The organism is Lysinibacillus sp. NPDC094403 (genome assembly GCF_050278745.1).
Lineage (GTDB): Bacteria > Bacillota > Bacilli > Bacillales_A > Planococcaceae > Lysinibacillus.
Window position 1 is genome coordinate 1 of the sequence record NZ_JBNNTL010000009.1, and the last position, 57,671, is coordinate 57,671.

Annotated in this window: 59 protein-coding genes and 1 pseudogene (1 of these 60 running past the window's edge); 23 read left to right on the plus strand and 37 right to left on the minus strand. The window is 36.1% G+C overall.

Annotated elements, in window-relative coordinates; all coding sequences use genetic code 11:
• The 9 genes from ACQKMV_RS14430 to ACQKMV_RS14470 form a co-directional block, all read right to left on the minus strand.
• Window positions 1–1,604, minus strand: a 1,604-nt coding sequence (locus tag ACQKMV_RS14430; protein WP_427504772.1) for a methyl-accepting chemotaxis protein, incomplete at its 3' end; no start/stop codon positions are given.
• A 277-nt stretch (window positions 1,605–1,881) separates the two neighbouring features.
• Window positions 1,882–3,561 (minus strand): methyl-accepting chemotaxis protein, encoded by a 1,680-nt coding sequence (locus tag ACQKMV_RS14435; protein ID WP_427504773.1) that lies wholly within the window; start codon window positions 3,559–3,561, stop codon window positions 1,882–1,884.
• Between the two features lie 603 nt (window positions 3,562–4,164).
• Window positions 4,165–4,701, minus strand: a complete 537-nt coding sequence (locus ACQKMV_RS14440; RefSeq protein ID WP_427504775.1) for a DUF1572 family protein — start codon at window positions 4,699–4,701, stop codon at window positions 4,165–4,167.
• A gap of 176 nt (window positions 4,702–4,877) precedes the next feature.
• Window positions 4,878–5,756: a hypothetical protein gene (locus tag ACQKMV_RS14445; RefSeq protein WP_427504776.1), complete on the minus strand. Its 879-nt coding sequence runs from the start codon at window positions 5,754–5,756 to the stop codon at window positions 4,878–4,880.
• Window positions 5,749–6,267 (minus strand): RNA polymerase sigma factor, encoded by a 519-nt coding sequence (locus ACQKMV_RS14450; protein ID WP_427504778.1) that lies wholly within the window; start codon window positions 6,265–6,267, stop codon window positions 5,749–5,751. The genes ACQKMV_RS14445 and ACQKMV_RS14450 overlap by 8 nt, the downstream gene beginning before the upstream one ends.
• A 109-nt stretch (window positions 6,268–6,376) precedes the next feature.
• Window positions 6,377–6,985: an SCO family protein gene (locus ACQKMV_RS14455; protein ID WP_427504780.1), complete on the minus strand. Its 609-nt coding sequence runs from the start codon at window positions 6,983–6,985 to the stop codon at window positions 6,377–6,379.
• Between the two features lie 103 nt (window positions 6,986–7,088).
• Window positions 7,089–7,211: a YvrJ family protein gene (locus ACQKMV_RS14460; protein ID WP_082337366.1), complete on the minus strand. Its 123-nt coding sequence runs from the start codon at window positions 7,209–7,211 to the stop codon at window positions 7,089–7,091.
• An 81-nt stretch (window positions 7,212–7,292) separates the two neighbouring features.
• A complete protein-coding gene (locus ACQKMV_RS14465; RefSeq protein ID WP_427504781.1) occupies window positions 7,293–7,517 on the minus strand; it encodes a DUF2922 domain-containing protein in 225 nt (74 codons plus the stop codon).
• 12 nt (window positions 7,518–7,529) lie between these two features.
• Window positions 7,530–7,745, minus strand: coding sequence for a DUF1659 domain-containing protein (locus ACQKMV_RS14470; protein ID WP_427504782.1), 216 nt, complete (start codon window positions 7,743–7,745; stop codon window positions 7,530–7,532).
• A 119-nt stretch (window positions 7,746–7,864) separates the two neighbouring features.
• Between ACQKMV_RS14470 and ACQKMV_RS14475 the strand changes: the two genes are divergently transcribed.
• Window positions 7,865–8,293, plus strand: a complete 429-nt coding sequence (locus tag ACQKMV_RS14475; RefSeq protein WP_427504943.1) for a DUF2621 domain-containing protein — start codon at window positions 7,865–7,867, stop codon at window positions 8,291–8,293.
• Between the two features lie 61 nt (window positions 8,294–8,354).
• Here ACQKMV_RS14475 and ACQKMV_RS14480 read toward each other — a convergent pair whose 3' ends face one another.
• Complete coding sequence (locus ACQKMV_RS14480) at window positions 8,355–9,518, minus strand: ABC transporter permease (protein ID WP_427504783.1); 1,164 nt, start codon at window positions 9,516–9,518, stop codon at window positions 8,355–8,357.
• Window positions 9,508–10,260, minus strand: coding sequence for an ATP-binding cassette domain-containing protein (locus tag ACQKMV_RS14485; RefSeq protein WP_427504785.1), 753 nt, complete (start codon window positions 10,258–10,260; stop codon window positions 9,508–9,510). Before ACQKMV_RS14485 ends, ACQKMV_RS14480 begins: the two co-directional genes overlap by 11 nt.
• Before the next feature lie 176 nt (window positions 10,261–10,436).
• On the opposite strand from ACQKMV_RS14485, the gene ACQKMV_RS14490 reads away from it, so the two are divergent.
• On the plus strand, window positions 10,437–11,135 hold the full coding sequence (locus ACQKMV_RS14490) for a LytR/AlgR family response regulator transcription factor (RefSeq protein WP_427504786.1): 699 nt from the start codon (window positions 10,437–10,439) through the stop codon (window positions 11,133–11,135).
• A gap of 11 nt (window positions 11,136–11,146) precedes the next feature.
• A complete protein-coding gene (locus ACQKMV_RS14495) occupies window positions 11,147–12,097 on the plus strand; it encodes a sensor histidine kinase (RefSeq protein ID WP_427504788.1) in 951 nt (316 codons plus the stop codon).
• Window positions 12,098–12,985: 888 nt separating this feature from the next.
• Here the strand turns inward: ACQKMV_RS14495 and ACQKMV_RS14500 are convergent.
• From ACQKMV_RS14500 to ACQKMV_RS14510, 3 genes are read right to left on the minus strand one after another with little or no spacing between them, the layout of a single operon-like run.
• Window positions 12,986–13,483, minus strand: coding sequence for a CcdC family protein (locus ACQKMV_RS14500; protein ID WP_427504789.1), 498 nt, complete (start codon window positions 13,481–13,483; stop codon window positions 12,986–12,988).
• Between the two features lie 13 nt (window positions 13,484–13,496).
• Window positions 13,497–13,865, minus strand: coding sequence for a response regulator (locus ACQKMV_RS14505; RefSeq protein WP_427504791.1), 369 nt, complete (start codon window positions 13,863–13,865; stop codon window positions 13,497–13,499).
• 51 nt (window positions 13,866–13,916) lie between these two features.
• The gene (locus ACQKMV_RS14510) at window positions 13,917–14,627 is read right to left on the minus strand and encodes a cytochrome c biogenesis CcdA family protein (RefSeq protein WP_427504793.1); all 711 of its coding nucleotides are present in this window, start codon (window positions 14,625–14,627) and stop codon (window positions 13,917–13,919) included.
• A gap of 412 nt (window positions 14,628–15,039) precedes the next feature.
• On the opposite strand from ACQKMV_RS14510, the gene ACQKMV_RS14515 reads away from it, so the two are divergent.
• The 4 genes from ACQKMV_RS14515 to ACQKMV_RS14530 all read left to right on the plus strand — a co-directional run bounded on the left by ACQKMV_RS14515 (window position 15,040) and on the right by ACQKMV_RS14530 (window position 18,796).
• Window positions 15,040–15,768, plus strand: coding sequence for a FadR/GntR family transcriptional regulator (locus ACQKMV_RS14515; protein ID WP_427504794.1), 729 nt, complete (start codon window positions 15,040–15,042; stop codon window positions 15,766–15,768).
• 152 nt (window positions 15,769–15,920) lie between these two features.
• A complete protein-coding gene (locus ACQKMV_RS14520) occupies window positions 15,921–16,637 on the plus strand; it encodes a (Fe-S)-binding protein (RefSeq protein WP_427504795.1) in 717 nt (238 codons plus the stop codon).
• A gap of 15 nt (window positions 16,638–16,652) precedes the next feature.
• On the plus strand, window positions 16,653–18,080 hold the full coding sequence (locus ACQKMV_RS14525) for a LutB/LldF family L-lactate oxidation iron-sulfur protein (protein ID WP_427504796.1): 1,428 nt from the start codon (window positions 16,653–16,655) through the stop codon (window positions 18,078–18,080).
• A complete protein-coding gene (locus ACQKMV_RS14530) occupies window positions 18,080–18,796 on the plus strand; it encodes a LutC/YkgG family protein (protein ID WP_427504797.1) in 717 nt (238 codons plus the stop codon). The genes ACQKMV_RS14525 and ACQKMV_RS14530 overlap by 1 nt, the downstream gene beginning before the upstream one ends.
• Window positions 18,797–18,952: 156 nt before the next feature.
• Here ACQKMV_RS14530 and ACQKMV_RS14535 read toward each other — a convergent pair whose 3' ends face one another.
• Entirely contained in the window at window positions 18,953–20,239 is a 1,287-nt protein-coding gene (locus ACQKMV_RS14535; protein ID WP_427504799.1) for an MFS transporter, read from the minus strand.
• 149 nt (window positions 20,240–20,388) lie between these two features.
• Between ACQKMV_RS14535 and ACQKMV_RS14540 the strand changes: the two genes are divergently transcribed.
• A complete protein-coding gene (locus tag ACQKMV_RS14540; RefSeq protein ID WP_427504800.1) occupies window positions 20,389–21,639 on the plus strand; it encodes a helix-turn-helix domain-containing protein in 1,251 nt (416 codons plus the stop codon).
• Window positions 21,640–21,680: 41 nt separating this feature from the next.
• Here the strand turns inward: ACQKMV_RS14540 and ACQKMV_RS14545 are convergent, their stop codons facing one another.
• From ACQKMV_RS14545 to ACQKMV_RS14560, 4 genes are all read right to left on the minus strand, one after another.
• Window positions 21,681–23,585, minus strand: a complete 1,905-nt coding sequence (locus ACQKMV_RS14545) for an endonuclease MutS2 (RefSeq protein WP_427504801.1) — start codon at window positions 23,583–23,585, stop codon at window positions 21,681–21,683.
• A gap of 682 nt (window positions 23,586–24,267) precedes the next feature.
• Window positions 24,268–25,173: an EamA family transporter RarD gene (gene rarD / locus ACQKMV_RS14550; RefSeq protein ID WP_427504803.1), complete on the minus strand. Its 906-nt coding sequence runs from the start codon at window positions 25,171–25,173 to the stop codon at window positions 24,268–24,270.
• A gap of 133 nt (window positions 25,174–25,306) precedes the next feature.
• A complete protein-coding gene (locus tag ACQKMV_RS14555; RefSeq protein ID WP_427504804.1) occupies window positions 25,307–25,840 on the minus strand; it encodes a hypothetical protein in 534 nt (177 codons plus the stop codon).
• A gap of 173 nt (window positions 25,841–26,013) precedes the next feature.
• On the minus strand, window positions 26,014–27,183 hold the full coding sequence (locus ACQKMV_RS14560) for a toxic anion resistance protein (RefSeq protein ID WP_427504806.1): 1,170 nt from the start codon (window positions 27,181–27,183) through the stop codon (window positions 26,014–26,016).
• Between the two features lie 387 nt (window positions 27,184–27,570).
• On the opposite strand from ACQKMV_RS14560, the gene ACQKMV_RS14565 reads away from it, so the two are divergent.
• A complete protein-coding gene (locus ACQKMV_RS14565; protein WP_427504807.1) occupies window positions 27,571–28,878 on the plus strand; it encodes a serine hydrolase in 1,308 nt (435 codons plus the stop codon).
• Between the two features lie 184 nt (window positions 28,879–29,062).
• Here the strand turns inward: ACQKMV_RS14565 and ACQKMV_RS14570 are convergent, their stop codons facing one another.
• The 5 genes from ACQKMV_RS14570 to ACQKMV_RS14590 all read right to left on the minus strand — a co-directional run bounded on the left by ACQKMV_RS14570 (window position 29,063) and on the right by ACQKMV_RS14590 (window position 32,818).
• Window positions 29,063–30,304 (minus strand): ABC transporter permease, encoded by a 1,242-nt coding sequence (locus ACQKMV_RS14570; protein ID WP_427504809.1) that lies wholly within the window; start codon window positions 30,302–30,304, stop codon window positions 29,063–29,065.
• Entirely contained in the window at window positions 30,291–31,196 is a 906-nt protein-coding gene (locus ACQKMV_RS14575) for an ABC transporter ATP-binding protein (protein WP_427504810.1), read from the minus strand. The genes ACQKMV_RS14570 and ACQKMV_RS14575 overlap by 14 nt, the downstream gene beginning before the upstream one ends.
• Before the next feature lie 12 nt (window positions 31,197–31,208).
• A complete protein-coding gene (locus ACQKMV_RS14580) occupies window positions 31,209–31,739 on the minus strand; it encodes a DUF2812 domain-containing protein (protein ID WP_427504811.1) in 531 nt (176 codons plus the stop codon).
• Between the two features lie 226 nt (window positions 31,740–31,965).
• Window positions 31,966–32,502 (minus strand): DUF2812 domain-containing protein, encoded by a 537-nt coding sequence (locus tag ACQKMV_RS14585; RefSeq protein WP_427504813.1) that lies wholly within the window; start codon window positions 32,500–32,502, stop codon window positions 31,966–31,968.
• Window positions 32,495–32,818 (minus strand): PadR family transcriptional regulator, encoded by a 324-nt coding sequence (locus tag ACQKMV_RS14590; RefSeq protein ID WP_387081185.1) that lies wholly within the window; start codon window positions 32,816–32,818, stop codon window positions 32,495–32,497. The genes ACQKMV_RS14585 and ACQKMV_RS14590 overlap by 8 nt, the downstream gene beginning before the upstream one ends.
• A 310-nt stretch (window positions 32,819–33,128) precedes the next feature.
• Here ACQKMV_RS14590 and ACQKMV_RS14595 point away from each other — a divergent pair, with 310 nt between their 5' ends.
• Both ACQKMV_RS14595 and ACQKMV_RS14600 read left to right on the plus strand, forming a co-directional pair.
• The gene (locus ACQKMV_RS14595; protein WP_427504814.1) at window positions 33,129–33,710 is read left to right on the plus strand and encodes a TetR/AcrR family transcriptional regulator; all 582 of its coding nucleotides are present in this window, start codon (window positions 33,129–33,131) and stop codon (window positions 33,708–33,710) included.
• A 56-nt stretch (window positions 33,711–33,766) separates the two neighbouring features.
• Entirely contained in the window at window positions 33,767–34,975 is a 1,209-nt protein-coding gene (locus ACQKMV_RS14600) for a YhgE/Pip domain-containing protein (protein ID WP_427504815.1), read from the plus strand.
• Between the two features lie 432 nt (window positions 34,976–35,407).
• Here ACQKMV_RS14600 and ACQKMV_RS14605 read toward each other — a convergent pair whose 3' ends face one another.
• A complete protein-coding gene (locus ACQKMV_RS14605) occupies window positions 35,408–35,974 on the minus strand; it encodes a TetR/AcrR family transcriptional regulator (protein ID WP_427504816.1) in 567 nt (188 codons plus the stop codon).
• A 197-nt stretch (window positions 35,975–36,171) separates the two neighbouring features.
• Between ACQKMV_RS14605 and ACQKMV_RS14610 the strand changes: the two genes are divergently transcribed.
• On the plus strand, window positions 36,172–36,930 hold the full coding sequence (locus ACQKMV_RS14610; RefSeq protein WP_427424399.1) for an SDR family oxidoreductase: 759 nt from the start codon (window positions 36,172–36,174) through the stop codon (window positions 36,928–36,930).
• A gap of 260 nt (window positions 36,931–37,190) precedes the next feature.
• Here the strand turns inward: ACQKMV_RS14610 and ACQKMV_RS14615 are convergent, their stop codons facing one another.
• The 3 genes from ACQKMV_RS14615 to ACQKMV_RS14625 all read right to left on the minus strand — a co-directional run bounded on the left by ACQKMV_RS14615 (window position 37,191) and on the right by ACQKMV_RS14625 (window position 40,078).
• On the minus strand, window positions 37,191–37,610 hold the full coding sequence (locus ACQKMV_RS14615; protein WP_427504818.1) for an MFS transporter: 420 nt from the start codon (window positions 37,608–37,610) through the stop codon (window positions 37,191–37,193).
• 194 nt (window positions 37,611–37,804) lie between these two features.
• Window positions 37,805–39,142: a branched-chain amino acid transport system II carrier protein gene (brnQ, locus tag ACQKMV_RS14620; protein ID WP_427504820.1), complete on the minus strand. Its 1,338-nt coding sequence runs from the start codon at window positions 39,140–39,142 to the stop codon at window positions 37,805–37,807.
• Window positions 39,143–39,325: 183 nt separating this feature from the next.
• Entirely contained in the window at window positions 39,326–40,078 is a 753-nt protein-coding gene (locus ACQKMV_RS14625) for an alpha/beta hydrolase (RefSeq protein ID WP_427424405.1), read from the minus strand.
• A gap of 651 nt (window positions 40,079–40,729) precedes the next feature.
• Between ACQKMV_RS14625 and ACQKMV_RS14630 the strand changes: the two genes are divergently transcribed.
• Entirely contained in the window at window positions 40,730–41,611 is an 882-nt protein-coding gene (locus ACQKMV_RS14630) for a LysR family transcriptional regulator (RefSeq protein ID WP_427504821.1), read from the plus strand.
• Between the two features lie 77 nt (window positions 41,612–41,688).
• On the opposite strand, the gene ACQKMV_RS14635 is transcribed toward ACQKMV_RS14630, so the two are convergent.
• The 4 genes from ACQKMV_RS14635 to ACQKMV_RS14650 all read right to left on the minus strand — a co-directional run bounded on the left by ACQKMV_RS14635 (window position 41,689) and on the right by ACQKMV_RS14650 (window position 45,192).
• The gene (locus ACQKMV_RS14635; protein ID WP_427504822.1) at window positions 41,689–43,047 is read right to left on the minus strand and encodes a sensor histidine kinase; all 1,359 of its coding nucleotides are present in this window, start codon (window positions 43,045–43,047) and stop codon (window positions 41,689–41,691) included.
• Window positions 43,044–43,715 (minus strand): response regulator transcription factor, encoded by a 672-nt coding sequence (locus ACQKMV_RS14640; RefSeq protein WP_427504824.1) that lies wholly within the window; start codon window positions 43,713–43,715, stop codon window positions 43,044–43,046. The genes ACQKMV_RS14635 and ACQKMV_RS14640 overlap by 4 nt, the downstream gene beginning before the upstream one ends.
• Before the next feature lie 483 nt (window positions 43,716–44,198).
• On the minus strand, window positions 44,199–44,996 hold the full coding sequence (locus ACQKMV_RS14645) for a DUF3658 domain-containing protein (RefSeq protein ID WP_427504825.1): 798 nt from the start codon (window positions 44,994–44,996) through the stop codon (window positions 44,199–44,201).
• Window positions 44,997–45,009: 13 nt separating this feature from the next.
• Window positions 45,010–45,192, minus strand: coding sequence for a hypothetical protein (locus ACQKMV_RS14650; protein ID WP_427504826.1), 183 nt, complete (start codon window positions 45,190–45,192; stop codon window positions 45,010–45,012).
• Between the two features lie 367 nt (window positions 45,193–45,559).
• On the opposite strand from ACQKMV_RS14650, the gene ACQKMV_RS14655 reads away from it, so the two are divergent.
• The 7 genes from ACQKMV_RS14655 (at window position 45,560) to ACQKMV_RS14685 (ending at window position 52,195) form a co-directional block, all read left to right on the plus strand.
• A complete protein-coding gene (locus tag ACQKMV_RS14655; protein ID WP_427504828.1) occupies window positions 45,560–45,943 on the plus strand; it encodes a sodium:proton antiporter in 384 nt (127 codons plus the stop codon).
• 534 nt (window positions 45,944–46,477) lie between these two features.
• Window positions 46,478–47,572 (plus strand): glutamate 5-kinase, encoded by a 1,095-nt coding sequence (gene proB, locus ACQKMV_RS14660; RefSeq protein ID WP_427504829.1) that lies wholly within the window; start codon window positions 46,478–46,480, stop codon window positions 47,570–47,572.
• A gap of 12 nt (window positions 47,573–47,584) precedes the next feature.
• Entirely contained in the window at window positions 47,585–48,835 is a 1,251-nt protein-coding gene (locus ACQKMV_RS14665; protein WP_427504831.1) for a glutamate-5-semialdehyde dehydrogenase, read from the plus strand.
• A 229-nt stretch (window positions 48,836–49,064) separates the two neighbouring features.
• Window positions 49,065–49,970 (plus strand): DMT family transporter, encoded by a 906-nt coding sequence (locus ACQKMV_RS14670; RefSeq protein WP_427504945.1) that lies wholly within the window; start codon window positions 49,065–49,067, stop codon window positions 49,968–49,970.
• Window positions 49,963–50,937: a carbohydrate kinase family protein gene (locus ACQKMV_RS14675; protein ID WP_427504833.1), complete on the plus strand. Its 975-nt coding sequence runs from the start codon at window positions 49,963–49,965 to the stop codon at window positions 50,935–50,937. Before ACQKMV_RS14670 ends, ACQKMV_RS14675 begins: the two co-directional genes overlap by 8 nt.
• Window positions 50,938–50,977: 40 nt before the next feature.
• A complete protein-coding gene (locus ACQKMV_RS14680; RefSeq protein WP_427504834.1) occupies window positions 50,978–51,367 on the plus strand; it encodes an RDD family protein in 390 nt (129 codons plus the stop codon).
• 63 nt (window positions 51,368–51,430) lie between these two features.
• Window positions 51,431–52,195 carry an aminoglycoside 6-adenylyltransferase gene (locus ACQKMV_RS14685; protein ID WP_427504835.1) on the plus strand — a complete coding sequence of 255 codons (765 nt, stop codon included), beginning with the start codon at window positions 51,431–51,433 and terminating at the stop codon, window positions 52,193–52,195.
• A gap of 85 nt (window positions 52,196–52,280) precedes the next feature.
• On the opposite strand, the gene ACQKMV_RS14690 is transcribed toward ACQKMV_RS14685, so the two are convergent.
• The gene (locus tag ACQKMV_RS14690; RefSeq protein ID WP_427504836.1) at window positions 52,281–52,712 is read right to left on the minus strand and encodes a GNAT family N-acetyltransferase; all 432 of its coding nucleotides are present in this window, start codon (window positions 52,710–52,712) and stop codon (window positions 52,281–52,283) included.
• 255 nt (window positions 52,713–52,967) lie between these two features.
• Here ACQKMV_RS14690 and ACQKMV_RS14695 point away from each other — a divergent pair, with 255 nt between their 5' ends.
• From ACQKMV_RS14695 to ACQKMV_RS14705, 3 genes and pseudogenes are all read left to right on the plus strand, one after another.
• Window positions 52,968–53,420, plus strand: coding sequence for a MarR family winged helix-turn-helix transcriptional regulator (locus ACQKMV_RS14695; protein ID WP_100542996.1), 453 nt, complete (start codon window positions 52,968–52,970; stop codon window positions 53,418–53,420).
• 252 nt (window positions 53,421–53,672) lie between these two features.
• Window positions 53,673–53,873, plus strand: a pseudogene (locus ACQKMV_RS14700) (PucR family transcriptional regulator); the annotation flags it as partial.
• 9 nt (window positions 53,874–53,882) lie between these two features.
• A complete protein-coding gene (locus ACQKMV_RS14705; RefSeq protein WP_427504946.1) occupies window positions 53,883–54,254 on the plus strand; it encodes a helix-turn-helix domain-containing protein in 372 nt (123 codons plus the stop codon).
• Here ACQKMV_RS14705 and ACQKMV_RS14710 read toward each other — a convergent pair.
• The 4 genes in view from ACQKMV_RS14710 to ACQKMV_RS14725 are tightly spaced (at most 17 nt apart) and all read right to left on the minus strand, a layout consistent with a single transcriptional unit that may run on beyond the window.
• Window positions 54,243–55,070, minus strand: a complete 828-nt coding sequence (locus ACQKMV_RS14710) for an ABC transporter permease (RefSeq protein WP_427504838.1) — start codon at window positions 55,068–55,070, stop codon at window positions 54,243–54,245. The genes ACQKMV_RS14705 and ACQKMV_RS14710 overlap by 12 nt on opposite strands.
• Window positions 55,071–55,084: 14 nt before the next feature.
• Window positions 55,085–56,026, minus strand: a complete 942-nt coding sequence (locus tag ACQKMV_RS14715) for an ABC transporter permease (protein ID WP_427504840.1) — start codon at window positions 56,024–56,026, stop codon at window positions 55,085–55,087.
• A 17-nt stretch (window positions 56,027–56,043) separates the two neighbouring features.
• Window positions 56,044–57,591, minus strand: coding sequence for an ABC transporter substrate-binding protein (locus tag ACQKMV_RS14720; RefSeq protein ID WP_427504841.1), 1,548 nt, complete (start codon window positions 57,589–57,591; stop codon window positions 56,044–56,046).
• Between the two features lie 12 nt (window positions 57,592–57,603).
• Window positions 57,604–57,671: the 3' end of a P1 family peptidase gene (locus ACQKMV_RS14725; protein WP_427504842.1), read on the minus strand. The gene runs 904 nt beyond the window's last position; only the last 68 of its 972 coding nucleotides appear in the window; the start codon falls outside the window, past its right edge; its stop codon occupies window positions 57,604–57,606.

Consider the following 57,671-nt stretch of genomic DNA (forward strand, 5'->3'; position numbering starts at 1 on the left):
TCTAACTGAATACCATGGATTAGTTCAAAAATTTGTTTGGCTGATTCCTGTGATTGCTCCGCCAGCTTTCTTACTTCATCTGCAACCACTGCAAAGCCTTTCCCATGCTCCCCTGCTCTTGCCGCTTCAATCGCTGCATTGAGAGCTAGTAAGTTAGTTTGATCTGCAATGCTTGTAATTACATCTAAAATAGATGAAATTTGCTGAGATCGTTCATGCAGTGTTTGAATTTTCGTGTTTGAATCGGTCACGGATAAATGAATAGATTGCATTTGATCTTTTGTATCTTGGACTGCCTTTCCACCTTCATCTGCTTGTAGCGTTGCATGTTGTGAAAGATCCGTCACAGTAGAAGAAATCTCCGCGATATGAAGAATGGCCGTCGAAAGCTCATGTAACGATTCTGCATTCTTATTGGCACTCGTCGTTTGCGTATCTGCACTAGTCGCAACATCTTGAATCGAAATGGCCACCTTTTCTGTAGCAATGCTCGTTTGAGTGGCATTGGCTGTAAGCTCCTCTGCCGACGATGCTACCTCTTCTGCATTTTGTTCTATTTTTTGAATAAGTGTCCTTAGACTCTCTTGCATATCATTAAAGGCTTGTCCTAGCTGTCCGATCTCGTCTTGAGAAGTGATTGTCACTTTCTCTGTTAAATCACCTTTACTAATAGTTACTGCACTATCCTTGAGTGATCTAATCGGTTTTATGATTCCCTTCATAACAAAATAGAACAAAATCGTACTTATGACAATCGCAATAACTAACACGAGTAACATATGATTTAAAATGGATGATGCTGATTTATCAATTTCCTTTGCAAAAATTGTGCCGGTAATTTTCCAATTCGTTAATTCATTCGTTGTGAAGAACATAATACGGTCATCACCGTCAAAGACATATTCATACGTGCCAGATTTACCGTCGTATATTTTGTCGAGGAAACTTTCTTTTAATTCGCCACCCGGTTCTAAAGTTGGATGTGAAATAACCATTTTATCTTCACCGAAAATAGAAGGGTATCCATTTTTTCCGATTTTAATTGAACTTGCAGTTTTTTGAATACCTGACAATTCCAAATCAACTGCTACTACTCCAGATTTGTCCTTTAGCTGACGAGCAACTGTTACAATCATCTTTCCAGTAAATGCATCAATATAAGGATTCGTTATTAAAATTTCTCCCTTTAAAGCCGTAGCCTCTTTATACCAATCTCTTTCTAAAACATTGTAATCCTTAAGATCCATTTTTGGTTCTAGAAATAATGCTCCCTCATTTGTTCCAAGATAAACACTTAAAACATCCGGATTCATCTTCCTATATTGTTGAAAATTTGCTAATATTGAGGCTCCATTCTGTTCATACTTAGAAGAATTTATTTCCTCGCTAAAAACATTAATGTCGTTTGTTTTTTCACTAATGGTTTTATCAATTACTGTATTTAAAATATTTACACTTTCATTTGCACTAAATAATATTTCTTCTTTTATCGAATTTTTTGCTGAAAGGTACGATAAACTTCCTACAGAAATAACTGGGATCAGTAAAATAAGGGCAAATAATGTGTAGAGCTTCCCCTTAAAGCTTCCAAATAATTGTTTCATGTAACAGTTCTCCTTGTGTCTTTACTAGTTCTTAAAATGTGTTTTGTCCAATTTTGTGGTGGTTTCTTTTACACTCAAAAAAGGATGCCACTCCTTATTAACAATCTTCACTTCTTCTATCGATTAAATTTTCATCTTATGTTTTTATCGGACGAAATGCTTAAATTCAAATACCTTTTTTCATTTTTTTGATTTTCCCGACATAAATCTAGAGTTTTCTGTAACAATCGACTATACAAAGAACCCCTATGTATGATTAACATAGGGATTTTTTGTGTTAGTATTTAAATACTTGAATTGATTCTTGTAAGTCAATCGCCATTTTTGCCAAATGTGTAGAGGCTGCCGCTACTTCTTCCATCGCTGCATTTTGTTCCTCAGAGGATGCCGCAACACTTTGAACATTGCTACTCGATTTCATAGATACTTCGCTAATGTAGTCGATTTCTTTTACAAGTTTTTCAATATCTAGATGTATCGTTCGAATTGCCGCTGTAACTGATTCGGTTTGTACTTGTACATCATTAATGGCATCGTCAATATGTATGAAATTATCTCTTGCCACATTTACTTTTTCACGACCAACTTTTACTGAATCATTACTGTTAATCATGTCTTCCTCGATAATTCTTGTATCCTCAGTAATTTGCACAACGACCTTTTCAATATCTACTGCTGCTAAGTTTGATTCGTCTGCTAGCTTTCTTACCTCTTCTGCTACTACGGCAAAGCCCTTGCCATGCTCACCGCTTCGTGCTGCTTCTATCGAGGCGTTGATAGCCAATAGATTCGTTTGGGTAGCAATATTTTTAATAACATTGACTGCTGAAACAATTGCTGCTGTATTTTCATCTAAATCTTTAACACGTATACTTAGCTCGGCTGTATTATCCGAGATTTCATTCATCTGTTCAATGACATTACGAACGGAGGAACGTCCTATGCTAGCCATATTTTTAGTTTCCACTGTTGCATCGTTAACATTATCAATACTCGCTGAAATGTCATTCATTTTTTTCAAAATATGCGAAGATAAGTTTCGTACATCACCTGTCAATGTATCCTGTTCTTCAATGCCTTGTGCAATATCTTGGATCGATTCTGAGACAACTTCTGTTGCCTGTGTCACTTCCATACTACTCGCTGTGAGCTGCTCGGAAGTTGCTGCTACCTGTTCAGATGAATTACCAACTTGCTTCATAGTATGTCTAAGTTTTTCCGACATCGAATTAAAGGAATCTGCCAGCTGTGCAAACTCATCTTTTGTTTTAAATTGCAGGTGCGTTTGTAGATTACCATTTGAGAATTTTTCCATTTCTACTACAGTTTGTTGAATATTTTTGGCTACTTTTCGACCAAAAACCGTCGCAATAATAATGCTTATAAGTAAGGAAACTATTGCTAGAACAGCAATCCCTATGCCACTTTCGTCGCCTTTTTGCTTTGTAGCCTCTATACTCGCCTGCATTTCGTCCTGCTGTGCCGTTGCCATTGTTTTCCCAAACTCAACGAGCTTTTGAGAGCCTTTCCCTAAAACCGGTAATGCCAACTGCTGTGCTTGCTGTTTTTCACCACTTTGAAATAACGGCACAATTTGTTCATCTATAGGCTTTTCCCATTCATCTAACTGCTTTAAAAACTGTTCAAAATCTGTATTTTTATGTCCGAGTTCTTCAATACGATGGATGGATTTATGTAAGGTATCTCGTATTTCAAGATGATTGTTAAGCATGTCTTCTTTACCATATAACATATAACCTCGAATTGCTGCGTTTGCCCGAACCGTTTGGAAGGAAATATCATTATACAAATTAATTAATTCAGTGTTCTTTTCGATTTCCGCAAGTGTGTGTTTATTGTCATTTAAATAGTACATTGCAATACTAGCGATAAGTAATAGAAATACCAATACTATACCAAAAGCAAATTGCAGCTTTCGTTCTACCGTTAATCTCATCCGAACCCCTCTATTCTACTATTAACATTAATCCACTTGAGTATAGACTAAAATTACCTATTATCCTATAAGAAGTGCGTCTTTCGTCATAAATTAGCACTAAAATTTTACAAAAATTAAAACATATCTCCAAATGTCTTGACTTCTCTAAATTATATACAGCTATTTTAGTAGTTAAAAATACCAATTAGCAAGTCACTCCACAAAAATGTTCTGCCCAATGCCTGCCGTGTTCCTCTGGCCGCTGTATTGCTCCTTCTGAGTTCGGGACTTGCACCCTAGAGTTCAAGCACACCACGAAAAAAAACACCAGCAAGATGCTGATGCTTTAGGTCTGTTAAATACATAATCAGAACTTGAACTCGGACGCCCCCAGGAAGCTCTGCACTGCGCGAAAGCGAAGCGTCAGCGATAAAAGCGCCCAGTCAAAACGGAAATCCCCCTTGTTTTGCCGAAGGAATATCTGAATTGAAACCTGACACAGTATATTTTTATAGAAAAATTGAAAATATAACATCAGAAAAGCGCAAGAAATCAACTTTTCTAAAATTGATTTCTCGCGCTTTTTAAGACTTTGACCAGTTTTGTCTCAGCCTCTCATTTCTATTGTTGATGTTTTTTTACCATAGACTCTGTAAAAGCCTGAGATTGTCCCCTTGCAATACTTAATGTTTGCCACTCTGAGCCCTTTAGTTGCTTTGCAATGTAAACGATCTGTCCAACATGCAGTGAATAATGGGACATTTGTCTTTCGATAGCATCTATCACGGAATGCTGTTCTCCCCTTATCGTTACAAACCCTTGTAAATCAGCTTCCGTTAATCCTTGCAAAGTATCTAAAAATACTTGCCAACCCTTTTCCCATACTGTTATAACCGCTTCTTTTGACTGAAGGCTATCCGTAAATTCATCATCACGATTTCTCGTTGCTTTCTCACCATCTGTCGTTAGAAAGTCAGTCCATCTCGATATCATATTACCACTAACGTGTTTTACTATAACGGCAATGCTATTGGATTCTTCGTTAAAAGCCCAATGCAGTTGTTCGTTATCTAATTGTGAGAGTGTTTTATCGCCTTGCTCTTTGATACTTCTAAATCTTTTTTGGACAACATTTAAATACGTTTGCGCTACTGTCATTGTTGCCCCCATCCTCTTTTCTACTATTTTAATATAAACAGAATGAGCTGTGCCAATTTTGGTAACTAGTTGTTGCCAAGAATAAAGTAATACTGACTCACTAAGGGATATTCATCACCACTGATTGTTAGCCTTTTACAAGCAGTTTATCTTCCCCCTAACTTCTTTGCTTTCGCTTAATTTAAGTGCGGGATAAATTCCCTTGCAAGCTCAACCATTTTTTCTTGTGCTTCCTGTTGATCACCATTTAATTGATAGCCTATATGATATACATAGCCATTATAATACGTATAAAACTCATTGGCTCTTGTACTCATTCGATAAATGCGCTTGTCCACCTCATCATAATTATAGTATGAATACGCAAGCCATTTATCTGGTGTCATCGCACGATAATACAAAGGATTCATAAAATTCAAACCTACATTCGTGATTTCCTCCTGACTATCTTCCGTAAATTTATAGTTTATTAAAGGATTATAATTTACATTTGTTACCGTCAAAATAATATATTGACGATCCACTCCAGTGAGAGACTTTTCTTTATAACTAAATTGAAATTGCTTTTGCAGGCTACCATCTTGCATATCTGAAGTTACTGCATAGACCTCTTGTATATTTGAATTAAAAGGAAGATTTTTAGGGTCTATTAGATGGACAGCATTCTCCATAGTAGCCGCCACTGCTTGCATAGCCTCAAAGCCCTGAAGTGGTGCATAAAATTTGATATTTTCTCGATGATCTAATCGATCTGCTATTTGAAAAAACTGACTGAACGTTGTCTCTGTTCCTTCAACTTCTGTTTGAAATAAATCGGTGAATGATTGTTTTTCTTCTTCTTGAAGTATTTCTGTCGTTAAATGGTCCATCGGTTTCGAAGCTTGCCATGCAATAAATAGTAAGATAGAGCATGTCATCAAGATGGCCAATGCACGATAAGGCCAAAGTTGCTTTGATGGATACGGCTCTTGTTGAATTTGTTGTCGAACCTTTTGAATGATTGCTTTTTTATGTTCCGAGACATCCTTCAATACATGCATTGTATGCTTATCCATGGAAAAGTACCTCCCATTCAATATGCTGTAAGTCTACTTTTAATAATTCCTTCCCTTTCTTTAAACGAGATTTCACGGTACCCTCAGGAATTGCCAGTAGCTCTGCAATCTCCTTGATCGTCATCTCCTCCAAATAAAAATAGACAATTGCTTCACGTTGCTTTATTGGTAACCGTAAAATGGCTTCATCTAAAAGAGCTTGTTCATCTTGACGAATGAGTGTATCTTGTAAAACAGTTTTTTGTTTGGCAAAAAAATTGTGCTGAAATGTAATTTTTCGATAGGCCCAGCTTTTTAAGTAATCCTTACATTTATTAATGGTCATACGTGCTAAATAAGCCTTCATCTCGCCTCTTTCTTCATAATACTTTTGGTGATGATAGAATTTAATAAATACATCTTGAACAATATCCTCAGCTATTCGTAGATCTTTCGTATAGTAGTAAGCGATTCGAAATAAATGATCTGTATGTAGTTCCATTTGTTGCTCTAAATATTCTGTATCAGACAAAATCTTTCCCTCCTTCTACACTATAAACGAGGCTAACGTTATAAAAGATTAAATTTCAACCATAAAAAAACCGTCTCTTCATTAAATTGAGACGGTTTCCTTCTATCCATTATAAATTTTCATCAATATATGTTTCTATATCTGATGCAATTGTGTCAATTGGCACATCCTCGATATTTTTAGCAAACCCTGAATACATTTTTACGATTACACCATTTTTATCGACTAAGAAAAATTGATTCCCATGGATCACTTGGTCGGTTTTAGGATCATCTTTGACGATTATTTTTGTTGATTTAACAGCGAACTGCTCGATATATTTTTGTGAATAACCAGTAAGTAGATTCCATTTTGATTCATCTGGAACATTGTATTTTTTCAAATAATCAGCTAATACTTCTGGTTTATCAACGTCAGGATCAACGGAAAACGCAACAATATTATAATCTTCCACACCTTTTTTCTTCAGCTTTTCTTGAACTTGCGCCATATTAAAGGACATTGGTGGACAAATTGAGGTACAATTCGTGAAAATATACATACCAATCCATGGTTTTCCTTTTAAACTCTCTAAAGAAACTTTTTCTCCGCGTTGATTGACATGATCAAAATCTGGTAATTCCAAGTTATAATCTGCTTTAAATTTTGTATTTCCACACGCACTGAGCACTGCTGCTAATGCAAAAAGTAGAACAAGCCCAATTATTTTATTTCTCATCTTTAACACGCTCCCTACGTACACTACCCTCATCCTATCGTACGATGTAAATATTGACAAGGACACCAAGTGACAGCTTTCGTACATCTTTGTGAAATCGATTTCACTTTAAGGAAACAAGCGCATCATGAATTGCATCTAATTTAACTTCTACTCGGTGCAGTAAATAAAACGACACTAAGATAGGAAAACCGATATCCGATATCATGTTTAACCATTGTTCCATGGTTGCCCCTCCTTCACAACTAGATTACTGCCATTGCTGAAAATGGTCCTTGCAGAAAATTCTGCAAAGACCATTACCTGACTATTCGATCCCTATTTCAAATTCTGTTACTTGTCGATCAACGATGCGAGCCCCACTCATCGCAACCAGAGCACCAGCTTGTCCATCAAAAACATTTTTCGTGATGATCTTTTGCATAACCTTTTGAATTTCTTCCGTTGTTAATTTCGGCTTCGGTGCATCAATCACAAACGTTGTCGTTTTCCCTGCCGCTGTTTCAAATTGCAGCTCTAAAACTTGTGTCATAACTTTCCCTCCTTAGGATAAATCTGTTGTTTCTTGTTTCACAATGCTATCTAGTGCGTGTGAAGATAGACTTGCAATGGCTTTTGCTACCTCTACTAAATCCTCTGCTGAATGCGAGCTGTTTAAATTGCGGTACGTTTTTGTTGTGAACATAGGCTCATTTTGTGCATTGTGTCCAGCGACATACTTTAAGCGCAGTGTAGCACCTACGAAATTGATTTTTGCCATGAGAGTCACCTCCTTTCACACAATATATACAGACTTATTGCTAAAAAAGGGACATTTAGGATGAATTTTTTAATGTAAGCTTTTATAATAGAGTGAGAGAAGGCAAAGAGGTGAACGATTTGTTAAGTGGTTGGTTTTTATGGTTTATCCTATTTTGGGTAGTTGTACTTATTTCGTTTATGGCGATCGGCGGATTTTTTATGTTCCGCAAATTTTTGAAGGCTTTACCGAAGCAGGACGGTAAATCTGATTTAGATTGGCAAGAATATTATTTAGATAAAACCATTCATTTATGGGGACAACCTGAGAAAGAGCTTTTATATGAACTTGTAAGCCCTGTACCTGAGCTATTTAGACAAGTAGCAAAGGAAAAAATAGCAGGAAAAATTGGCGAGCTTGCTTTAGAAGAAAAAGCACCTGCCATTAACCATGATTTGATTATTCGTGGCTATATACAAGCAACTCCTAAGCGCGACCATAAATTTTTACGTAAAAAATTAGATGAAATGCAAATTGACATCGCTCCATATGAACATCTATTTGAATGAAAAAACGCTGCACACTTTTGTGCAGCGTTTTTACTTCATAAATTATAGAAATATTTCTTTTTTATGAGTTCAAGACCCATCGATCTTTCATATACAAAATTCTACAAACGATAAAGATAGTTAAAGTTAATGCTAGATTACTCAATATCGTAACAAAAATATGGTTATATTGAATAATGCCAAATAACAGTTCTTTAAAGATTGCAAAAATATTTAGTACTGGTATAGCGAAATGTAAAATTTTAAATTCATGAATCCCTATACTCGCCATGAATAGTGATGGTATTAACATAAGCAATGAAATTGGTGTGCTATAAGTCTGTGCTTCTTTAATAGTTTTTGCAATAATACTTGTTAACATGAGCAAGGATGAACACAACGTAGCATACAAAATAATCACCATAAATACTGCTAGAATAACAATATAAATATTTTCTCCAAAAGAAATAGCTGCCTTTATATTCGTTGTAAAAAGAATAATTTCTAGGAAGACAACCATTAATGTGACAATTCCGGTAATCACTGCAATTGTCGAGATGGTTAACCATTTTGCAAGTAATAATGTTGACCGTTTTACAGGAGTCATTAAAAGTGCCTCCATTGTTTTACGTTCTTTTTCTCCCGCAAACAAATCTATTGCTACTGGACTAGCACTTGCAGAAACAGCTACTGTTAATATTAATGGTATAAAAAAAGCTATTAGCATTAATGAAAGATTACCATCAATCGTTTCTTCATACTCGATGACAAACGGCTTTAATATTGAAACATCTATATCTCGCTCTATTAAACGTTCACTAGTAACAAACTTTTCATAATCAGATAGAGCTTTTTCGATAAGAGCAATAACATTCGAACCATTTTCATTATATGGATCACCTATTATTGAAACCTTTGCTGATAAATCCTTGTTTTTTATACTCTCATTAAAATCCGTACTAAACTTTAGCCCTACAATCGCATTACCATCTGCAACAGCATTTTTAGGATCGCTAACTTGCTTGAATTCAAACTGCTTATAATCTGCAAAAATCTTTTCCTCCTCTTCACTAAAAGTTTCTGTTACAGCTATTGTATATATCTCGCCCTGACCTTGCGATACTATTTTTTCATATACGAAGACAAGCACTGTCATAAGCACAATCGGTAAAACAACTGTTAATAGAAATGTTCGGCGATCGCGAAAACAGTCTCTTAACTCTTTAACATAAATATTAAATAGCATAGTCATCTTCGCCCCTTACTAATTTACTCATAAAGATATAATTCAGGTCTCGACTACCTTCTTGCTCATACAACTGTTCAAGTGATCCATGATAAACCAATTCGCCTTTATGAATCATCGCAACAGCATCACAAAGCATAGATACTTCCTCCACAATATGACTAGAGAAAATAATTGTTTTCCCTTCCCTTTTCAGCTGATGTATAAGCTGTCTGAATACATTTGAGGAAGTTATATCGAGACCTGTCGTGGGCTCATCAAATATTATGATTTGCGGATTATGTATAAGTGTACGTGCAATAGCAACCTTTTGACGCATTCCTTTTGAAAAGCCTCCTACTTTACGATTCAAATAGTCTCTCATTCCAAACATTTTTGAAAGTTCATCAATTCGTACCTTAGTCTCATGCTTTCCAAGACCATACAGCATTGCAAAATATTCAAGATTTTCTCGTGCTGTAAACCGATCATATAGCCCTGTCTCACTCCCGAAAAGCACACCAATCTTTTTTTGAATATCTGCTGACTGCTTTACCGTATCAAAGCCTCCAACTAGGACCTGACCAGCTGTTGGATCTAGTAGTGTTGCAATGGTACGCAACAAAGTCGTCTTTCCGGCTCCATTCTCACCAAGTAACCCTAATACCTCTCCTTGCTTTACCTCAAACGATACATGCTTCAAAGCCGTAACATATTTCTTTTTGTCTTTGAACTGCTTCGTTACTTCTTGAATTTGAATCATTGTCTCACCTCATTCAACTTTCTTAGCTTAATCTTACATAGCAAAACTAGGGGTGTCTGCCATTATGTCGCGAATATGCCTTTTTATGTCGCGAATCGGTAAAATTGTGGAAAAACAGTAAAAGTAATCTGTTATGATAGTAAAGTAATAATATTTATTTTGTTGAAGGTGTAAATATGAAAATTGGTATAGTAGATGATAGTCAAATTGATTTAGATAAAATTCATGGCATTATTTCTTCAGTAGAGGGTGTTGATATTATCTTTTCTACAACATCAGCGGAGGAAGCTTATGAACAAATTAAGAAACAGTCCATTGATCTATTAATTGCAGATATAGAAATGCCTCATTTATCCGGTTATGAACTAGCTGATATCATTCATTCGCATGCTTTAAATATTACAGTAGTTTTTGTCACTGCTAATAGCGGCTACGCGGTTCATGCATTTGAATTACAAGTTCATGATTATATAATGAAGCCATATTCGAGAGAACGTTTAATACAATCTATTGAACGGTTAATGGAAAAAAATAAAAAATCTGAAATAACTGGACGTCTATATTTAAAGAAAAAAAACAATATTCATATTGTCCAAAAAAAGGACATTATTTTTATTGAACGCTCTGGTCGCTCTACAACGATACATACAAAAACGGGTCCAATTATAACCTACCAGACGCTAAATGAACTTGAGGGGGAACTGCGAGAACGAGATTTTCTTAGGTCACATCGCTCATTTATTATCAATATACATTTTGTTACAAACTTCTCCCTGTATGCTAAGAACTCATACATTGTGTCATTTGAAGGAATCGACGAAAAAGCGATGATTACAAAAGAAAACGTTGATTTTTTACAGAAACATTATTTTTGAGGTGGATTAATTTGACCCAAATTAGCACTATTTTATATTTCACGATATTTTTAATCATTCATGTACAATCACTAATTATATTTTTTCAGCTTTCTGTTCCAATTTACCTGACAGCTTTAGTCGTTCTAATTATCGTCATCTTGCTAAGAGATCGATTTGCATCACCACAGTTATTCTTTTGTATCACTCAAGGAATTATTTGTAGTATATATTTCTTTGTAGTCCCCTCCGCTATATATCTAGTACCACTTGTACTTTTCATTTTATTGGAATGGTACCGAACTAAAGAGTTGAAGGAATATAAATCGCTACAAATAACGTTGCAACAAACAGAGACCCAACAAAATCAATTTAATGAAACCTTTCGAGTTGTTCGCCAAGAGCGTCACGATTTTTTAAAACATGTTGCTGCACTACACTTTTTAATGGAAAAAAACGACTTTAACGCTGCCAAAGAATATTTACAACAACTTGTGGAAGGTTACGAGGAAACAAATCTCTCTATTAAGGGCGAACGAGGGATTATCGCTGGGATATTACACGAGAAGTATAAACAAGCGAAAGCATCAAATATAACAATTCTCTATGATTTAGACACCCCCTGCTCACAACTGCCTATTGCAGATACACATCTCGTTGCATTACTCGGCAACATACTAGCCAATAGTATTGAAGCCTGTCAAGAATGGCAAGTACGTAATAAAGAACAAGGGAACATTAGTTTACAGCTTTATAAACGAAGTGGTTTATACATTATGACCTGTAAAAACAGTACAGTCCCACTACCTACAAACGTCGTAGATTCTTTATTTGACCGCTCTGGTTTAACAACAAAGCTAGAGCATGAGGGTCTAGGTACAATGATTATAAAAGATATAGTCAAAAAATATAATGGTTTCTTAGACTTCACTTATAAAGATGAAGAATTTACATTAAAGCTAAAATTTCCTGCAGTTCATTAAAAGCCGGTTCAGCACTTTACTTGACTGCTCTATCGTTCGCTTTGGCAAGAGAAATGTGAATTTTAAAATGTACATGCGGAAAGAATCCCGTACTATAAAGGTACAGGATTCTTTTATTATTCTTCTAAATGAACTTCACCTTTTTCAATTTGCTTAAGAACCTTCTGCCACTCATCTTTTGTAAACTTGGATTCATCAGACATTTTGACTGAAATCATTCAGAAAATCCTCCCTTTGCTTCCACTTTTACTTCATTTGAAGAAACTAATGTTGCAACTTTGTTTCCTTCTTGAATAAAATCTCCTGAAATAGATGGTGTATTTTTTGGGGCTAATGTAGCTCCTCCTACGCCAATACTTATCCGTCGTTCTGATTTCTATCCGTCACTTTGACTCTTCCTTCCGTCGCTTTTGTCTTTCTTTCCGTCGCTTGGATGGTTCTTTCCGTCACTCCGGCGATTCTTTCCGTCGCTCTGATTTCGATCCTTCACCTTGACTCTTCTTTCCGTCGCTTGGACGACTCTTTCCGTCGCTTCTGTCTTTTTTTCCGTCGCTTGGACGACTCTTTCCTTCGCTCTGATTTCTATCCGTCACTTTGACTCTTCTTTTCGTCGCTTCTGTTTTTCATTCCGTCGCTTGGATGATTCTTTCCGTCACTTCGGCGATTCTTTCCGTCGCTCTGATTTCTATCCGTCACTTTGACTCTTCCTTCCGTCGCTTTTGTCTTTCTTTCCGTCGCTTGGACATCTCTTTCCGTCGCTCTAATTTCTATCCTTCACTTTCGCTACCCTATTCATCTCTTCGAAATCTTTCCATAACTTTCGCTATCTCTTTCCGTCGCTCAATAAAAAAAACTACACTAGATGAAATCTCTAGTGTAGTTTTTCCATTACATATTCTTCAGCTGAATTGTTTTTTTGATTTTTTTAAATTGAATAAGCATTGCGATTCGCCAAGGGAGTAACATAGCGAACGCTAAAATCCAAAACATTCCTGCTAATTCACCAACGTCAATGGAGCTACTTAATATCATTTTCGCAATTATACGGAACACTAACAGTCCGATTAGGATAAAAATGAATGCTTTTGAACGTTTTAAATAAATATCTTGACCTTTTACTTCAAATTTAGAAGTGGCAATTAAGATTGTTGAGAACACCACGCCGACTGCTGCTGCTTCAAGAATTTGCATGGGTGGTACTCGAAATTGTTCAAATAAAAACATTACCGCACCTGAAGACATCGCGATAGGTGGGATGATGATTTTCTTCTCATTTGTCGGTTTCTTAGATGCTCGCATACGTAAAACCATGACAAAGGTACCCATAAAAATGGCCATTATGGTCGAACCTATTACATAATATTGAGAAGGGATATTGCTAAACATAAAAAGTCCTCCTCTAACAATTTTGTCTAAGTAATTGATCAACTACAGCTCTTAATCTTTCTGGCTCGAAAGGCTTTGTAATAAAATCCTTCGCACCACTTTCAATTGCTTCCACGATTAACTTCTGTTGTCCTAAAGCTGTAATCATAATTATTTTTGCATCTGGAAATTCAGGGATGATTTCTTTCACGGCTGCGATACCTGTCATAACGGGCATTGTTACATCCATTGTTACAAGATCTGGTTGTAACTCACGATACATCGCTACAGCTTCTTTACCATTTGCTGCCTTGCCGACTACCTCATAACCCCATTCAGTAAACATATTACTTATTGCAACACGCATAAAGAGCGTATCATCCACTACTAAAACTGTAGGCATATGTTCATCTCCCTCCATGTTAAAGTGTGGTATGCCTTTTAGTTTAGCAGATTAGAAGCCCTTAAATCCACCGAAAATAGGCTCTAATAAGCGTGTAATATACGTCATTCCATCAAAGAATAGTAAAATACCTACGGCAATCATTATATAACCACCGATTTTCACAATTTTTTGGCTATGTGTACGAATCCAAGTCATACGTGCTATAAAGAAAGATAGCATGAAAAACGGAATCGCAAAGCCTAAATAATAAGCTAACATATAGCTAAAGCCTGCGCTTGGATTAGATCCAGCCAACATAATAATTGACATTAAAATTGGGCCTGTACAAGGAGTCCATCCTGCCGCAAAGGCTATTCCGATTAATACTGAACCTAAATAACCAGATGGTCGGTTTTTAAATTGGAATTTTCGATCCTTCATTAAGAAGTCAATTTGTAGTAATCCCACAATCATTAATCCAAATACAACGATTAAGATGGCACCAATCTGACGTAATAATGTTTGATAATTAAGGAAGAACTCTTTCGCAAAAGATGCACCTAGTCCAATCATAATAAAGATAATTGAAAATCCTAGTAAAAAGAAAAGGGTGTGCAAAATAGCTCGCTTTTGCATCATACCTCGTTCCGATTTTAGCTCATCTAATGTCATACCCGTTATGTATGATAAAAATGCTGGATACAGGGGAAGGGTACATGGTGAAATAAAGCTTAAAAACCCTGCTCCCAAAGCTAAAAACAAGTTAATATCTGTTTCCATATTTTCTCACTCTCTCTTTACAGTTACTGCCTCCATCGTACCAAAAATCACTGTAAATTGCGCCCTTCCAGTTTGTGAACGTTTCATGGCAAAAAGGTGTTGAAAAAGTGAAGTACCATCATATCATCATACACAATTTAATTTTCAAAACTTATTACATCAACGTGTATTTGTTAATGTACTTTTGCATTATGCGCCCCTCCTGTATTATCTGTCAACAAAATTCATCATTAATTTGCATTTCAAGTTATTTAATTAAAAACATAACCAAAAGACACTAGAGCCAGAGCTATTCTGACATGTAGTACCTTTTTCTATTTACATATAGTATTTACTGTTATATAGTGAGTAAATTACTTTTCTTCATGTATAATAAAAAACAATAGAGCAATTGATAATGAGGTGTAGCTCCTTGGAATTAAGAAAAATTAAACCAAAAAAAATATATGAGGAAGTATCCGAAATCCTCTATGAAAAAATTAGATCCGGCGAACTGAAGCCCGGTGACCGTCTTGATTCAGTAGAACAACTTGCTGAACAACTACAAGTCAGCAGATCTGCCATCCGAGAAGCTCTTTCTGCTTTAAAAGCAATGGGGCTTATTGAAATCAAACAAGGTTCAGGTACATTTGTTAAAAGTAATCAATCCAATCAGCTCGATTTTCCCTTATCAACTGCCATTTTAACAAATAAGCAAGATATTTCTCATTTGTTAGAAGTACGTAAAATTATTGAGGTAGGCGCAGCGGCTAGCGCAGCCAATCATCGAACAGAAGAAGACATACAGTCAATGATGCAAATTTTGGATGAAATGAAACGTGTACAAGGAGATGGAGAGCTAGGAGAAAAAATGGATTTTCAATTTCACGCAGCCATTTCTACAGCATCTCAAAACCCCCTACTGGCAACTATATTGAACCAGGTTTCAGGTTTAATGATCGAAACGATGAAAGAAACACGTCGAATTTGGTTGTACTCTAAAAAAACAACAAGCGAAAAGCTTTATGATGAACATATGCAAATTTTCCTCGCGATTAAACAGCAAAATGAAGAACTTGCAAAACATGCTATGGCTTCGCATTTAAGTAATGTAGAAAAAGTCTTAATGCAATATTTTGAAACAACTGAATCTATGAAGTAACAATAGCTGCCTAGTTTTAATAATAGGCGGCTTTTAATTTTTTGAAACAACTGAAAAGATATAGTATTATATAAACAATCCAAGTCATCAGATGACCTGTTGACTAGTTTATTTTAAGGTGAGGCATAATAGGACAAAAAGGAGCGATTTTCATGAAAGTAACACTTTTTGCGACTTGTTTAGTTGATATGTTTCAAGGTGATGTAGGAAAAGCTGTTGTTGAAGTTCTTGAAAGGCTTGGCTGTGACTTAGACTTTCCTGAAAATCAAATTTGCTGTGGGCAGCCTGCCTACAATAGTGGCTATGTAAAAGAATCTAAAAATGCTATGAAAAAAATGATCACAGCATTTGAACATGCTGAATACGTCGTCTCCCCTTCTGGTTCCTGCGCTTATATGTTTAAGGAATATCCAGAAGTGTTTAAGGGTGATCCTGTTTGGGAGCCAAAAGCACATGCATTGGCAGATAAAACATATGAATTTACAGAATTTATTGTAGATGTTTTAAAGGTCGAGGATGTAGGTGCACATTTAGAGGGCAAGGCTACTTATCATACTTCCTGTCATATGACACGTCTACTCGGTGTTACAGATGCACCGTTTAAATTATTAAATCAAGTTAAAGGTTTACAGTATGTAGAACTCCCAGGAAAAGATCGATGCTGTGGATTTGGTGGAACATTTTCGGTAAAAATGGGCGATATCTCAGGAGAAATGGTCAATGAAAAAGTACAGAATGTTGAAGAAACAGGGGCAGACATTCTAATCGGTGCTGACGCTGGCTGCTTAATCAATATTGGTGGTCGAATGAATCGACTAGGAAAGCCTATTAGAGTCATGCATATTGCGGAAGTATTAAACTGCCGCTAAAAGGAGGTAAAAGAGATGTCAATGAAAACAAGTGATGAAGACTTTCAACATCGATTAACGAAAGAATTAGAAAATACCTTTATGCGTGGAGCTGTGTCAAGCGCACAAGAACGCTTTCAAACACGTCGGCTACAACAAGCTGATGAACTCGGACATTGGGAGGAATGGCGCTCTCACGGAGAAGAAATTCGAAAGCATGTGCTTGCGAACTTAGATTATTACTTATATCAGCTAAGTGAAAATGTCTCTAAAAGGGGTGGACATGTTTACTTTGCGCAAACAGCAAAAGAAGCGACAGACTATATTCAAAGTATCGCTAAAAAGAAAAATGCTGCTAAAATTGTGAAATCAAAATCTATGGTGACGGAGGAAATTGATTTAAACGCCGCTTTAGAAAAGCTCGGGTGTGAAGTCATTGAAACAGATCTCGGAGAATACATTTTGCAAGTAGATGATCACGAGCCACCCTCTCATATCGTTGTACCAGCTTTGCATAAAAATAAGGAACAGATTCGTGATATTTTTAAAGAAAAACAAGGCTATGAGAAAAGTGAAAAACCTGAGGAACTAGCTCTTTATGTACGGCAAAAATTAAGGAATGAATATTTAACAGCAGATATTGGCATTACAGGCTGTAACTTTGCTATTGCAGAGAGCGGCTCCATTACACTCGTTACAAATGAAGGGAACGCAGATTTAGTAACAGCCTTGCCCAAAACTCAAATTACGGTAATGGGTATGGAAAGAATTGTTCCTACGTTTGAAGAGATGGAAGTGCTAGTAAGCTTATTAACAAGAAGCGCCGTTGGGCAAAAGCTAACGAGCTATATTACAACATTAACGGGCATCAAAGATGAAGGTGACACAGATGGACCAGAGGAATTCCATTTAGTAATTGTTGATAATGGACGTTCTGATATTTTAGGCAGTGAATTCCAGCCCATTTTACAATGTATTCGCTGTGCAGCATGTGTAAACGCTTGTCCTGTTTATCGACATGTTGGCGGGCATACTTATGGTTCTATCTATTCTGGTCCAGTAGGTATCGTTCTTTCACCATTATTAGGCGGCTATGAAGATTTTAAAGAGTTACCATATGCCTCCACATTATGTGGTGCCTGTACTGATGCTTGTCCTGTTAAAATACCTTTACATCAGCTTATTCATAGACATCGCCAAGTAATTGTTGAAAACGAAGGTAAAGCGCCTGTATCTGAAAAGCTATTAATGAAGGCCTTTGGTTTAGGTGCCTCCTCCCCTACGTTATATAAAATGGCGACAAAAATGGCTTCACCAGCAATGGCCCCATTTACAAAAGATCAGAAAATTTCAAATGGCCCTGGCCCATTAAAAGCATGGACGGAAGCAAGGGATTTTCCAGCCCCAAATAAAGATAATTTCCGTGACTGGTTTAAACACCGTCAAAGAGGAGGCGATGAATAATGGTAGGTACTATTGAAAATAGAGATGTATTTTTATCAAAAATTGCGAAACAGCTTGGGCGTGCGCCAAAAACAGAAATTGCACGACCTACATGGCAATATCACCCTCAAGACCGCATCCTAAAAGACGCGACAAAAGATGAGTTAGTATCGGTTTTAGCTGAGCAATGCAAAAATATTCATACGGATATTGTCATTACAAATACAGCCAATCTTCCTGCAGATTTACAAAAAGTAGTTGAAAATTTTGGTGGCCAATCTGTTATTACATGGAAAGACGAACGTTTCCATAACTATGGTCTATCATCATTGATGACTGAGCAGTGGCCACAATCGAATATTCAGCTGTACGAATGGGATTCCGAGCAGCCAGAGGAAAATATCCGCCAGGCTGAAAAAGCTAACATCGGCATCACGATTAGTGAAATAACATTAGCAGAATCAGGAACTGCTGTACTTTTTAGTAGTAAAGATCAAGGGAGATCCGTCAGCTTTTTACCCGAGAAATCCATTATTTTAATCCCTAAAAGTATGATCGTTCCACGAATGACACAAGCTGCTCATTGGATTAGCGAAAAAGTTAGAAATGGCGAGCAAATTGCCTCCTGCATCAACTTTATTACAGGACCAAGTAATTCGGCAGATATCGAAATGATCCTTATTGTTGGTGTACATGGGCCAATTAAAGCCACTTATATTGTGATTGAGGATCAGTAAAATAAATCAACCAGGCATACTTCAACACTGAAGAAATGCCTGGTTTTGTTTGTTGCTATTAAATCTAGTTGATGGATGGCGAATCGCTGATAAAACTGCTATTATCGCTGATAAGCCTCATAAATATGGTTTCACCTTTATCTTCAAAGACGGACATTAATTTGTTACACTCTCAGTTACTATCTTTTGTTCATAAAACTTTGGATGAGCTTCTTTTAAGATAGATGTTCGGAGCAAGACTAGTGAGAGCGTAATTATAATCGCACTTGTTACCGGCAAAATAACAATCGCTGGTAATGTATCGTATAACATGCCATAAACCATCATACCAATTGGCATCATTGACATAGCCATCGTTTCCATCAGCCCAAAGACACGTCCACGGTATTCTTCTGCTATAACTTTTTGCATATACACCCCGATTGGCATATTAATACCCATTTCAAAAATAGCGAAAATAAAATAAATGATAAGGTAAAAGATAACAATTGCTACATATGAAAAATCCGTTACTAATGGAATCACTGCTAGCCCAACACTACCAGCCAATAGCAGTAAGCTAATTTTTGAAAAACGCAATGGTGCCTTCACCTCTGATCTTGTCGCAAAATAAAGGGAAGCCGCTAGCATGCCCGCTGCACCCGAAGCCTCAATAAAGCCAAAATGTGTGGACTTTACTTTGAGCAATTCAATAATAATATACGTTCCTCCAACAGCGATTGCTGAGAAGAATAAGTTAATCCATAATGCAACCCACATAATCGTTTTAATGACTTTTTGTTGTTTTATATAATGAAAGCCACCCTTAAGCCCTTCCCACATTTTTTCTTTTTTCACATCTTCCCCTCTTGTACTATAGAGGTTAAAATTCATCGTTGCTTCTAAGCAAAAGGCAATGGCATAAGCCACCATATTGACCATTAAAAATGCGTCCATCTCAAAGAAGCCGTACATCATTCCCCCAATTACTGGTCCCCCGATCATAGCTACAGACGTCGACAATTGGTTAAATGACATGGCACGCTGTAAACGCTCTGGATTAACAAGCGTTGCAATCGCAGATGAAAACGTTACCCCAGAAAAAGCCGAGCAAATTGTATTGAACACAGTAGCCGTATAAACCGCATACACCGATAAGCCTACCGTTTCTGTGTAAAGCAATAAGCCCCCTACTGTCAAAATGGTACCAGCTTGTGCAAGTAGAATTGTACGCTTTTTCGAAAAATTATCAGCCACATAACCTGCTAATGGAGCTACAAGTGCACGCGGTAACACGGAACAAATCATATTGGTCGCAAAGCTCATCGCCGAACCTGTCATAGCTAAAATATACAAACTAATTCCAAAAGCCATCACATGTGACCCTAACAACGAGATCATCTTACTGGTTGTGAATGTCCATAAATGATACGTCGCCTTTTTATATTTTTGCTCTTCATTCATCTAAAATCCCTCCATATTTTTAATTAGGTTAAAAAGTTTAATTTAATTAAACAAAATATAACACAGCTCCCACTTCCCACGCAAGAAAAAGTTTAATATAATTAAACAAAATAGTGATATTCACTTTGAATGAAATAGGAGGCGAGGCAATGAACTCTTTAGGCACAAGAATTCGCAAATTAAGGAAGGAACGAAAATTAACGTTAGAGGAACTTGCCGGTGATCGTCTAACAAAAGGTATGTTAAGTCAAATTGAAAATGATAAGGCCAAGCCTTCGATGGAAAGTCTTGAATATATAGCGGAACGTTTAGGTGTAAAGGCAAGTGAATTACTTGAACAAGTAAACCCCGCTTCGCTACGTCAACTTTTAGAGCAGGCAGAAATTTTGTTTGCGGAATTAAAACTTGGTGATATAGATAATGCGCAGCAAATCGTCGAGATGATTAAGCCTTATATAGAAGAGCTTCCACTTAGTTATGAAGCAGGTCGTTTACTGTATATATATGCAGCAGCGCAATATCAAGCAGGATTAACGACATGGGAGTCACCACTTCAAGAATCACGTATTATGTTTAAAGAAATTAATTTACTAAGTCACTGGTTTGAAACTTATATATTACAGTTGGGTATATTATCAGAAAATCGAAAATACAAAATGGCTTATTCTTGTATTTTACAGGCAAAAGAAGAGGCTGAGCAGGAAAATTACCAATTAGATTCGCGAGATGCTGTGAAAATGGCTTATTATATTAGCGTATTACAGGTAGCAATTGGCGAACTTGAAGCAGGTAAACAGCTCATTAATGAGACCATTACCAATGCACATAAAAACCAATTTTTCTCTTATATAGATGATATGTATCGTATTGGGGCGTTTTGTGCCATGATTGACAATGATTTTGAGCAAGTAGAGTATATGCTGAAGAAGCTTGAGCAGTATCGGATTTTTGTCGAACAAGTGAATGTAGATGCTTTTATTTTCGTATTAAGAGCGCATTACTATAACAATTACACGCACGATTATCAACAGGCACTAGAGGAAATAGAGCGTTTTGGTGCGCTTAAGCATGACGGCTCGATTATACTCGAAAAAAACCTTTACTATGCAGAAAAAGGAAAATCCTTATATTTACTAGGTCAATATGAAGAAGCGAAGGAAACATTTGAACATTTTACAAACGTTCCCCCATTCATCTTACATCCAATTGACATATTAGGCTTAAATGAGTGTTTTTCCTATAAAGCTCTTTGCTATGCACACTTCGGTGAGTTAACAACAGCCTACGAAATCGCCAAAATGGCCTATATGGATTCACAGGATTTAATTGATCTACCCTACAAACAAAAAATTGAGGAAACATATTATTCAATTAAAGCACAAATTGATTTGGTTCAATAGATTTTAAAGGGATTGCACAATGATGTACAATCCCTTTTCTTTTAGCTCAATTTATCTTTTCTAATTTCCTTCTGAATCTTGCGAAGAGCTTTTTTCGAACCGCGCTCTATATCATGCTGAAGCTTGCGTTCTTTATAGTCTACAAACAATGTCTCTAAATCATATCCTTCTGGATATAATTCTGTTGCCGGCAGCTCTAATGACAATCGCTTAACATTTACCTTTATGAATTCTCCCTCATAGAACACGACAACATTATAGAAATTATCCATTTCTTGATAGACAATTCCAACGTCATCATAATCTAACAGCTTTACACGATCTCCCTTATTAAAATCAACCTTTACTTTTGTTCTCTCTTGCTCATTCTTAGGCTTCCTGATTTTAATGTCATTAACTCGAACTAGTTGATAATCCTTATTGTCAATATAGCCCTTCGCTCTTTGTAATACTGTTTCACGTATATTCATTTTCTTAGAAATCCATAGCGCATTACTATCTCCAGATGTTCCGATAACTAATTTATACAACGGTTCTAATGTTTCACTATTAAAACGCATAGCCGCATTCATAAAATCACTATGCATTTCAGAGAAACGCTTAATTTCTCCATAGTGAGTAGTTGCCACTGTCATACAGCCCATATGATAGAACTCCTCTAAAATAGAAATCGCCAGTGCTGCTCCTTCATTTGGCTCCGTACCACTTCCTATTTCATCAAATAGCAAAAGCGTATTATTATTGGATGCCCTCATAATATCCGAAAGATTTTTCATATGGGATGAAAACGTACTAAGTGCATTTTCAATACTTTGATTATCACCAATGTCTACAAAAATATGATCAAATACAGCTATTTCAGTACCTTTATCTGCAACAATATGGAAGCCTGACATTGTAGCCAATGTTAACAAGCCAATAGTTTTTAGGACAACGGTTTTACCACCAGCATTCGGTCCTGTAATGATTAAGCTGCGATAGTCTTTACCAATTTCAAAATGAAGTGGCACCGCCTTACCAGCTAACAGTGGATGCTTACAATTAATGAGCTTAATATAGCCAACATCATTTAAACTTGGTTCTACGCCTTCAATATGCTTGCTATACTTGGCTTTGGCAAACACCATATCATATTGGCTAATTAACTCCATGTTGATGTTGATTTCAAGGATATTTTCCATCAATAATCCTGATAATGTCGCCAAAATCTGATATTCCTCCACCGCTTCCTCTGCTTTCAAAGTGGCCAATTCCACATTTAATTTAGCTACCGTACTTGGCTCCATAAAGACCGTTGCACCTTTAGATGAAACCTCTACTATTGTCCCTTGCACATGATTTTTATAGGAAGCCTTAATGGGAATCGTGTATCGATCATCCTTTTTACTTATAAAAAATTCCTGGATATATGTTTTATTGGCACTATTATTTAAAAATTTTGTTAAGCGGTCTTTAATTTTTTCCTCTGTTGTTTCGATATGATTACGGATACGCTTTAATTCCCTACTAGCGGCTGAATCAACACGATTGGCTTTAATCGCAAAATTAATCTCCTCTTCCACACTTTTAAACTCAGACATCGAATTAGCATAGGATGCAAGTACTGGCGCAAAAAATTCCTTTTCCAGCATAAATTTTTTAATTTTTCTACAGCCTCGTAAAAAGTCTGAGATGCTAACTAATTCACTAGGGTCTAAAATAACCCCCTTTTCAAGTTTTTTAATGGTATTGTCAATATTTGATACACCTAAAAATGGGACATGACCTTCCGCATCTAAAATTGCTCGTGCCTCAGTCGTTTCATTTAAACGATTTTTAACAACTGTCAAATTTGGGCTCGGCGTTAATTTATCTAATAATTGTTTACCTAATCCACTGACACAGTATGATTTAACGATATCCTTCAATTCATTGTATTGTAACTTCTCAAAAGTAGTTTGATTCATATTAAATTCTCCTCATTATGATTTTTCCATAATCATTCATGAGATACCTACTCATTAGATATCAATGATTTTTTATTGGCTCTACATCAAATGTTGGAGTGATGCACTATGTGAAATCTCACCAAGATTACGGCGATTGTCCTTCCTTTTGTAGGGACACTTCAACAAATAGTATGGAACCTTTATATTCAATTAAAAAAACAAAAAAGCTGTGGGGATCCCACAGCTTTTACATTACAAGGCATGTGTAAAAAGCATCGTGAAAAAGACTTCATCTACATGAAGTTTAGTCAGTGCATTACAAGCTTTATAAAGTATTGTAGGTATCTTCATAGGTCGAAATAAATCCACGACTAAATAAGGGGTCACTTTATGACATAAATCCCCTGTCGTCATTAAATTTATTTCATTAAGTTGTTCCTATTTAGAACCTACCGCACTCATCAAAAGCACCTCTCATTAATTTATAATAATCATCATTGTTATCTAATTGATTGACATCATATTACTATATGTTGGTAAGAAAGTAAAGTTGCTTATTTTTGTCTAACAAAAGACTAGAGATTTTCTCATGTTCGTTTGTTCTTTGGATGCTCGAAAGGTGTGGGGGATTTTATTACAATTCCCCAAAATGTTAATCCATGCGAAAAGGACCTGTAGAAAATATCTACAAGTCCTTTTTTTAGGCTGATTTATGATGTGCTCTTCGCACTTCAATGATTTTCGAGCCTGAAAACAGTAGTAAGGCTGCCCAAATAATGCTAAATGCCAAAAGCTCTATTTGACTAAACGGTTCCTTATAAAGTACGATCCCTATAACTAACGTAATCGTTGGCGATACGTATTGAATAAAGCCTAATAAATAGAGTGGAATATTTTGTGCACCTTTCGCAAATAAAATTAACGGTACTGCTGTCACGATACCACTTACAATCATGAGGATGTCTGTTTTCACATCAACATGTAAAAATGAGGCATGATTCGTTGTAAAGAGGTAAACATAATAACCTAATGCAAACGGTAGAATAAATAACGTTTCTATGGCTAGACCTCTTGTCGCATCAAGCTTAATTTTCTTTTTCAGAACACCATAAATAGCGAAGGATATAGCAATAAGAAGTGCTACCCATGGGATTGATCCATAATTTATCGTTAAAATAATAACAGCAATAAAGGCAATTCCGGTAGCCACCCATTGCGCACGACTAAGTGCTTCTTTAAAGAAAATAACCCCTAAAATAACTGACAGTAAAGGATTAATATAATAGCCTAAGCTCGTTTCAATTAAGTGGTTATGGTTAACTGCCCAAATATATAAATACCAGTTCATCGAAATAACAAATGAAGCTCCAGCAAGCTGCCAAAAATGCTTTTGGTGTGACCACAAATATTTTAAATCTGCGAGAAGTTCCTTGCGCATTCCAAATACTATTACTGCTAGTACTGTAAAGACAAAGGACCAAATGACGCGCGATAATAAAATTTCCATACTCGGTACATGTTCAAGTAGTTTCCAATAAAGCGGAAATGCACCCCAAAAAGCATAGGCTAAAAATGCCGCCAAAACTCCTTTTTTCTCATTTGACATTGCCTCTAACTCTCCTACTCCGTAAAAATCTATACGACTCTTTGTAATATTACCATTTAAAGAATAGACTAATTATAGGACTTTGATCGGAAAGTGTAAATGCCAAATTTTAATAATTCGACATAAGTGAGCGTTACTCTATATTTTCAGATTCAAGCTCGGAAATATATTTACGTACCATACTATAGCTGATATCAGGATTAATTTGACGTTTAATGCGAATGTGAATTTCTTTAATGCCTACACCTTGCTCTCGCATATCACGAATCATAGATTTTAGCGGAGCTGATAGTGAATCCCTCGACAAAGCAGTATGTTTGCTTAATTCAATTAATAGCTCTGCGTTTTGCTGGCGAAGCTCCTTCAGCTCACTTACGACACAATTATATTCCGTTAACTTTTTTTGCAAGACCGCATTTTGTTGCTTCATTTTTTGCATATCTTCCGCAAGCTGTACGTTTTGTTTTTTTAAATTATTTCGCTCCTGCTCCAAAACATGATGCTTTTCATCTAAATCTTTATGCAAAGCATGGTATAGCTCTTCTATATGTGTCAATTTTTGATAACGATTTTGCGATAACACCAAAAGTGTTTCTGTCGTTTCAATAGCAAGTGTTCCATCTTTTAATTTTTCACACGATAATGTAACTGGATTTATTTTATTCATCGACTTTTCTTCACTCCATTACTATTCAGTTCGCGTAATGGCATAGCTTCGTATATCATTGTTCCGCTTCCTTCACATTGAAAAATAATTTTCACTGGTCTTATTATCATCTTAATTTTTATTTTGTCAATATAAAAAGCTTCTTGCGAAAAGAGATGCAAGAAGCTTTAAGATTACATTTTTTTCAGCTTTTCATATTCAAGTTGTAGACGTTCAATACGTTTACGGCCTTCTTCACGATTTCTAGCCGTTTCTGCTTGAATTTGCTTCGTTTCTTGAATACCAGACATAATTGTTTGCCAAGTCGTTTCAATTGTTTCGATTTTAATGCTTGGGCTACCAGCAGCACGTGCGATATTAACACTATTTTTACTAATATTTTCTGCATTTCGTACAAGCATTTCATTCGTACGACGGTCTAATTCTATCATTGAATCTGAAATAAGCTTTTGGCGCTTTAACGTCACAGCATGAATAAGTCCTTGTTTGAATATAGGAATTGTCGTCACAAACGCAGAGTTAATTTTAGCAATTAGATGGTTATTTCCTTGCTGCATTAATCGAATTTGTGGAGCAGATTGGAATGAAACTTGTTGCGCCATTTCTAAATCATAACGACGTTGTTCTAGTAAATCAACGGCACGTACCATCGTTTCATATTCCATTGCCGCTAATTGATCACCAGTTTGTGCTTTTTGTTCAAGTGCTGGTAATGATGAACGTACTTCATCTGTTCTCACTTCAATTGCCGCAATAAATTTACTTAAAGTTTGGAAGTAATTTAAGTTTTGATCATATAAATTTTCAAGATCAATAGTATTACGTTTCATTTCACCTTCGTATTTTTGAACCTCACGGAAAATGACATCCACTTCCTTGTTCATGCTGTCATATTTGGATAGAAACTTTTCTAATTGTTCCTTTCCTTTACTAAACAGCTTAGTAAGGAAGCCACCTTTTTTATCCTCCGCAAAATCTTGAGGATCAAATTTATCCATAATTCTATTTAAATTATTTAATAATACACTTGATTCCTCAAGCTTACTTGTTTTCATCGTTGCTAGCATTTTATCTGAAAAAGTAGAAATACCATTCGCAGTTTCTTTTCCCAGCTCTAGCATAGCAATTTGGTCTTTGACATCAATTTTTTGTGCTAATGCATGAACCTCAGGATCTTGCTTTAACGCAAGTTGATTTTGAGCAATTTGTGATAGCTCTTGCTCAGAAACAAGTACTGGTTTTTGTGTTTGCTCCACCTGTAATAATGGATTAGGCTGTAATAATGGATTTTCTGATGCGAATGGATCTTTTGATTTTAATAGGTCGTTGTCGAATTCAGACATAAAGTTTTACCCCCTGCGTTTTATCTCTTTTATTACATACGATTCAAAGCTGAAAAAGTTTCATTATAGTAAATTATAGCTCGTTTTAATAGAAAATTCGAATGATCCTGTGAAATACTTTACATTACTTTCTAATATTGGCATGCTTAAACTAAGAAAGCAACCAAATTATGTTTATTAAAACATATTACAAAACTCAGTGAATATTTATTCAATAAGTTTTTTGATGAGCAGGCTTTATTACCAACCTCAAAAAATATGTAGAATTATGATACATACAAATTAGAAATCTTGTTTTGCCCACAACGTTTACTGTAACTCATTTAAGGATATTTAAGAGAAGATATTAAACTATTTTATTGAAATTACCAGAAAGGAAGGAACTGGATGAATATTTGGGCGTGGATTGGGCTACTAGGAATCTTGATGTTTTCACTCTTGCCTTTACTCAAAAAAGAGAACAGGACAAAGGAGGAAATTAGAAAGACAATCACAACCGGATTGATGGTACTAGGCATCATCGTTGCTGTGCTCATTTTTAATGTCAATTATTTACTTGCATTGATTGCAGGTTTCATCGCAATGATTGTCTTCGATAAAAAAACATATACGAAGAAACGAATAATAATATATGGATCGTTTATTCTCGTTGTTGGAATTGCGAGCTATTTCTTTTTCCGAGATAATCCCGATTATGTTTTGAACCATTTGAAAGACCACCCACAAACAACTTCTCTTTACGTTGCGGAAAATGGTGAGAAATTAATCACTTATCATTCGGATAAAGTCAGACCATTAGCAAGCACAGTAAAGATGCTAATTGCTGTCGAATACGCGATGCAAATTAATGCAGGTAAAATAACTAAAGACAGCCCTGTGTCGTTAGACAATTTAAAGCGTTATTACATTAAAAACACAGACGGTAACGCACATGAAGATTGGCTGAAAACAATGAGCAGTGAAGGTAAAATTAAAAACAATGAAGTAACATTGCATGATGTTGCAAAAGGAATGATTACCTATAGCTCTAATGCCAATACAGATTTTCTCATTGATGTACTAGGCATAACTAACATTAATGAGAGAGCAAAATCTCTAAAACTAACACAGCAAGAGGAGGTCTATCCAATTGTTAGTGCTCTATTAATCCCTGAACACATAGAGAACGAAACGAGTGAGAAACAGTTGATCAAAAAGCTTAGAGAGATGCCGATAGCAACATATCGTTCTATAGCGGAAGATTTAAGCGAACAAATGAAGGTTGGAACGATTAAAGCTGAGGATATATCATTTGATATGTCTATGGATCTGCAAAAAGTATGGTCGGATCGTTTAATAGGTGCATCAGCGAATGACTATGGGAAGTTGTTAGCAATCATTTCGAATGACGAACTTCCAGAGGGAGCTGCTGCTACTGTAAGAGATTTACTAGAATGGCCGATGCAATATAACGAGCAGAATCATGAACGTTTTGTCCACCTTGGGGCAAAAGGTGGTTCGACTGCATTTGTGCTTAACGACGCAATATATGCAGAAGATCACAATGGCAATAAAATCGAAATGGTTATATTAACAGATGATTTGAACCTCTGGCAGGGACTACTAATCAGAAAAAATATGAATTCATTCGAATCCAAATTACTAGGAAGTAAAGACTACCGTCTGCAAGTCCAGAAAAAACTTTCCGAATCCTAATTCATCCACAAACCTTCCTCATTAATCATGATTTCTTACAAATTATGCACTCAATTATATATCAATAAAAAAACCGAAAAGGGCACTTTTTTAAGTGCCCACTATTCGGTGTGCAGTTCATTTATATGTTATTTTTTAAAAATGGACGTTCATTTTTCTTCGTAGAATGTAGCTGCTTCCATCATCATGTCGTCACTTTTAGCACAGTTTTAATTTTCTTAATAACGCCACCTGAACTATAAGTTAGAACACTGCGTTTATAGAATGAAATACTGAATAAATAAGCAACAATAATCGTCGCTATTAAAATACCTAGCGATATAAGTGGTACCATTACTCCTATATCAGTAGCCCCGATACGCATCGGCATGATCATTCCTGAAGTAAATGGAATATAAGAGAAGACCTTAATGAAAATTGTATCTGGGTTGCTAATCCCCGAGATCATAACATAGAAACCTATTAATGTAATCATCATGGCTGGCATTAAAACTTGACCCGCTTCTTCAACTTTAGACACTAAAGAACCGAATAATGCACCAACAATTAAATAAAGAATAATTGTTAATAGCAGGAATAGAATCGCATATATCACGTAACTTATCGATAATTCTTTAACAATGCTTGCTGCCATATCCCAAATAAAGCCGTTCTTCGCAAATTTTGCATAGATTAGGAAGACAACTGCAATCATACCCATCTGTGTTAATGCGAGTAATAGTACACCAGCAATTTTTGCTTTAAAATGGGTAGCTGGCTTTACACTTACTAGTAGCATTTCCATTGCACGTGAACCTTTTTCAGATGCAATTTCCGTTGTAATCATAGATAGGAATGTAGAAATAAAGAAATAGATTAAAATACCAACTGCATAAGATACCCATAATCCTGATTGTTTCTCTTCTTCGCTTTTACCGTTAGCAGATTTTTCGTTTAAGTTTTTATTCGAGATAATCGTTTTTGCACCAATAATTTGCGCTGCTTGGTCTGGTGTTAGCGATAGCTGTTGTACGGTATAATTTTGGCCAGCAAGTTGCAGTATCGAATTTAACGCAGCTTGATCATTTAACTTCAATGGCGTGAAAGTGGCAATTTCAGCATTTAGTTGACCATTTTGATCTGTTATTTTAATGATTGCATCTAGCTTTTCGTCCTTGACCTTTTTCTCTAACGCCGATATATTTGACTCATTTTGTATAAATTTCATATCGCCATTTGAAATAAAGAGACCACTTAAATCGGCAGTTGTTTCATTGACGATTGCAATTTGTTGTGTATGATCATCACCCGTAAAAAGCTCTTTAATATCCGACCAGAAAACTGCAACAGACATCCCCAGTATATAAATGCATGTCATTACAACAAAGGATCTTGATTTTAATTTTGATTTGTAAAGCTGTTTCACTAATAAATTAAACTTCGACAATGTTGCCACCTACCTTATCCTTAAAGATCTCATCTAACGATAAGTAATCTAAACTAAATTTTTCAATATATTTACCATTTGAAAGCTGTTCGAAAATGCTTTGTGCAAAACTCTCATCCTCCAGAATGAGCACTGTTTGCTCTTTCTCTTCTCGAACATCCTTTACACCTTCAAGTGCCAATAATTGAGTTGTCGACCACTCTGTACGAACTGCTAACCTTGTTTTTCCATATTGTTTCTTTAAATCTAGTAGACTACCAGAGAATAACGAGACGCCACGTTTTAATAGACAAAGATGATCGCATAGTTCCTCTACGTTATCCATTTGGTGACTGGAGAACAAAATCGTCGTACCCTGTTCTTTTAAAAGCAATATGGCTTCCTTTAGTAAATCTTTATTCACGGGATCAAGTCCACTGAATGGTTCGTCTAGAATTAAAAACTTCGGTTTATGAATAAAGCTAGCAATCAGTTGTACTTTTTGCTGATTCCCTTTTGATAAAGTTTCAGCCTTATCTTTCCGTCTATCTTCGAGCTCAAATCGGCTAATCCAAAAGTCAATGTCCTTCTTTAACTCAGACTTTTTCATTCCACGTAACTCGCCAAAGAAGTAAAGTTGATCCTCTACCTTCATCGTCGGAAAAATGCCTCGTTCTTCTGGTAAATAGCCAAGTACATCACGGTTGATGGCATTAACGGGTTTGCCATCCCATGTAATCGTTCCAGCTGTCGTCTCTTGTAAATCTAAAATCATTCGGAAAGTCGTTGTTTTGCCGGCTCCGTTTTGTCCAATCAGCCCAAAAATCTCCCCTTTTTTAATTGTAAAATTAAGATTATCGACCGCGGTGAAATCTTTGTATTTCTTTGTGACACGCTCTAATTGTAATGTCATCTTTTTTCCTCCTTACCCCTCAAATATATGTAATTCTCTTTGCAGTCCTTTTTTGCGTCTTTCAACCTTAAAAATCTGCATACACATAATCATTACGACTACAAAATTAAAGAACGATACTCCCATGTTTAAGAATCTTTCTGTTGATTCACCAAGTCCAATATAAAGATTGAAAAATCCAACGGAAATATTTAACAATGTTACTAATATAAATAGACGGTTTATTGATCTTAAATACTTTATTTTTGAAGAACTATCTGAAAATAATTCAAATGGCCCTTCTGATTTCTTTTTTCGGTAATATGCCCAGCATCCCAATTTTGAAACAAACTCAATATTCATCGACTCTAAAAAATCATAATAATCCTGGTTTTTACCGTTGACTAGTTCGTTGCGATAACTGTATTGTCCTGGTTCCCCTTTTTCAAAAATGAAGTAGCCTAACATTGTTCGCTTTAGATGCCAACCTTGTTCCGCCATAACATTAACCCATGCTTCTTCCTTTTCATAATCAAGAAAAAAACGATACACTCTTTTTTTCAAAATGTCCCACCTCCAATCTATTAATCTTATAAAACTGATGCGAACTCCTGGTTAAATATACGCCCTAATAGTAGTCATAGAAACGTAGCATTTTCTTTGCTCAATTTTTTAATTTTTCTGATTTCCCGGAAAATAATTTTGAAGCAAATGTTCATCCCATACTTATGAAGCTGCTTTTTATCGAACTTGGCAAATAAGCAACCAGATTTTTTAACTATCTCCTATACTAATCTGTAAACAGATCCAAATCCTTCTTCAATTTATGGCGCACACGCACAAGTTTTAATAATGGTAAAGAAAATAACACGGCCACAACAATATTAGCGATATTTAATGTTAATTTAATCCAGTCTATTGCCTGTTCTGAAAAAATCCCACTCAGACCAATTAAACCTATAACCAAATTAAGTAGGATGAGCGATAGTAGCAATGAAATTTTTTGGGAGAGCTTACTAATTTTATTTTTCTTATCAGAGTAAAGTTCAAAAGGTCCATCACTTGCTGGCTTTCTAAAGAATACGAAATTGCCAGAACGATCTACCTGTTCAATTCCCGAGGACTTAAGAAATTCTAAATATTCATCTTCATATGAGGCACCAAATCGTTCCAGTTCATCATACCGATAAATATAGCTACTTGGCTCCCCACGTTCGAATGTAAAACGTATCCAAGTGAACTTTTTTAAATGCCATCCTTGGCTTGCCATATCGTTGACCCATTTCTCAATATCATACGGGTTGACAACTATTCTATATTTATCCATTTGTTCCATCCTCCTTTGTTATACGGATGCCATTGTCAAAAAGTTCCCTTAATCTCAAAATTTCGTATTCAACTACTTTTTTTCCACTCTCTGTAATGATGTATTCTTTTTTTCGTCCATCACCATCTAGTGCCTCAATCCATCCCCGCTCGAGTAATGTTTTGATTGCCCCATATATCGTCCCCGCTCCAAGACGAACTCGACCATTGCTCATTTCCTCTACCAATTGCATAATGCCATAACCATGTCTTGCATCAAATAAAGCTAATAAAATATAATAAACGCCTTCTGTTAATGGCGGATGCTCTTGAGTCATACAATCCCCCCTACTTATATCGCCCAACAATATATCGTCATACGATACATTTAAAATATATCAGCAGACGATATAGTTGTCAACGCTTTTTCTTCCATAAAAAGTTAAAATCATTAATACTTTTCATACTGGCAGTGTAGCACTATGCTGTTGTTTTGATTCAATTGAGTGATTTTCCTGGCTACCGAGCGCTTCTTCTTGCCTCCCAAATATTATTTAATTTCCACAGTTTGTTAATATTTTTTATTGCAAAATGAAATTGCTCTATGTTAGCATGTAAGTAATTACTTGCATGAAAGGAAGAATTCTATTGTCAACAAAAAGCACCGCAGAACGAATCATAGATGCAGCTTTACAACTCGTTAGTGAGAAGGGCTATACTGCGGCAACAACTAAAGCAATTGCTGAATTAGCTGGGGTTAATGAAGTAACAATTTTTCGCCATTTCGGAAACAAGCGTGGAATTTTGAAGGCCATTATTGAGCAATTTTCCTATTTTCCTCTTTTACAGCAAGAGATCAATAAAAATGTTACATGGGATTTAGAAACGGATTTACTAAATTTCTCTATAAAACATTTTAACTTTTTAATGTCTATTAAAGACTTTGTAATGATCGGCTTTAAAGAAGCTATGCAGTTTCCTGAAATTAATGAAGAGATTGCTAATATCCCTCTTCATATTAAAAATGAGCTAGTTCATTATTTTCAGGAAATGCATGAAAGAGGGAAAATTAGAGAGATTGATTTTGAAGCAGCAGCATTATCTCTTATCGCTATTAATTTTGGCCATTTTATTTCACGCGCACGTTTAGGAACTATCGTTTCTGATATGCAAACTGAAACATTGTTAAAAACAAGTGTTTCAATTTTTTCTAGGGGATTGGCTCCCTAGAAAAAATTTTTCCTTTCAATGCAAGTAAGTACTTACTTATATTCAGGAGGTATATGATGAAAGGTTTACAAGCTTTATTTAAAATTCGAGAAACTTATATTGGTATTGTCATTACAATTGCATTCCAGCTTATTTTCTTTTCCGTATGGATGACTGCCTATGATGGTGTAAATGACAGAACAAAAAATTTAAAGATTGGACTCATTAGTGAAGATACTGGGATGGGGCAACAAGTAGTAAATGAAATAAAAGGAAAACTACCTTTTACTATAGAAAATTACACCTCTCTAAACAAAGCTGAACAAGAATTAAATCAACGTGATATCCATATGATTATTCATATTCCAAGCAACTTTACGAGTCAATTACAAGCAGGTAAAGAGGCCGAAATTATTTACTCTATCAATCAAGCAAATCCAAGTATCGCAAAAAATATAATGGACGGAGTAGCCAAACAAGTAACGGAGGAAATTAACCACAATATTTATCCTTTACAACAGGGCAAAACCATCGAAGCATTTTCTCAAAAGTTCTCACAGCTTCCAATGGAACAAAATACAGCACAACAAATTAACGAAGCCGTTGCTACAACAATTATGAATGTAAAAGATCGTGCAATAGATTCTACTATTATTAAAACGAATAATGTTAAAGAATTTGCTGCGAATTTTGTGCCATTGATGGTTATTATTTCGTCGTTTGTTGGTGCCATGGTAATGATTATGCAGCATCAGCAGGCTGCACAACTAGTGCAAGATAAAGTTTCGAAATGGCAATTGTTCCTAGCAAGACAGCTCATTAATATTGGTGTAGCCTTCGCCCTTCCGATATTAACTATTGGCTTAATGCACCTATTTAATATTTCAAGTCAAGTAAACTTTTTAACAGTATATCTTTTTCAAGCATTATTGTTTTGGGCTTTCCTATGCTTGGCACAAGCCTTTATCATAATTTTTGGTAACTTGGGTATGATTTTTAATATTTGTGCTCTTTCGATTCAGCTTGTTACTTCAGGTGCACTTGTTCCACAGGCAATGCTATCAGATTTTTATAATAAACTAGCGTCACTTCTTCCAGCTACTTACGGAGCAGATGGCTATTACACTATTATTTTTGGCGGAAGCACTGATAATTTAATGAGTAATTGTAGCTCGTTAGGAATTATCATCGCAGTGACACTGGGCATTTCTGCTGCGGTCATTGCTTTAAGTAGATCAAAAGTAAAAAGCGAAAGTGAGCAAATTTCCCCTGCTACTGTTCAATAATATTATCAAAAAAGCGATGTACTAATGACGAGTTAGTACATCGCTTTTATAGTAAAACCATAAAACGGTGAAGATACCTTTGCTTAGATGCGGTACTTTAAATAAAGGTGATTTCCGTTCTAGGCTATCGCTTTTCTGCGGGTGAGAGTCGAGCCACCACCTCCTCTTATATTTTTACTGTCGCTTCGCTTTCGCACAGTAAACATTTGTACTGACGCTATCGCTAACTTTGGGTTATATCATTGGAAGCGACATGCTAGAAGATCCATATTTTTAAAATGGTTGATTGGAGTGGAGACTGGACGACTCCTTGGGGATTAGCGTCACAGATGAGACCCTGCAGCGAAGCGAAGCGGCTCATCGGACGCCCCCAGGAAAGCGTCCAGTCGGAACGGAAATCAACCCCTCGCTTTGCCGATTAGTCCTTTAAAACTAATCACCAATTCGCAAAATAGCCGCAAGCTGTTTATTCAAGGTACTTACGCTGTCCTCAAAATCTTGGCGATACCATTGAATGATTAGACCTATGATTGCATTTGCTTGATACGCACTATAATACTCAATGAATATCTCATCATGTACTTTATTATGGATTGTGATATCTCTTTTTAGCAAAGCGAAAATTCCATCAAATAACATGTAATAGTAAGTCAATGGCACATTTTTTGAAAAAACAATACGATAGAAAATTTTAAAGCGCTCAATATGATGAAAAATACGAATAGTATTTGGATCTATTTGATTTTTATCCAATGTTGTTACTGCACGGTACGGTTCCTCATAGGAATTATACAAATCCTCCATAATTTCCTGAAAGTATTCCTCAAATAGCCCTTCCTTTTGCTCATAGTGCAAGTAGAAGGTACCTCTGTTCACCTTTGCCACCCGACAAATTTCTGCGATTGTAATACTTTCTAAAGGCTTTTCACTTAATAAAGTTAGTAAAGCATTATGTAATGCTTGCTTCGTTTTGACAACTCTTAAATCGTTAGCGCTCATATTTTTTATCCCCTTACTAAACAGATTTTTTATATGTGTTGATTACTGAACAGTTCTGAGTTTTTTGCGTATTGAAATCGCTTACAAAGCTATTATATTATTTTAATGAACACATGTTCAATATCTAACATTATATATCCAAGAAATCGCTAGGACAAACTCTGGTGAAACAACATAAATAATAGGAGGTTTTTGTGATGAGATTAGAAGGTAAAGTAGCAATCGTTACAGGTGCAGCGTCAGGTATGGGTAAAGCAATTGCAGAAGGTTATGCCAAAGAAGGAGCAAAAGTCGTAGTTTCTGACTTAAATTTAGAAGGTGCACAAGCTGTTGTTGAAGGTATCGAAGCAACTGGTGGCTCAGCGATCGCCGTTCAAACAAATGTCGCTTCAACTGAAGATTTACAACGCTTGTTTGATGAAACAAAAAATGCATATGGCAAATTAGATATTTTAGTAAATAATGCTGGTATCATGGATGGAATGGAACCAGTTGGGGAAGTTTCTGATGAACGATGGGACAAAGTATTCGCGGTAAATACAACTGCTGTAATGCGTTCAATGCGGATGGCAACAGAGATTTTCCTTGCTCAAGGACACGGTGTCTTTGTTAACAATATTTCTGCTGGCGGTCTATATGGCGCTCGTGCTGGGGCTGCCTACACTGCTTCTAAGCATGCTGTTGTTGGTCTAACAAAAAACACAGCATTTATGTATGCAGATAAAAATATTCGTTGCAATGGTATCGCTCCAGGTGCAGTTATCACAAACATTGCCTCTACTATGACAAATGTGAGCCAAACAGGTGCAGCTCGCCAAGCACTAGGTATGTCCATTAACCCACGTGCTGGACAACCTGAGGAAATCGCTCAACTTGCTATTTTCCTTGGCTCAGATGAAGCAAGCTTTGTCAACGGACAAGTAATTGCTGTTGATGGTGGCTGGACAGCTTACTAATTTTTTATAGCATATATGAAATAATTAAGGTTATTTCATGAAGTAGCATGTTTTAAATGAGTTCGGTATTGTATCGAACTCATTTTGTATTTGGCCATTATCCGTTGAAGTTAATGCATATTAATGCATTCCTGTACCCTTTTTATATTAAGAAAATGATAAAAAATCAAAAATGACCTCTTAGAGACACGCTATTCCAAGAGATCATTCTTTTCAATTTGCTAATTGGCTTTAGCTTAATCTATGGCTAACGAAAATATTTACTGAGCTTTCTTAAAAGTGAGTGATTTTCCTTTAGTTTCTTTTACTAGCAACATACATGAAATAGAAATGATACTTGCTATGACCAAATAAATTGAAATCGGGATGGAACTATAAAACTTTTTTAGAAGACTTAATGAAATTAATGGAGCCAATGAGCCTGCTAAAATTGGTGCTACTTGATAACATAAAGACAAAGCTGTATATCTAATATGAGTTGGGAATAACTCTGTCATTAATGCTGAGTACGGTGAATACGTCATCGATTGTATGAATAAACCAATAATAATGGCAGCCATAATGATCCAATCATTCCCTGTATCCATCATTGGGAACCCAATAAATCCCCAAAATGCAGTTAGAACGGCTCCTGTAAGATAGATTGACTTCCGACCCCAAACATCACTTAAGTGTCCCATTAAATCAGTATGTGATTAAATCTCAAAACAAAAATGCGGCGGGGACAGAACTCGTTTATTTTGAAAAATAGCGAAAAGAGATAATAACTTTTCCACTTCATCAAATTGAATTTCCCCATCTAAAATCAAAAAAATGTTAGACCGATTTAATTGGTCTAACATTTTTCTTTTTGTCCCAGCCTCATTTCAAACTTTTACGCTCTTCTTGCTGGGAATAAGCATCCTATAAATGCCCCAATTAGCGCTGGTAATATCCAGCCTAAGCCTATATCGTAAAAAGGTAAAAAGTTCGAATAAGCTTTTTCAATAGCATCAAAAATACCTAGTTTCGCTGCAGGAATGCTGGCCACTAACGCTTTATAACCATCAATGATACTAATAAAAATTGTAAAAATCATAGCAATCGCGTATACCGTTTGCTTATTTTTAAATAGTGATGAGCTTAATGCAAGTATTATTAAGACAATCGCTATCGGATATAAGAACATTAGCACTGGAATAGCAAACTTAATAATATTCGTTAATCCGAAGTTTGCTATCATAAACGAAACAATACACAATAACAATACAAACCATTTATAGCTAATTTTCGGGAATATCTCGTGGAAGAATTCGCTACAAGATGTAATTAAGCCAATACTTGTCTTTAAACAAGCAAGGACAATAATAACTGCCAATAAAATAGCCCCGTATGAACCAAAATAGTGATCTGCCACTGCGGCAAATATTAAGCCACCATTATCAAATGTACCAACAGCATCAATACTCGATGCCCCCATATACGTTATTAAACCGTATATTAACGTCATTAATGCCATGGCAAAAATACCAGATTTCCACGTTGCTTTAGCAATTTCTTTTCGATCAGATATTCCTGCGCTTTTAATCGCGTTAATAACAACAATACCAAAAGCTAATGAGGCTAACGCATCCATTGTGTTATAGCCTTCTTTAAAGCCTGTCATAAATGCTGAATCAATATAATCTCCCATTGGCTGCTGGAAATGCCCCATCGGTTTTACAATACTAGTAATAATTAAAATAAATAACACAATCAAAAAAGCTGGTGTTAAATATTTTCCGATATAATCCATAATTTTTGCTGGATTCAATGAGAAATAAAAAACGATGGCAAAAAATACAAAGCTAAATAAAGCAAGTAAAAGTGTTGTATGCTCAGCTTGTATATATGGTTCAAAGCCAACAACAAAAGGAACTGTCGCTGTACGAGGAATCGCAAAAAAAGGACCGATCGTTAAATAGAGGGCTAATGAAAAGATGACACCGAATAACGGGTGAACACGGCTCGCTAAGTCTCGCAAACCGTTACTACCTGATAAACCAATAGCTAAAATACCTAGAAACGGTAAACCGATAGCTGTTACTAAAAATCCAATTAGGCCAAACCAAAAGTTGGTCCCTGCTAATTGTCCAAGTTGAATTGGAAAAATAAGATTCCCTGCTCCAAAATACAGTCCGAATAGCATTGTACCAATGACTGCATATGTTGAAAAAGGTATTTTCTGTTGCATTTTGATGTACTCCTTAGATGTATTTAACTATTGCAAATAATTTAAATAGAGATTTTTCGCTACAATTCCACTATAGTATCAAGCATTTATTTTAAAAACAATAGTTTTTTCTTTTAAAATCGTTAATTGTACAGTTCCTAGCGTTAAATAGACAAAACTAAAAGAGCTGTCTGTTGACAGCCCTTAGTTTGCTACAGACCACTCTATATGATCTAAAAACTTATATACGTCCTCATACACTTTTTCGCGCTCTTTGTCTAATGTAATAATATGACCAGAATTTTCATACCAAATAATCTCTTTATCATTTGTTTCCACAGTGTCTAAAATGAATGGTGCACTTTCTTGATAAAGCTCATCATCTAATGAACCTTGTAATACTAATGTAGGTGCTTTAATTGTAGATAATTCATCGCGTGTTTCTGTTGTTAAACGTGTAACACCGTCTAATGAATCCTTTGGTGTAATACGTAGCTCATGTAATTCTGAAATAATTTGATCTTTTGATTTATTTTCAAAATGTTTATATAAACGAGCGTAATGATATAAACGTGTAAATAAGCCTTTTGAGTTATCGCGTGTGATTGGTGCACACATAGCAACACATGCTTTCACAGGAAACTTCTCTGCTACTTTTAACGAAAATACGCCGCCAAGTGAAATTCCTACTACCGCGATTTCTTCATAACCATTACTTTTTAGGAAGTTATAACCTTCCACAACATCATTCCACCAGTCTTCCGGTTTAGTTTCAAGTAATGCTTCTGGTTCTACACCATGCCCACTATAAATCGGTGCATGAACTGTATAACCACGTTTTGATAAAAATTCTCCCAGTTTTTTCACATCTTTTGTGCTACCTGTGAATCCATGCAGTAATAGTACGGCCTTTTTGCCTCCCTCAATTGTTAGAGGTTGTGGCTTTGATAAATTCATTTTATAATATCCCCTTCACGGAAATTTGTAATTGTGTATTTTATGTGTCTATCTTAACACCCTTTATTCATAATGTACAATTTATAGTTTTTATCATATTAATGTATTTCATGCATTAATGATGTGAGGTTAATGCATGTTATATAACGCTTTCCGTTACTTTAATTTTGCATTCCTCTTTTTAAGTTCTAAGTTTTTTTAAATTTTTTTTTCCCGCTTTAACGGGCAGTAATTTATCTGTACAGAAAGAGAAACGACAGGGATAAGAATCCTACCTCAAAATTCAGCAAAAACTAAAAGTAAGGCATGAGATTAACTGCCCGTAAAAGCCCGATTGGGGAAGACTAATAATCAGTGGTGGATAAAGAACCCACCACTGATTAAGTTTCACTTTATCCCGCTTTAACAGGCAGTAATTTATCTTTACAGAAAGCGATACGACAAGTAAAAGAATCCCACCTCAAAATTCAGCAAAAACTAAAAGTAAAGTAGGAGATTAACTGCCCGTAAAAGCCCGATTGGGGAAGACTAATAATCAGTGGTGAATAAAGAACCCACCACTGATTAAGTTTCATCTTTATGCCTATACTTCCTACTCTTTTACCGTTATAATGCAGTTAACTCAAAAATAACGGGAATAGAGGTGAAAAAATGGAGTGGCAGCAATTAGAATATTTTGTCACAGTAGCAAAGCTTGAGCATATGACTCGTGCCGCTGAAACATTAGCGATTTCTCAGCCAGCATTAAGTCGTTCTATTTCAAAGCTTGAAGAGGAATTAGGCGTTCCATTGTTTGACCGACAAGGACGCTCGATTATGCTCAACCGGTATGGAGAGCTTTTTTTGTATCGCGTCCAACGCATGCGTAAGGAATATGAAAAGGCAGTTTTGGAATTACAGGAGTTGAATAACCCAGAGCTAGGAGATGTGTCACTCGGTTTTTTACATACTCTAGGGACTAGCATCGTACCTGACTTGATCCGCTCATTCCGTCAGAACCATCCACATATACGCTTTCACTTTACACAAAATTACTCTCATTCCCAGTTGAAGCAATTACTCGCGGGAGAGTTAGATCTTTGCTTACTTGCAGCGATAGATACGGAGCCACCTGTTTGCTGGAAGGAGCTTTGGCGTGATGAGCTTTATATTATGGTGCCAATCGATCATCCCCTCGCTAGCCGTAAAAGCATCAAAATGAAGGAACTTGAACATGAGAATTTTGTTCTAATGAAAAAGGGTTACGCATTGCGCCGTACAGCTGATAAATTATTAAATGCTGCAGGTATCAAACCGAAAATTACATTTGAAGGTGATGAGGTGTCAACAGTTGCTGGTTTTGTAGGTGCTGGGCTTGGCGTATCGTTGCTGCCTTTTGACGAAGACTTGAATCCAAATAAATTAGCTAAAATTCGTGTGGAGGATATGATTTGTGAACGAATAATAGGTATGGCTTGGATTGAAAATCGATATCTTCCACCATCAGCACGACAATTTCAGCAATTTGTTTTCGATTTTTACGAAAAAAAATAATTCATTAGAATGGACTAAAACAAAAAGTGAGTAACAATTCACCTCTTTCGTAATTGTTACTCGCTCTTTATATATGTTCAAATAGTTTTTGGAAAAGTCAGTGTTACAGACGTGCCCTCACCTATTTGACTTTTAATAGATAATTTGCCGTGATAGTTGTCCATCAATTTTTGGGCAATGGATAACCCAATCCCGTATCCTCCCTTTTTTCGATTACGTGATTTTTCCACTCGATAAAAACGATTTGTAACAAAAGGTATATCTTCTTCAGGTATACCGATTCCAAAATCTTGTACAGTTAATTCATTGTGATAATAATAGATGTTTACTTTTTTTTCATCATTGGAATACTTAATAGCGTTATCGATTAATATTGTAAGTACTTGTTCAAGATGCCCTTCTGTTATTGTCAATGCTTCACCTTTAGTTATTTGAAATGAAAAAGAGAAATCTGGATGTGTAATTTTAAAATCATTGATAACTTTTTCAATAATATTTTCGGGATTATCTAATAAAAGAGAGACATTTTTTATTTTTTCGGAATCTAGTCTAGATAACTCTAATAAATCCTTTACCAATTTTTCCATTCGATTCACTTCTTTTAAAGATGAATTCAATGATTTATTTAACACTTCTGGATCGTCTTTTCCCCAACGATTTAACATCATTAAGTTTCCATTCAACACCGAAATCGGCGTTCTTAATTCATGTGAAGCATCTTCCACAAACTGTTTTTGTTGATTAAATGAAGTTTCTAATTGATCCATCAGTTCATTAAAGTGATTGGCTAATTCGGCAATTTCATCTTGCGCAGGCTGTACTTGCACTCTTTCTTCTAAACCAACCTTTTTGATTTTTGTAAGTGTTCGGGAAATATCCTGTATTGGTCTAACGATTTGTTTAGAAATGAATAGCGCACCTACAAAACTTATGAATAATGCACCAACTCCTGACAAAAACATAACAAAGCCAAATTGCCCTAATAAATTTTCGAAATTCTCCATATTACGAACAATTTCAACTTCAAAATTAGTATCATTTAAAGGCTCTCTATACACTAACAGTCGGTCGTCATCCACTTTGATTAATTCAAATCGTCCGTTTGGGACTACCTTAGAAGGTACATTCAATAACTCACCTTCACTAACCGCGATAACATTTTCCCCTTCTTTATCCAATATACGAATAGTCTCTGATTTTTCATTAATTGAATGAATGAACGATTCATTTTCCTTAATAAACTGGCTAGATAGCTTTTTGTCAGCATATAGATTTTGTATTGTAATCATCTTCTGTGCAATCGACTGTTCTTCATAATGAATCATCCAACTGTTTACCACAAAATATTGCAATATATTATAAGAAACGAATAAACTAATCATCAGAATCGTTGTCCATAAAATAATTTTTGTTTTTAGCTTTAACGATTTCATCATTTCATTACATACCCAACGCCACGAACAGAATGAATATAATGCTCTTCATCATTTTGAAGTTTATTGCGCAAATATCTAACATAGACATCTACAACATTCGTTTCCACTTCCGTTTCATATCCCCAAATTTTTTCCAATATCACTTCCCGAGAAAGTACATGATTTATATTTTGTAAAAACATTAAAAGAAGTTCATATTCTCTTTTCGTCAAAGCTATTTCTTCATTCTCTTTCGTAACCGTTCGAGACATCATATCAACAAGTATTTCTTTAAATTTTAAGTGTTTGATAACATTCTTTTCATAACGTTCATTTCGACGAAAAATCACACGCATTCTCGCTAACAGTTCTTCAATTGAAAAAGGCTTAGATATATAATCGTCAGCACCCACATCCAAGCCCATCACACGATCCATAATGCTATCTCTTGCAGTAAGCATAATTATGGGTGTTTCTTTCACAAGTCGAATTCTTCTACAAATTTCTGTACCGTTTAAATGGGGTAGCATTAAATCTAAGAGAATCAGGTCGAAATGCTGATTCAGTGCTGTATCTAGCCCTTCACGACCATCATGGATAACCGTCACATCGAAGCCTTCGTGTGTAAGCTCTAACTCTAAAAATTCCGTAATTCTTTCCTCATCTTCTATAATTAATACTTTCTTCAATGAGAACCCTCCTAAGATTAATACTATTATCATGTTACCGAACTATAGAAAAACTAACAATTTTCTTGCAGTTCTATGTACTTTATCACCATAATGTAGGTCGACTTCTATTCTGACTGGGAGAATCCGTTGAAACGCTTCGGGGTCTCATTTGTGACGCCGTTCCCCAACAAGTCAGATACGTTTACAAATGTCATTCCTAACTTTTGATGATGAGCCTCATTTCAGTTGATTTATGATTTGGGTCATTTTCCGAAAAGACTATCTGTTTGTATGATAATACATCGAAGCTCATATGTTTTTCATCCTATAATCTCCATTTAAAAGAACTTTTTTGCAACTACCTAAAAGTGAGAACAGAAAAAGTTTTAAGAGTACCATAAATTTTTAATGAGTATTTCTTATTTTTGATTTTCTTTTATTCAATATCAAAAACCACCTTCTCCGTATAAAAGGTGGTTACTTCAAAAAGCTATTTTATAATCATTTCCCTATATATTTAATATGATACGAATACATATCTGTTGTATCGCCATCAATCTCAAAAAGTCCCTTCTTAGCAAGGATCATCAGGCGATTCTCCACAAACTCTTCACTTAAATAGTCATCAATTGTCCCAATTGTTTCACCGATGATACGCATCGGTAAAAGCCATTCCTCATTTAGTTCGGCATGTGCTCTTTCCGCACATTCCATAATGATAGGATCCAATGCTTCTTCCGCTACATGCTCAATCCCATTCTTCCAAACTCGCAATGTACTAGGGTTTTGTTTCAGCTCTTCCCATTCCTTTGCAAGTTGCTGACACTCATCAATAGAAAAGCGCTTTGCCTCAGAACGGAGCTTCATTAGCAAGTCTGACGAAAGCTCACCTGTTTGACGAATCATCATATTTGGCTGTACACGTTTCAAGCCATCTGTGGCATCAATCCCATATACCATACTACATCTATTGATCAATTCGCTCATGACATAACGTAATCCAATCTCTTCATGAGTACTTTGGCTGTACCAAACCCAGACATCAACATCGCAAGGTAAACCTGCAATTTTTTTCTTCCATTCTTTATGAAGATCCTCGTTCAATTCACGCTCTTCACTGTCCCTAAAGATATTGGCTTTTAACCAGCTTTTTCGTTCTTCTGAGCTACTTAGCGGACCAATTGAGAAAATCTCGTTGACACTAAGCACCGACTCATCTCGTTGTAAATGATGTTGTCGTATCGCATGTTTGATTGAGCCTTGTGTAGATAAACTAAACGTTATATGTAAAATTGCCATGAAAATCCCCCTTTTACTGTTTACTCAGCGCTATTTGTATTTCAATAAAAGTGAAAAGTACGCCTTGAATCATATTTAAGCGATTAGCAATTGCAGGCTTCCCAATAATTACTTTTCTTAATTTACCGGCAGAAAAACTAAATAATGTAAATAGTATAAGCTCTTGAACTAAAAATACAATACCCAAAATTAACATCTGTAAACCTACATGATCATAAGAACGATTTACAAATTGTGCAATAGTGCTAAGAAAAATAACGAAATCTTTTGATTTAAAAAGAGTTGTCCAGCCAGAACGAAGATCAACTTATATACATGACAATACTTTTTAACAAAATGTCATCCTCAGCTTTCGGTAATGAACAATTACTTTTAGAAAAGAACCATTATAATATGGTTTTGTTTCCATTATACTACATGGCGATATATTCTACTAAATTTCACAAGCAAAATTATTCAATTAATTATGCTCGTTTAAGCGACACTTTTCTCCTTTAATACCTTATAATGAATATTATCAAAATGAAAAAGTCGCATTGTTTTAAAGAAAGAGGTGTTTGTCGATGGCAGTAAGTGACATTGTAAAGCAATATGAAGACGAGCAAGGAAATGTCTATTATAAAATGAAAACACATAATATCGGGGTACAGGCTACGCAAACTTCAGGGTTAGCGCCAGTTATTACTTATTGGATAGGTGAAAAAGAGATTACTGACGATATTCGAAGTTTGCGCTTTAGCCCTCGCCCTCCCTCAAGTTATATTCAAGATTACGATGAATTTCAAACAATGCTTTATGCAAAAGAACAACGTGCCATCAACGAACTCTATGAACAAATGAGTATTAAACCGAAAAATATGTCTTCAGGAAAACAAATAGTATGGAGTTTTTTCGTGATTGTTTTAGCGATGCTCCCACTATTAGTCGCAATCTGGTGGTTCAAGTAATCGAAGTTGTGTTCCCCTTCACACTTTACCCTCGATTGTTCTATATACCTACTGATTTATTCAAAACTTCTATTAACATTCCTAATCAGCTTGACAGACATGCTAAAGTAGTGCATTCTTTATTCAATTACTTTTTAGAAATGGAACATCTATCGAAAGTATATGATGTGAATCCATCCAAAAAAGATATTGAATTATACAATAAAGCGAGCGAAGACTAGTATCTAGAAACTACTTGACCAGAAAGCGATGCCCATCGGCTGTAAGGCATTGTACAAGAAAGACTAAAGAACCTACTTCGTAAAACGTCCTAGCTAAACTAGGCGCAGTCTCAAGCGTTATGAGCAAAGTGGAATGTCAATGACGTTCAATGTAGGTGGTACCACGGAAAGCAAGCCTTTTCGTCCTAATTTTTTAGGATGAAAAGGTTTTTTTATTTTTAACTTCTTTCAACAATTATTTTTGTAGCGAAATCTAGCCGCTACTAAAGATTAAATAATAATGCAAGTGAAACAGCGAATTGGAGGTATTGTTATGGAAAGAAAAAGAATCGTCGTCAAAATCGGGAGTAGCTCCTTAACAAACGCAAAAGGTGAAATTGATAAAATCCGTTTAATGGATCATGTTCAAGCGATAGCTGAATTAAAAAATTATGGTCATGAAGTATTACTTGTTTCATCAGGTGCAGTTGCAGCAGGTTTTAAACAGCTAGGCTACCCTTCTCGTCCTATCACAGTGAAAGGGAAACAGGCTGCGGCAGCAGTTGGACAAAGTTTACTTATTCAAACCTATAATGCTTTATTTAGCATTTATGATATTGTGCCTGCTCAAATTTTACTGACACGCACTGATTTTTCAAAAAAAGAGCGCTATAAAAATGCCTATGCTACATTTGAGGAATTATTAGAGCGCTCCATGCTACCAATCATTAACGAAAACGATACGGTATCTGTCAGTGAATTAACCTTTGGAGATAACGACATGTTATCGGCACTTGTAAGTGGTCTTGTTCATGCCGATCAGCTCATTATCTTAACAGACATCAATGGCTTGTATAACGCCAATCCAAATAAAAACCCAGATGCCAAACGTATTGATCATTTAACAGAAGTTTCTGATGAAATGCTTGGCTTCGCAGATGGTGCAGGTTCAAAGGTCGGTACAGGTGGTATGGAATCTAAATTACTAGCAGCTAGAGCAGCTTTAAATGCAGGCGTCAAGGTGTTTATCGGAACTGGTCACGGTGCTAATAAGCTTGTCGACATAGTCGAAGGACGTGGTGATGGTACGTATGTTGAGCATGACGCGCTTGCTGTTTTAACAAATAATAAACAGTGGATTGCACTTACGGAAGTTTCTGGTAAAATTTTTATAGATAACGGTGCTGAACATGCATTATTGGCAAATGGGAAAAGCTTGTTACCTGCTGGTGTATTTCGTGTCGAAGGTGACTTCGCAAATGGTGACGTTGTCGAAGTATTTAGTAACAAGGGACTGCTTGGTCGTGGTGAGGTCTTATATTCTTCCCTAGAGTTAGCACATGCGATGGGAAAACGTACAGATGAGTTAGCGAATTATCCAATTGAGGTCATTCACCGAGATAAATGGCTTAAAATTCAAGCAAATTAAGGAGGAATACACATGACAAGTGAAGTTCAACAAAAAGGAAAGTTAGCAAAGGCCGCAAGCTATATATTAAATATTAAAACAACTTGTGAAAAAAATGAGGCTCTTACAAAAATTGCCGAGCAATTAATTATCGACCAAGATAATATCATTGCTGAAAATGCAAAGGATTTAGCAAATGGCGAGAAACAGGGAATGCCCGCTTCTACACTTGATCGCATCATGCTAAACAAGGAACGCGTAGAGGCTATGTCTAGTGCTATTCAGTTACTTGTTGAATTAAATGATCCAGTAGGCAGTCTCTTAGAGCGAATAGAAAAAGATAATGGATTACTAATTGAAAAGCGTCTCGTACCAATAGGCGTAATTGGGATGATTTACGAAGCGCGTCCTAATGTAACAGTTGATGCAGCAACATTATCATTGAAAACAGGTAATGCGGTCATTTTACGTGGTAGCTCTTCTGCTAAATATTCTAATATAGCTCTTGTGGCAAGTATTCATCGTGCACTTAGAAAAACGTCTATCCCTGTGGACGCTGTACAATTAATCGAGGATACAAATCGTGAAACTGTAAAAGAATTATTCCATTTAAAAGAATACTTAGATGTTTTGATTCCTCGTGGCGGAAAGGCACTTATTGACCTAGTAGTAAATGAAGCCACTGTACCAGTACTAGAAACAGGTGCTGGAAACTGTCATATTTATGTGGACCAAGCGGCCGATTACATAAAAACAGAAAAAATTTGTATCAATGCCAAAACACAACGTCCTTCGGTTTGTAATGCCGCAGAAAGCTTACTTATTCATCCTGATTGGTTTTCTGAACACGGCCCACAGCTATTAATGGCTATGCATCAAGCAGGTGTGACAATTATCGGTGATGAAACCGTTTGTCAAGCTCTTGATTTCGCTCAACCAGCAACTGCAGAAGACTATGCAACTGAATATTTAGATTTAAAGATAAGCGTTAAAATTGTGGAAAATGTTTATGAAGCAATCGAGCACATTAATAAATACGGCACGAACCACTCTGAAGCGATCTTGACAGAAGATCAGCTAGTAGCAGAAACTTTCTTAAATAGCGTGGATGCTGCAGCTGTATATCACAATGCCTCAACTCGCTTCACAGACGGCTTTGAATTCGGTTACGGTGCAGAAATCGGCATTAGTACGCAGAAATTACACGCTCGTGGACCAATGGGTTTACCAGCGTTAACATCTACAAAGTATTACATTCACGGTAACGGACAAACCCGAGAATAATTGTAGAACTATTCATGAAAAGCCGACAGTTAACATCCGCTGTCGGCTTTCTTTGCTTATTTTTTGAACCTAATGATTGAAAGATTCTTACAGGAGCGGGCGCGTATTCTTTTCTTTGCCAATTAGCTCCAGCCTATACCTGAGTATAACGGAGCGAAAATGTTAAGTCTCCCCTACTTTCACAAGTGTCAAGAATTATAATAATTTATAGTAGAGAGAAGGTTTTAGTATAAACACTTCAGCGATTATCAAACTAACGGTTTCGATGGCCCTTTTTGGCTCAATTGGATTTTTTACCGTTCATACTGGCGTACCTGCTACCGAGCTAGTTTTTGTCAGATGTATTTGCGCTACCCTTTTTCTAGGCGGAATGTGGCTTGTCACAGGTGGTCATAAAACGGAGAAATGGGATAAAAAAGAAATATTACGTACACTTATATGCGGTGTCTTTATAGTCTTAAACTGGGTATTTTTATTTAAAGCCTTTGAAGAAATGTCGATTTCCATTGCCATTTCTATCTATAATTTAGCACCAATATTCGTATTAATATTTGGTGCATTGTTTTTAAAAGAAAAGATGACTATTCAAGCATTGCTAGCAACTGTAACTTGTTTTATCGGCAGTATGTTCATTATTGGCTTAAATAATTTTTTGTCACTCTCTGAATTTATGAAATCGGGCTTTATTTGGGCATTACTGTCTGCATTGTTTTACGCGTTTACGATGCTAACAAGTAAAACGATAACAAAGCTTAGCTCCTACGCATTAACATATATCCAAACTGCAGTCGGAATTGTCATACTATTCCCATTTGTTAATTTTTCTTTATTTGAAGGCTTAACAACAACAAACTGGCTATATATTTTAGGAACAGGCTTTATTCATACAGGATTTGTTTATTATTTATTTTTTGATAGTATTCGTAGCCTCTCTACAATTCTAGTTTCAGTATTAGTATTTGTTGACCCTGTTGTGGCTATTTTACTCGATATGCTGTTGCTTGATTTTATGCCGAGTTTCATGCAAACAGTTGGTATTGTATTAATTTTTGGCGGCATTTTTTACACAATTTACGTTCCAAAGAAAAAGCGTGTGCCTCAGACAGATGTAAAGGAGATATTATACCGTGAGTAAACTTTATGCAATTGGTGAATTATTAATTGATTTTACACCTACTGAACAAAATGCCTCCCTAGCTACAGTTGAGCAATTCACTAAAAATGCTGGTGGGGCACCTGCCAATGTTGCAGCTGTTTGTGCAAAGCTTGGGCAACCAGCAGCCCTCATTACACAGGTAGGTCAGGATGCTTTTGGAGATTTTCTTATAGAAACGTTAAAAAAAGCTGATGTTGATACGAACTATATTGTTCAAACTGTTGAAGGTGAAACAAGTCTAGCTTTTGTTTCTTTGACAAGTGATGGAGGCCGTGACTTCTTATTTTATCGCCGCCAGGCAGCAGATTTACTTTACAACAAAGAGCAACTCCCTCCTAGTCTATTAACGGCAAAAGATATTCTTCATTTTTGTTCAGTTAATTTAGTGGAAAGCCCCATGAAACATGCACATGTGGCCTTGATAGAACAAGCTCATCAGGCAGGTAGTCTTGTGTCTTTTGATCCCAATGTTCGCTTGCCACTATGGAATGATGAGAAAGCATGTCGTCAAACCATTTTAGAATTTTTACCAAAGGTCCATATCGTTAAATTATCCGAGGAGGAGCTTTTATTTTTAACAACGATTGAGGATGAGGAAACAGCAGTTCATTCATTATTTCAAGGGAAAGTACAAGTACTCATAATTACTCGTGGAGCTGAGGGTGCAAGTCTTTATACTAAAAAGCTTCATGTCAAAGTACCAGCTGACAAGGTCCACGCAATTGATACAACCGGAGCGGGCGATGCTTTTATCGGAGCATTGTTAGCTATTCTCCTAAGCAAACAAATTACAGCGATCAATCTAATCGATTTTTGTACGTTGCATGCTATCCCCCTCCTTACGTTCGCGAATCACTATGCTGGAGCTTCGACAGAAAAACGTGGTGCCATTGCTTCTTACATTACTAAGCATGAATTGCCATTTAAAGATAATATACTCTTTTAAATTTTTTGGCATTTAATCTGTTGTATGAGGAGGAGATCGAGTGAAATCTATTACAAAAAAACGAACAAAAGCATTTCTAATTGATTTGGCTATTTCATCGGCTGTCACTGTTGGAGTGGAATATGTCCTGCGAAAAAAAGTAAAAAACGAGGCAATTCATGCCATCGTAACACCAACAGTCATTATGTGGTCACTTGAATTTGCACAATTACGTAAAAAAGGACAAACAGTTGGCTACAAAAAAATGGGACTAGTTCTTGAAAATGAAAATGGGCCTAAGCTGACTTCCGCTCAAATTATGAAACGAATGGCTTACCGTGACTCAATTAGCACTTTCGATTACTTAAAAAATCCAAAAGCATTCGAACAACAAAATGGACAACTTCTTCCTCACGATAGCTTCTCAGGTACTGTAGTTAAGGAAATCTAGCAAAAATAAGGCTGCTCAAAATATTATTTGGGTAGTCTATTTCAATAGAAGGAGTGACGACACTTGAAATTAGACCATGTTGTTAAGGTGTTACTTGAAAGTTTAAAAGAAGATCAATATATTGAAACTGTATTTTTAAGAGGATCTATGGCTAGAGAGGAACATGATGAATTTTCAGATATCGATATTTATTGCGTTGTTAAAGAAGAAAATATCGAAGCATTTTTGCCTAACCGTAAGAAACATATTGAAGCTTATAAGAAAACATTATTTGTCGATGACATTTATATTATTGCACCCCAGCTATTAGTCGTATATGAAGATATGATTCATATCGATTTATTTACCGTGACTCCCTCTGAGATAAGTAATAAAGATGCCATAAAAGTATTATTTGATCCAAATGGAATTCTTATGGCTAAACAGAAAAATACAACTTTGTCTTTAACCCCACTTGAATTTCAAGATGCCGTAGATGATACTATCTGGTATTTGTATCAATATTATTCGAGTGCTCAACGTGGAAATGAGATTTGGAGTGTTCATTTACTACGGAATAGTTTAGAACACTTCGCAAAAGTACTATTACATAAATATTGTCCTGAACGAGCTTTACTTGGACTCAAAGCATTATATAACTCGTTACCTACTGCCCCATTAGATGAGATAGTCGATATTATGAACAATATGAGCCTTGTAACACATGAGATTGCAGTAAGGAAATTAGTGAACGCCTTCAACAATGAATCAGGTTGGATATTTGAAAATGTACCGAATAAAGAAAAAATTAAGCCACTATGGGAAAAAATAAAAGAGTTATTGCACTAAAATAAAATAGCAAACTAATATTAAATCTAGTTTGCTATTTTTTAATCGTTAAATCCAGCTTGTGGCCAGTACGTCCTACACCTTATTAAATTGTTTTTTTCATTAAAATATGTGGGATACCACAATCCATAAATTCTTCACCTTCACGCTTGTAGCCTAATTTTTCATAAAAGCCCTCTGCATAGGATTGCGCATTTAATTTAGATTTTGTTAAACCTTTTTCAAGTGCTATCTCCCCTAAACTTTGGATAATTACTTTACCTAAACCAAATTTGCGGAATTCTATTAATATACATATACGCTCTAGTTTGCCGTAGCCATCAACAACTCGCAGTCTACCAGTACCAACAGGTTGATCGTTATAGTACACAAGAATATGATCACATGCCGCATCTAACGTGTCGAATTCATCAAATTCTTCTTCCTTCGGCACCAATTGCTCCTCTATAAAAACTTTTTGACGAATGGCAAATGCTGTTTGTAAATCCTGTTTATCTGTAATTTTTTTCGTGTTCATTTTTATATTCCTCCTCGTTTTTTGCTGTTAGGAGCGTACTCTCCGTTGATAGAACTTTGTTTTCCGCCGGTATAGCCGGTTTGCTTCGCCGCTAAAACTGCTCTTTCCGCCGCTAAAGCCGTTCTCTTCGCCGCTAGAATCGCTTTGTAAAAGAACCCCACTGTAGTTATGAAGTGATATTTCCTTGCATGGATGATAATATATAGTATAGAGCATTTTTTATTGCAAATACAATAAATTTTTCGGAGGCAATTAATGAAGGAAATTTTGCGAGATATTGGTGCGATTGCGCGGGCACTTGATTCCATTAGTAATATTGAGTTTAAAGAACTCGATTTGACAAAGGGACAATATTTGTATGTCACCCGCATCTGTGAAAATCCTGGTATTATTCAGGAAAAGGTTGCTGAACTATTAAAGGTAGATCGCACAACTGCCTCTCGAGCGATTCAAAAGTTAGAGACAAAAGGCTTTGTAGAAAAGCGTAATGAAATTGGTAACAAGAAAAACAAACAGCTTTTCCCGACAGACAAAAGTCTCAAGATTTATCCATTTTTAAAACGAGAAGGAGACTATTCGAATGCTAGAGCTTTAGATGGTTTTTCTCCTGAAGAAATTGACAGTATTCACGACTTATTAATTCGTATTCGTCAAAACATTGAAACTGATTGGGAATATGTAAAAAAAGGTCATACACGAAATTATTAAAGGTGATTCCTGCGCTTCTGAGCATTTGGAATCGCCTTCTTTTAGTGAAAAATACCTTTTTATCTCTCCACGCAATACATCCCGTTCACCTCTATCCCCGGTAACTTATTTTATCGTGTAGTTGTGTTTAATATTCTTGACTATGCCAATACCTTTTCAGAAGAAGACTGGCAAGAATTTCAGCTACAAAATGTCATGTTTGTTCGTTCCATTTAAAAAAAACTTGGCTTTTTCCCTACTGTTTCGGTTCGACAGCATGAAATTATTATCCTTGCATTTTACATTGCAGCAGATAATGTGGAAGAAAATCGTGACTCTTTTAATCAAGCTATACAGCAGATTGCTGCTCGAAAAACACCACAGCTTTTAGAGAAAATAACCCTTACAATTGGCATTAGCAATGTTTATCAATCCATTAACAGCGTACATCAAGGCTATAAGGAGGCAAAAACAACCATTCAAATGCAACACAATGAACTTGCTTCTTCAATTTACTATAAGGATTTAGGTGTTTACAGATTGATATTACGTGAGGACAATGCCACCCTTTTGCAATACGTTAAAGATTATTTACAAGAAATACTGTTGATTGATCAAAAGAATGGTAATGACCTTTATCAAACGCTCTGTGTTTATTTAGCATGCAATGGTGCAAAAAATGATACAGCTGAACAATTATTTATTGTCCGTCAAACACTCTATAAACGAATTGAACGACTTGAAAACATTTTAGGTGCTGATTTTTTACAGGCCCCTCATCGTCTCAATATAGAAATAGCGGTGAAAGCCTATGAATTATTGAAAAAAACAGCACCTGATATCTTACGCTTTTGAACGTGGATCCATAAAATCTCGTAACGCATTGCTAAGCATATACAAACCTAAAACAAGTACTGTAATGGCTCCACCTGGCGCATAGGTGTACCAAGGGGCTCCAACTAAATAGGCTTGAGAGTCTTTTAACATTCGTCCCCAACTAGGGTTTGGTGGCTGCACTCCAAGCCCTAAGTAACTTAGTGCCGCCTCCGCAAGCATCGCAGTCGCAAAGGTCACAGTAGCAGCGACGATAATCTGCGATGAAATATTAGGTAATATATGGCGGAACATAATGCTATAAGGTTTTACGCCGATTAACTTTGCCGCTAAGACATATTCATTGTCACGATGTTGGACGAAACCACTACGTGTAATTCTGGCAATGGCCGGTATAGCAATAATACCTAATGCAATAGCTGTATTTACAATCCCTGGTCCAAATACTGCAACGAGCATTAAAGCTAATATAATTCCTGGAAAGGCCATTAATGCATCCATCATGCGCATAAAAATTTCATCGATCCAACCACCTACATACCCCGCTATACCACCAATTACAATACCAAAAATTGTTCCGATAAATACCGTTAGTAGACCGACTGCAAAAGCCGTTTGTGTTCCTTTCATAATACGGCTAAAAATATCACGACCAAATTCATCCGTACCGAAAAGATAATCACTACTTGGGCTTCGTAATTTTTGTGGTATATTCATCGAGTTCACATCATGTGGTGTATAAAAAAAGCTGGTAATCATTACGATTAGAAAACCGACAATGACTAGTAGACCAATGATTAAATTGATATTTTTCATGTACCTTAGTATATTTTTCATCGTATCCACCTCACTCATCGTAATCGGATTCTAGGATCTAACACAGAATATAAAATATCGACCATAAAATTGATCATGACCACCGCAACAGTAATATACATAACGATTCCCTGTACTAATGGAAAATCACGATTACTAATAGCCGTGATGAGGAGTTGACCAACACCTGGCAGTGAAAATACTTGCTCCACAATAATCGTTCCGGCAACAACCTCAGCCATGATTAATCCAAATACCGTTAATATTGGAATCATGGAATTTTTTAAGACATGCTTATACATAACATTTTGCTCAGACATCCCTTTACTACGAATCGAACGCACATAATCGAGCTGAACTTGCTCTAAAATAGCCGTACGAACATAGCGGAAATTGACCGCAATTTGTGGAATCGCAATTGTTAATGCTGGGAGAACAAGCGTACTTAACGCTCCTGCTACACTTTGCGTCCACGGAATATACCCGCTTATTTTAAAGAAGCTGAACTGCATGCCAATATATAAAATGAGTATCATACCAAGCCAGAAAGAAGGAATAGCCATTCCAACTTGCGTCACTGTCGACAACGACACATCACTGATTTTATTTTGTCTTCTCGCCGCAAACATCCCCAATGGTAAGGAAATGAGTAGCACAATTAAGAGGGTGAGCCCAGCCAATGACATCGTTACAGGTAATCTGTCAAACAGTAAATCTTTTACTGGCATTGAAAAACGAATAGATTTTCCTAATTCTCCTGTCAACAATCCCTTCATCCAATCTGTATATTGCTCATAAAGGGGGCGATTCAGGCCAAGCTCTGATCGCAAATTTTCAATTTGTGTGGGATCCGCTTCAGTACCTAACATTGTCCGAACCGGATCACCAGGTAAAATTTGAAAAACACCGAATGTAATCATCGACACTAGAAGGATGGTTGTTATTAACAGGATGAATCGACGTATTATATACATCATCTAGCACTCATCCCTTTCTAGTTAGAAAATTTAACCTCAGAAATATCATGGAACCAGAATGGGTAGCTCTTTAATCCAGTAACTTGCTTATTAGAACCCCAAACAATCTGATAATCTGCGATGTAAACCGCTGCTGCCTGCTCAGCTAAAATTTCCTGTGCACGATGGTAATAATCAATTTGTTTTGCCTGATCTGTTTCCTTTAAAACGTCTGCCATAATTTTGTCGTATTCAGCATTTTTAAATCTGAAGAAGTTTTCACTATCATTTGTTGAAATGTAATCATTTAAAATTTCATAAGCAGAGGCACGACCTGTTAAATCGATTGTTGTCATTTGATAGTCGCGGCCAAAGTAAACTCGGTCAAGCCAAATTCCCCATTCTACAACTTCAATCTCTACATCAATACCAATTTCCTTTAAATTAGCTGCAACGATTTGCGCGATATTTGAATAAATCTCATTGTGCGAAGACACCGTAATTTTTGTTTTAAAGCCTTTAGGATAGCCCGCTTCAGCTAATAATGCTTTAGCCTTTTCCACATCACGCTTATACATATCTTCTAAGCCTTTCTTTTGATAGTCCCCCATCGCTGGACTCATATTTGAACCAAGTGGTACAGCATAGCCTGCAAACACTGAGTCAATAATATCGGACTTACTAATAGCGTAGTTGATTGCTTGACGGACCTTCACATTATCAAAAGGTGCTTTAGTTTCATTAAATGTAACGATTAATGAAGAGTTATTATTTTGATGAGATAAGTTATAGTTACCTTCTACTTCATTTACGCGATGCCAAGGTACACTCGTTAAATCGACTTCATTGGCCATTAAACTCATAATCGCCGCTTGATCATCCGATTGGAACGTAAACGTCACTTTATTCAAGTATGGTAACCCTTTCTTCCAGTAGCTTTCATTTTTCTTCAACTCTAAATTTGTACCAGGAGAGTATTTTACAAAAGCAAATGGTCCAGTACCTATTGGGTTTTCATTATGCTTACCATCATTGCTTTTTGGTAAGATGGCTGATTGTCGAGCAGTTAGTGAATATAAGAAGTTGGAGTTTGGCTCCTTTAGCTTGATCACAAATGTATTGGCATCTGGTGCTTCCGTTGACGCCACATTATCAAAGCTATTTGACATTTTTTCGCCACCGTTTTTCCCCATTAAACGATCAAATGAATACTGAATATCCTCAATCGTTAAATCCTCACCATTATGAAATTTCACACCCGGACGAATTTTGAATGTATATGTTAAACCATCGTCAGATATTGCATAGCTTTCGGCTAACCCTTCTTTTAAAGTTCCATCTGTTTCCGGTGCCATTAGTCCTTCAAAAATATTGAGAATCATTTGGTACGAAATTGATGCCGTTGCCTTATGTGGATCTAAAAAATCTGGGTCATCATTTATACGTACTACGATGTCTTGAGGTAACTCTGCTACTGACTTTTCTCCAGAACTGGCGTCTTTTTTGTCATCATTTGAACAGGCACTGATCAGTAAACCTACTATCAATGTCAACAACAGCATCAACCAATTGTTCTTCAGCCTCATGTCATTTCCCCCTTATGTGCTCATTATTTGAATGCTTTTATAGCTTTCTACCTCAGCTAATTTATCAGCAGCTTTAATGC

What these genes read in the sequence shown, in the direction of transcription:
- ACQKMV_RS14435 (WP_427504773.1), bottom strand. Translation starts at nt 3,561, where the DNA reads ATGAGATTAACGGTAGAACGAAAGCTGCAATTTGCTTTTGGTATAGTA.
- ACQKMV_RS14440 (WP_427504775.1), bottom strand. Translation starts at nt 4,701, where the DNA reads ATGACAGTAGCGCAAACGTATTTAAATGTTGTCCAAAAAAGATTTAGA.
- ACQKMV_RS14445 (WP_427504776.1), bottom strand. Translation starts at nt 5,756, where the DNA reads ATGGATAAGCATACAATGCATGTATTGAAGGATGTCTCGGAACATAAA.
- ACQKMV_RS14455 (WP_427504780.1), bottom strand. Translation starts at nt 6,985, where the DNA reads ATGAGAAATAAAATAATTGGGCTTGTTCTACTTTTTGCATTAGCAGCA.
- ACQKMV_RS14460 (WP_082337366.1), bottom strand. Translation starts at nt 7,211, where the DNA reads ATGGAACAATGGTTAAACATGATATCGGATATCGGTTTTCCTATCTTA.
- ACQKMV_RS14465 (WP_427504781.1), bottom strand. Translation starts at nt 7,517, where the DNA reads ATGACACAAGTTTTAGAGCTGCAATTTGAAACAGCGGCAGGGAAAACG.
- ACQKMV_RS14470 (WP_427504782.1), bottom strand. Translation starts at nt 7,745, where the DNA reads ATGGCAAAAATCAATTTCGTAGGTGCTACACTGCGCTTAAAGTATGTC.
- ACQKMV_RS14480 (WP_427504783.1), bottom strand. Translation starts at nt 9,518, where the DNA reads ATGCTATTTAATATTTATGTTAAAGAGTTAAGAGACTGTTTTCGCGAT.
- ACQKMV_RS14485 (WP_427504785.1), bottom strand. Translation starts at nt 10,260, where the DNA reads ATGATTCAAATTCAAGAAGTAACGAAGCAGTTCAAAGACAAAAAGAAA.
- ACQKMV_RS14490 (WP_427504786.1), top strand. Translation starts at nt 10,437, where the DNA reads ATGAAAATTGGTATAGTAGATGATAGTCAAATTGATTTAGATAAAATT.
- ACQKMV_RS14500 (WP_427504789.1), bottom strand. Translation starts at nt 13,483, where the DNA reads ATGTTTAGCAATATCCCTTCTCAATATTATGTAATAGGTTCGACCATA.
- ACQKMV_RS14505 (WP_427504791.1), bottom strand. Translation starts at nt 13,865, where the DNA reads ATGCCTACAGTTTTAGTAGTGGATGATACGCTCTTTATGCGTGTTGCA.
- ACQKMV_RS14510 (WP_427504793.1), bottom strand. Translation starts at nt 14,627, where the DNA reads ATGGAAACAGATATTAACTTGTTTTTAGCTTTGGGAGCAGGGTTTTTA.
- ACQKMV_RS14520 (WP_427504795.1), top strand. Translation starts at nt 15,921, where the DNA reads ATGAAAGTAACACTTTTTGCGACTTGTTTAGTTGATATGTTTCAAGGT.
- ACQKMV_RS14525 (WP_427504796.1), top strand. Translation starts at nt 16,653, where the DNA reads ATGTCAATGAAAACAAGTGATGAAGACTTTCAACATCGATTAACGAAA.
- ACQKMV_RS14530 (WP_427504797.1), top strand. Translation starts at nt 18,080, where the DNA reads ATGGTAGGTACTATTGAAAATAGAGATGTATTTTTATCAAAAATTGCG.
- ACQKMV_RS14535 (WP_427504799.1), bottom strand. Translation starts at nt 20,239, where the DNA reads ATGAATGAAGAGCAAAAATATAAAAAGGCGACGTATCATTTATGGACA.
- ACQKMV_RS14540 (WP_427504800.1), top strand. Translation starts at nt 20,389, where the DNA reads ATGAACTCTTTAGGCACAAGAATTCGCAAATTAAGGAAGGAACGAAAA.
- ACQKMV_RS14545 (WP_427504801.1), bottom strand. Translation starts at nt 23,585, where the DNA reads ATGAATCAAACTACTTTTGAGAAGTTACAATACAATGAATTGAAGGAT.
- rarD (WP_427504803.1), bottom strand. Translation starts at nt 25,173, where the DNA reads ATGTCAAATGAGAAAAAAGGAGTTTTGGCGGCATTTTTAGCCTATGCT.
- ACQKMV_RS14555 (WP_427504804.1), bottom strand. Translation starts at nt 25,840, where the DNA reads ATGAATAAAATAAATCCAGTTACATTATCGTGTGAAAAATTAAAAGAT.
- ACQKMV_RS14560 (WP_427504806.1), bottom strand. Translation starts at nt 27,183, where the DNA reads ATGTCTGAATTCGACAACGACCTATTAAAATCAAAAGATCCATTCGCA.
- ACQKMV_RS14565 (WP_427504807.1), top strand. Translation starts at nt 27,571, where the DNA reads ATGAATATTTGGGCGTGGATTGGGCTACTAGGAATCTTGATGTTTTCA.
- ACQKMV_RS14575 (WP_427504810.1), bottom strand. Translation starts at nt 31,196, where the DNA reads ATGACATTACAATTAGAGCGTGTCACAAAGAAATACAAAGATTTCACC.
- ACQKMV_RS14585 (WP_427504813.1), bottom strand. Translation starts at nt 32,502, where the DNA reads ATGGATAAATATAGAATAGTTGTCAACCCGTATGATATTGAGAAATGG.
- ACQKMV_RS14590 (WP_387081185.1), bottom strand. Translation starts at nt 32,818, where the DNA reads ATGACTCAAGAGCATCCGCCATTAACAGAAGGCGTTTATTATATTTTA.
- ACQKMV_RS14600 (WP_427504815.1), top strand. Translation starts at nt 33,767, where the DNA reads ATGAAAGGTTTACAAGCTTTATTTAAAATTCGAGAAACTTATATTGGT.
- ACQKMV_RS14605 (WP_427504816.1), bottom strand. Translation starts at nt 35,974, where the DNA reads ATGAGCGCTAACGATTTAAGAGTTGTCAAAACGAAGCAAGCATTACAT.
- ACQKMV_RS14610 (WP_427424399.1), top strand. Translation starts at nt 36,172, where the DNA reads ATGAGATTAGAAGGTAAAGTAGCAATCGTTACAGGTGCAGCGTCAGGT.
- ACQKMV_RS14615 (WP_427504818.1), bottom strand. Translation starts at nt 37,610, where the DNA reads ATGGGACACTTAAGTGATGTTTGGGGTCGGAAGTCAATCTATCTTACA.
- brnQ (WP_427504820.1), bottom strand. Translation starts at nt 39,142, where the DNA reads ATGCAACAGAAAATACCTTTTTCAACATATGCAGTCATTGGTACAATG.
- ACQKMV_RS14625 (WP_427424405.1), bottom strand. Translation starts at nt 40,078, where the DNA reads ATGAATTTATCAAAGCCACAACCTCTAACAATTGAGGGAGGCAAAAAG.
- ACQKMV_RS14630 (WP_427504821.1), top strand. Translation starts at nt 40,730, where the DNA reads ATGGAGTGGCAGCAATTAGAATATTTTGTCACAGTAGCAAAGCTTGAG.
- ACQKMV_RS14635 (WP_427504822.1), bottom strand. Translation starts at nt 43,047, where the DNA reads ATGATGAAATCGTTAAAGCTAAAAACAAAAATTATTTTATGGACAACG.
- ACQKMV_RS14645 (WP_427504825.1), bottom strand. Translation starts at nt 44,996, where the DNA reads ATGGCAATTTTACATATAACGTTTAGTTTATCTACACAAGGCTCAATC.
- ACQKMV_RS14650 (WP_427504826.1), bottom strand. Translation starts at nt 45,192, where the DNA reads ATGTTAATTTTGGGTATTGTATTTTTAGTTCAAGAGCTTATACTATTT.
- ACQKMV_RS14655 (WP_427504828.1), top strand. Translation starts at nt 45,560, where the DNA reads ATGGCAGTAAGTGACATTGTAAAGCAATATGAAGACGAGCAAGGAAAT.
- proB (WP_427504829.1), top strand. Translation starts at nt 46,478, where the DNA reads ATGGAAAGAAAAAGAATCGTCGTCAAAATCGGGAGTAGCTCCTTAACA.
- ACQKMV_RS14665 (WP_427504831.1), top strand. Translation starts at nt 47,585, where the DNA reads ATGACAAGTGAAGTTCAACAAAAAGGAAAGTTAGCAAAGGCCGCAAGC.
- ACQKMV_RS14690 (WP_427504836.1), bottom strand. Translation starts at nt 52,712, where the DNA reads ATGAACACGAAAAAAATTACAGATAAACAGGATTTACAAACAGCATTT.
- ACQKMV_RS14695 (WP_100542996.1), top strand. Translation starts at nt 52,968, where the DNA reads ATGAAGGAAATTTTGCGAGATATTGGTGCGATTGCGCGGGCACTTGAT.
- ACQKMV_RS14705 (WP_427504946.1), top strand. Translation starts at nt 53,883, where the DNA reads ATGCAACACAATGAACTTGCTTCTTCAATTTACTATAAGGATTTAGGT.
- ACQKMV_RS14710 (WP_427504838.1), bottom strand. Translation starts at nt 55,070, where the DNA reads ATGAAAAATATACTAAGGTACATGAAAAATATCAATTTAATCATTGGT.
- ACQKMV_RS14715 (WP_427504840.1), bottom strand. Translation starts at nt 56,026, where the DNA reads ATGATGTATATAATACGTCGATTCATCCTGTTAATAACAACCATCCTT.
- ACQKMV_RS14720 (WP_427504841.1), bottom strand. Translation starts at nt 57,591, where the DNA reads ATGAGGCTGAAGAACAATTGGTTGATGCTGTTGTTGACATTGATAGTA.